The sequence below is a fragment of the Haloferula sp. BvORR071 genome, from assembly GCF_000739615.1.
Lineage (GTDB): Bacteria > Verrucomicrobiota > Verrucomicrobiia > Verrucomicrobiales > Akkermansiaceae > Haloferula.
Window position 1 is genome coordinate 1 of sequence record NZ_BATP01000044.1, and the last position, 49,692, is coordinate 49,692.

At 62.5% G+C, this 49,692-nt stretch carries 42 protein-coding genes, 1 other RNA gene and 1 pseudogene; 18 read left to right on the top strand and 26 right to left on the bottom strand.

Going from position 1 to position 49,692, the window contains the following annotated elements:
- Window positions 1-325: hypothetical protein (locus BV071_RS23135; RefSeq protein ID WP_035612248.1), on the top strand; the 325-nt coding region annotated here is incomplete at its 5' end.
- Between the two features lie 341 nt (window positions 326-666).
- Here the strand turns inward: BV071_RS23135 and BV071_RS23140 are convergent.
- Together BV071_RS23140 and BV071_RS23145 are read right to left on the bottom strand one after the other, a co-directional pair.
- A complete protein-coding gene (locus BV071_RS23140) occupies window positions 667-1,386 on the bottom strand; it encodes a 4'-phosphopantetheinyl transferase superfamily protein (RefSeq protein ID WP_265594770.1) in 720 nt (239 codons plus the stop codon).
- Window positions 1,383-2,171 carry a protein phosphatase 2C domain-containing protein gene (locus BV071_RS23145; RefSeq protein WP_035612249.1) on the bottom strand — a complete coding sequence of 263 codons (789 nt, stop codon included), beginning with the start codon at window positions 2,169-2,171 and terminating at the stop codon, window positions 1,383-1,385. The genes BV071_RS23140 and BV071_RS23145 overlap by 4 nt, the downstream gene beginning before the upstream one ends.
- Before the next feature lie 216 nt (window positions 2,172-2,387).
- On the opposite strand from BV071_RS23145, the gene BV071_RS23150 reads away from it, so the two are divergent.
- Window positions 2,388-3,410, top strand: a complete 1,023-nt coding sequence (locus BV071_RS23150) for a glutamine synthetase beta-grasp domain-containing protein (RefSeq protein ID WP_035612250.1) — start codon at window positions 2,388-2,390, stop codon at window positions 3,408-3,410.
- A 65-nt stretch (window positions 3,411-3,475) separates the two neighbouring features.
- Here BV071_RS23150 and BV071_RS23155 read toward each other — a convergent pair whose 3' ends face one another.
- The 5 genes from BV071_RS23155 to BV071_RS23175 all read right to left on the bottom strand — a co-directional run bounded on the left by BV071_RS23155 (window position 3,476) and on the right by BV071_RS23175 (window position 6,962).
- Window positions 3,476-4,795 carry a sigma-70 family RNA polymerase sigma factor gene (locus tag BV071_RS23155; protein WP_052573779.1) on the bottom strand — a complete coding sequence of 440 codons (1,320 nt, stop codon included), beginning with the start codon at window positions 4,793-4,795 and terminating at the stop codon, window positions 3,476-3,478.
- A 4-nt stretch (window positions 4,796-4,799) separates the two neighbouring features.
- Window positions 4,800-5,204 (bottom strand): YciI family protein, encoded by a 405-nt coding sequence (locus BV071_RS23160; protein ID WP_035612251.1) that lies wholly within the window; start codon window positions 5,202-5,204, stop codon window positions 4,800-4,802.
- Window positions 5,205-5,243: 39 nt separating this feature from the next.
- Window positions 5,244-5,531, bottom strand: coding sequence for a hypothetical protein (locus BV071_RS23165; protein WP_052573780.1), 288 nt, complete (start codon window positions 5,529-5,531; stop codon window positions 5,244-5,246).
- Window positions 5,528-6,319: a thioredoxin family protein gene (locus BV071_RS23170; RefSeq protein ID WP_052573781.1), complete on the bottom strand. Its 792-nt coding sequence runs from the start codon at window positions 6,317-6,319 to the stop codon at window positions 5,528-5,530. Before BV071_RS23170 ends, BV071_RS23165 begins: the two co-directional genes overlap by 4 nt.
- A 70-nt stretch (window positions 6,320-6,389) precedes the next feature.
- Window positions 6,390-6,962 (bottom strand): DUF1579 domain-containing protein, encoded by a 573-nt coding sequence (locus BV071_RS23175; RefSeq protein ID WP_052573782.1) that lies wholly within the window; start codon window positions 6,960-6,962, stop codon window positions 6,390-6,392.
- Window positions 6,963-7,116: 154 nt separating this feature from the next.
- On the opposite strand from BV071_RS23175, the gene BV071_RS23180 reads away from it, so the two are divergent.
- Window positions 7,117-8,460 carry an NCS2 family permease gene (locus BV071_RS23180; RefSeq protein WP_035612252.1) on the top strand — a complete coding sequence of 448 codons (1,344 nt, stop codon included), beginning with the start codon at window positions 7,117-7,119 and terminating at the stop codon, window positions 8,458-8,460.
- 160 nt (window positions 8,461-8,620) lie between these two features.
- Here BV071_RS23180 and BV071_RS23185 read toward each other — a convergent pair whose 3' ends face one another.
- The 6 genes from BV071_RS23185 to murI all read right to left on the bottom strand — a co-directional run bounded on the left by BV071_RS23185 (window position 8,621) and on the right by murI (window position 14,089).
- Window positions 8,621-8,869 (bottom strand): hypothetical protein, encoded by a 249-nt coding sequence (locus tag BV071_RS23185; RefSeq protein ID WP_265594771.1) that lies wholly within the window; start codon window positions 8,867-8,869, stop codon window positions 8,621-8,623.
- Between the two features lie 109 nt (window positions 8,870-8,978).
- Entirely contained in the window at window positions 8,979-9,836 is an 858-nt protein-coding gene (locus BV071_RS23190) for an aldehyde dehydrogenase family protein (RefSeq protein ID WP_265594772.1), read from the bottom strand.
- 309 nt (window positions 9,837-10,145) lie between these two features.
- Window positions 10,146-10,451, bottom strand: a complete 306-nt coding sequence (locus tag BV071_RS23195) for a hypothetical protein (protein WP_035612254.1) — start codon at window positions 10,449-10,451, stop codon at window positions 10,146-10,148.
- A 102-nt stretch (window positions 10,452-10,553) separates the two neighbouring features.
- On the bottom strand, window positions 10,554-12,041 hold the full coding sequence (locus tag BV071_RS23200; RefSeq protein WP_081886183.1) for an aldehyde dehydrogenase family protein: 1,488 nt from the start codon (window positions 12,039-12,041) through the stop codon (window positions 10,554-10,556).
- A gap of 61 nt (window positions 12,042-12,102) precedes the next feature.
- The gene (gene deoC, locus BV071_RS23205) at window positions 12,103-13,026 is read right to left on the bottom strand and encodes a deoxyribose-phosphate aldolase (protein WP_052573783.1); all 924 of its coding nucleotides are present in this window, start codon (window positions 13,024-13,026) and stop codon (window positions 12,103-12,105) included.
- 265 nt (window positions 13,027-13,291) lie between these two features.
- On the bottom strand, window positions 13,292-14,089 hold the full coding sequence (murI, locus tag BV071_RS23210; RefSeq protein ID WP_035612255.1) for a glutamate racemase: 798 nt from the start codon (window positions 14,087-14,089) through the stop codon (window positions 13,292-13,294).
- A gap of 91 nt (window positions 14,090-14,180) precedes the next feature.
- Between murI and BV071_RS23215 the strand changes: the two genes are divergently transcribed.
- Window positions 14,181-15,485 (top strand): NAD(P)/FAD-dependent oxidoreductase, encoded by a 1,305-nt coding sequence (locus BV071_RS23215; protein WP_035612256.1) that lies wholly within the window; start codon window positions 14,181-14,183, stop codon window positions 15,483-15,485.
- Here BV071_RS23215 and BV071_RS23220 read toward each other — a convergent pair.
- The 6 genes from BV071_RS23220 to BV071_RS23245 form a co-directional block, all read right to left on the bottom strand.
- Window positions 15,482-15,859 (bottom strand): response regulator, encoded by a 378-nt coding sequence (locus BV071_RS23220; protein WP_265594773.1) that lies wholly within the window; start codon window positions 15,857-15,859, stop codon window positions 15,482-15,484. The two genes, BV071_RS23215 and BV071_RS23220, sit on opposite strands and share 4 nt — an antisense overlap.
- A 52-nt stretch (window positions 15,860-15,911) precedes the next feature.
- Complete coding sequence (locus BV071_RS23225) at window positions 15,912-16,259, bottom strand: hypothetical protein (RefSeq protein ID WP_035612257.1); 348 nt, start codon at window positions 16,257-16,259, stop codon at window positions 15,912-15,914.
- 245 nt (window positions 16,260-16,504) lie between these two features.
- Window positions 16,505-18,514, bottom strand: coding sequence for a c-type cytochrome (locus BV071_RS23230; protein ID WP_035612258.1), 2,010 nt, complete (start codon window positions 18,512-18,514; stop codon window positions 16,505-16,507).
- A gap of 385 nt (window positions 18,515-18,899) precedes the next feature.
- Entirely contained in the window at window positions 18,900-19,286 is a 387-nt protein-coding gene (locus tag BV071_RS23235; protein ID WP_035612259.1) for a hypothetical protein, read from the bottom strand.
- A gap of 153 nt (window positions 19,287-19,439) precedes the next feature.
- On the bottom strand, window positions 19,440-20,738 hold the full coding sequence (locus tag BV071_RS33535) for an alpha/beta fold hydrolase (RefSeq protein WP_052573784.1): 1,299 nt from the start codon (window positions 20,736-20,738) through the stop codon (window positions 19,440-19,442).
- 266 nt (window positions 20,739-21,004) lie between these two features.
- A complete protein-coding gene (locus BV071_RS23245) occupies window positions 21,005-23,314 on the bottom strand; it encodes a DUF6797 domain-containing protein (protein WP_035612260.1) in 2,310 nt (769 codons plus the stop codon).
- A gap of 729 nt (window positions 23,315-24,043) precedes the next feature.
- Between BV071_RS23245 and BV071_RS23250 the strand changes: the two genes are divergently transcribed.
- From BV071_RS23250 to BV071_RS23275, 5 genes are all read left to right on the top strand, one after another.
- Window positions 24,044-24,610, top strand: a complete 567-nt coding sequence (locus BV071_RS23250; protein WP_035612261.1) for a DUF456 domain-containing protein — start codon at window positions 24,044-24,046, stop codon at window positions 24,608-24,610.
- Between the two features lie 128 nt (window positions 24,611-24,738).
- Window positions 24,739-25,608, top strand: a complete 870-nt coding sequence (locus tag BV071_RS23255) for a hypothetical protein (protein WP_265594774.1) — start codon at window positions 24,739-24,741, stop codon at window positions 25,606-25,608.
- A 585-nt stretch (window positions 25,609-26,193) separates the two neighbouring features.
- A complete protein-coding gene (locus BV071_RS35655) occupies window positions 26,194-27,132 on the top strand; it encodes a hypothetical protein (protein WP_265594775.1) in 939 nt (312 codons plus the stop codon).
- A 50-nt stretch (window positions 27,133-27,182) separates the two neighbouring features.
- Entirely contained in the window at window positions 27,183-28,091 is a 909-nt protein-coding gene (locus BV071_RS23270; protein ID WP_035612265.1) for a hypothetical protein, read from the top strand.
- Between the two features lie 86 nt (window positions 28,092-28,177).
- Window positions 28,178-29,083: a hypothetical protein gene (locus BV071_RS23275; protein ID WP_035612266.1), complete on the top strand. Its 906-nt coding sequence runs from the start codon at window positions 28,178-28,180 to the stop codon at window positions 29,081-29,083.
- A 135-nt stretch (window positions 29,084-29,218) separates the two neighbouring features.
- Here BV071_RS23275 and BV071_RS23280 read toward each other — a convergent pair whose 3' ends face one another.
- Window positions 29,219-30,226, bottom strand: coding sequence for a hypothetical protein (locus tag BV071_RS23280; protein WP_035612267.1), 1,008 nt, complete (start codon window positions 30,224-30,226; stop codon window positions 29,219-29,221).
- A 325-nt stretch (window positions 30,227-30,551) separates the two neighbouring features.
- Between BV071_RS23280 and BV071_RS23285 the strand changes: the two genes are divergently transcribed.
- From BV071_RS23285 to rnpB, 3 genes are all read left to right on the top strand, one after another.
- A complete protein-coding gene (locus tag BV071_RS23285; protein ID WP_081886184.1) occupies window positions 30,552-32,033 on the top strand; it encodes an AMP-binding protein in 1,482 nt (493 codons plus the stop codon).
- Window positions 32,034-32,158: 125 nt separating this feature from the next.
- The gene (locus tag BV071_RS23290) at window positions 32,159-33,760 is read left to right on the top strand and encodes an acyltransferase family protein (protein WP_035612268.1); all 1,602 of its coding nucleotides are present in this window, start codon (window positions 32,159-32,161) and stop codon (window positions 33,758-33,760) included.
- Between the two features lie 63 nt (window positions 33,761-33,823).
- Window positions 33,824-34,220: RNase P RNA component class A (gene rnpB / locus BV071_RS34435), an RNA gene on the top strand.
- A 79-nt stretch (window positions 34,221-34,299) separates the two neighbouring features.
- On the opposite strand, the gene BV071_RS23295 is transcribed toward rnpB, so the two are convergent.
- Both BV071_RS23295 and BV071_RS33540 read right to left on the bottom strand, forming a co-directional pair.
- A complete protein-coding gene (locus tag BV071_RS23295) occupies window positions 34,300-35,304 on the bottom strand; it encodes a stomatin-like protein (protein WP_052573786.1) in 1,005 nt (334 codons plus the stop codon).
- A gap of 56 nt (window positions 35,305-35,360) precedes the next feature.
- A complete protein-coding gene (locus tag BV071_RS33540; protein ID WP_052573787.1) occupies window positions 35,361-35,804 on the bottom strand; it encodes an NfeD family protein in 444 nt (147 codons plus the stop codon).
- Window positions 35,805-35,921: 117 nt separating this feature from the next.
- Here BV071_RS33540 and BV071_RS23305 point away from each other — a divergent pair, with 117 nt between their 5' ends.
- The 3 genes from BV071_RS23305 to BV071_RS23315 all read left to right on the top strand — a co-directional run bounded on the left by BV071_RS23305 (window position 35,922) and on the right by BV071_RS23315 (window position 40,690).
- Window positions 35,922-37,457 carry a hypothetical protein gene (locus tag BV071_RS23305; RefSeq protein WP_035612269.1) on the top strand — a complete coding sequence of 512 codons (1,536 nt, stop codon included), beginning with the start codon at window positions 35,922-35,924 and terminating at the stop codon, window positions 37,455-37,457.
- A 132-nt stretch (window positions 37,458-37,589) separates the two neighbouring features.
- Window positions 37,590-39,080, top strand: coding sequence for a hypothetical protein (locus BV071_RS35660; protein WP_265594776.1), 1,491 nt, complete (start codon window positions 37,590-37,592; stop codon window positions 39,078-39,080).
- 50 nt (window positions 39,081-39,130) lie between these two features.
- Window positions 39,131-40,690 carry a thiamine pyrophosphate-binding protein gene (locus BV071_RS23315; protein ID WP_035612271.1) on the top strand — a complete coding sequence of 520 codons (1,560 nt, stop codon included), beginning with the start codon at window positions 39,131-39,133 and terminating at the stop codon, window positions 40,688-40,690.
- Between the two features lie 8 nt (window positions 40,691-40,698).
- Here BV071_RS23315 and BV071_RS23320 read toward each other — a convergent pair whose 3' ends face one another.
- Both BV071_RS23320 and BV071_RS23325 read right to left on the bottom strand, forming a co-directional pair.
- Window positions 40,699-41,961 (bottom strand): hypothetical protein, encoded by a 1,263-nt coding sequence (locus BV071_RS23320; protein WP_035612272.1) that lies wholly within the window; start codon window positions 41,959-41,961, stop codon window positions 40,699-40,701.
- A complete protein-coding gene (locus tag BV071_RS23325; protein WP_035612273.1) occupies window positions 41,958-43,442 on the bottom strand; it encodes a hypothetical protein in 1,485 nt (494 codons plus the stop codon). The genes BV071_RS23320 and BV071_RS23325 overlap by 4 nt, the downstream gene beginning before the upstream one ends.
- A 113-nt stretch (window positions 43,443-43,555) precedes the next feature.
- Here BV071_RS23325 and BV071_RS23330 point away from each other — a divergent pair, with 113 nt between their 5' ends.
- Complete coding sequence (locus tag BV071_RS23330) at window positions 43,556-44,494, top strand: MBL fold metallo-hydrolase (protein ID WP_052573788.1); 939 nt, start codon at window positions 43,556-43,558, stop codon at window positions 44,492-44,494.
- Here BV071_RS23330 and BV071_RS23335 read toward each other — a convergent pair.
- On the bottom strand, window positions 44,485-44,916 hold the full coding sequence (locus BV071_RS23335; RefSeq protein ID WP_035612274.1) for a hypothetical protein: 432 nt from the start codon (window positions 44,914-44,916) through the stop codon (window positions 44,485-44,487). The genes BV071_RS23330 and BV071_RS23335 overlap by 10 nt on opposite strands.
- Window positions 44,917-44,998: 82 nt before the next feature.
- Between BV071_RS23335 and BV071_RS23340 the strand changes: the two genes are divergently transcribed.
- Complete coding sequence (locus BV071_RS23340) at window positions 44,999-45,547, top strand: YceI family protein (RefSeq protein WP_035612275.1); 549 nt, start codon at window positions 44,999-45,001, stop codon at window positions 45,545-45,547.
- Between the two features lie 3 nt (window positions 45,548-45,550).
- Here the strand turns inward: BV071_RS23340 and BV071_RS33545 are convergent, their stop codons facing one another.
- Entirely contained in the window at window positions 45,551-48,862 is a 3,312-nt protein-coding gene (locus BV071_RS33545; RefSeq protein ID WP_052573789.1) for a LamG-like jellyroll fold domain-containing protein, read from the bottom strand.
- Window positions 48,863-49,144: 282 nt separating this feature from the next.
- Here BV071_RS33545 and BV071_RS23350 point away from each other — a divergent pair.
- Window positions 49,145-49,692: pseudogene (locus BV071_RS23350) on the top strand (alpha/beta fold hydrolase); the annotation flags it as partial.

Sequence of the window (49,692 nt, forward strand, 5' to 3'; positions counted from 1 at the left end):
GAACGTGAACCTCCTGCGGAACGTGAACCTCCTGCGGGACGTGGACCTCCTGCGGAACGTGGACCTCCTGCGGAACGTGGACCTCCTGCGGAACGTGAACCTCCTGCGGAACGTGAACCTCCTGCGGAACGTGAACCTCCTGCGGAACGTGAACCTCCTGCGGAACGTGAACCTCCTGCGGGGCGTGAACCTCCTGCGGGGCGTGAACCTCCTGCGGGATGGGGACTTCCTGCGGAATGGGAGCGGCTTGCGGCGCAGGCGCCGCTTGCACGGGCCGCGAGCCTTGCCCGAAGGGACTGAAAGGATCGTTGGCTTTGCTCGCTGAGAAAGGCTGCGCTGCTGGCTCCGCCGTCTGCAGGGCCCTCAAGCGATCCGCAAACGGCTGCCGATGTGGCATCTCGGCCGCGACTGGCGCCGGCAGCGGCGATTCAAATGGCCTCGCATCCACTTGCGGACGCGCCTGTGCCCGCCGGGCTTGGATTCCCCGCGCCGGGTCCGGCCCGATGATCTCTTGCTGGCAGCGCGGACAGGGGCCCGCGAACCCTGCCGCCGAAAGCGGCACGCTCAGGGTGATCCCGCAAGCCGGGCAATGGAAATGGAGCAGGTCCGCCATCAGGCAAGTTCGCGCCACTCTTTTGTCATGAGTAGACCGCAGTGTCGATCCACTCAGCCTTGAAAAACATCAAACCTAAGATTCGAGCTTTCCCGAAGGGTCGCCAAGCGGGCGATGTGGCGGGTCAGCAAAGGATGCGCCAGCGTCTGCACACGGAACGGCCGGAGTCGCGGATGCGGTCCCGCTTCCACCAGAGACACCGTTTCCGGGGCGAGGGACATCCCGGTGCCAAGCGCCTTCAATAGCGCTTCCTTCCTCGTCCAGATCTCCAAGAGTGCTGCCGCCCGACGGCCCTCCTCGCTTGGAAGCCCTCTAATCTCGTCCGGGTGGCAGAAGGTCGTCTCGCATCCCAGCAAGCTCGCGGCTCGTCCCGCCGCTTCAATATCCACCCCGACCGGTCCATCCACGCACAGGGCGACCAGGGCGAGGTCCTCGCAGTGGGAGAGATTGAAATGCAGCCCTTGGTGGGGCGCTTCCAGAGCTGGCTTCCCGAACTCGCCGCTAACCAGCACCAGCTCCCGCGGGCCGATTCCAAGCGCTCCGCCCAGAATCCTCCTTAGCGCCGCCCGGCAAGCGCGCCAGTGCCGGGCGTCCTTCTCAAAGCGGAAACGTGCCGCAAGTTCCTCCTCCTCAGGCCTCAGTGCGGCACGCGCCGCCTCTTCTCCCACCAACGCGGGATCGATGATCGACACAAGGACTTCGCCACGGACGGGGAGCACTCCGCGACTCTGCTCCATCCGCTCCGCCGCGCGAAGGTCAATCCTCCGGCTCACGCCACCTCGATCATCACCGCCGTGGTGTTGTCCCGGCCCGAATCTGCCACCGCCTGCTTTACCAAGGTCTCTGCGCAGAGGTTTTTCCGCGCTAGCTCCGCGATCCGCTTGTCCCAGAGCCCGTCCACCAGCCCGTCGGAGCAGATCAGGAAGCGGTCGCCGCTCTGGCAGTTCACCCGGCCGATGTGCGGGTCGATCTTGTGATCCCCGGCCCCCAGCACTTGGGAGAGGGAACTGCGGCCGGGATGATTCCGGGCCTCCCGCTCATTGATCTTCCCGGAGCGGCGCAGCCAGCCCACGTGCGAGTGGTCGTGGGTGAGCTGCAGCATGTCGCCCTCCTTCGGCAGGTAATAGATCCGGCTGTCGCCGATGTGGCAGAACCACATCGACCCCGGCATGAACCAGCACAGGCTCAGGGTCGCCCCCATGCCATGGCACTCCGGGTAGTAGCGGCCCAAGTCGCCGATCGAATGGTGGATCCGCTCGAACAATTCCCGCAGAATGTCCTGGAAGCCGGTCTCAAGGTGCTGGGCCGCTGCGCCGAAGGACGCGGGTAGGAGCCGCGTGATCTTCTCCACCGCGATCTTGCTCGCGAATTCCCCGGACTTCGCCCCGCCCATCCCGTCACTGACGGCAAATACGTAGTCCGACTCCGCCAAGCCCCCGGCCCCGGTTTTCCCCAGGTAGCGGATTTCGCGGGCGTCGAAATTCAGCGCCAGGAAAGCATCCTCGTTGTTCTTCCGGAAACGGCCGACATGGGTCATGCCGGACCAATTGATAGACAAGGGGTGGGACGGGTTTTCGAGATCGGCTTGGGTCACGTTCGGCGGCGATCTTGCGCGAGCCCCGTCACACCCGGCAAAAAGAAAATCTCGGGCGGTACTTGTCGCTTGGCCCGCGAACTGCTTTTTGATCGCGCGGAGCAGTGAACGCGGAGACGCGGACCTGCTCCGAAATCATCCGCACTAACCACGCGATCCAAGTCCTAAACTAGCAAAACGATGCCCAAGTTCAAATTGGAGTATATCTGGCTCGACGGCTACACCCCCGTCCCGAACCTCCGTAGCAAGACCCAGCTGAAGGATTTCGACTCCTTCCCGACCCTCGAGCAGCTTCCGAACTGGGGCTTCGACGGTTCCTCCACCCAGCAGGCCGAAGGCCGTAGCTCGGATTGCGTGCTCAAGCCTGTCGCGGTCTTCCCGGACGGCAGCCGCAACAACGGCGTGTTGGTGATGTGCGAAGTCATGATGCCGGACGGCGTCACCCCGCACCCTTCCAACAACCGTGCCGACATCCTCGACGACGCCGACACCTGGTTCGGCTTCGAGCAAGAGTACTTCCTTTGGGAAGACGGTGCTCCCCTCGGCTTCCCGAAGGGTGGCTTCCCCGGTCCTCAGGGCCCCTACTACTGCGGCGTTGGCTATAGCAACGTCGGTGACGTCGCCCGCCAGATCGTCGAGGAGCACCTCGAGCTCTGCCTTGAGGCCGGTATCAACCACGAAGGCATCAACGCTGAAGTGGCCAAGGGCCAGTGGGAATTCCAGATCTTCGGCAAGGGCTCGAAGACCTGCGCCGACCAGATCTGGGTCGCCCGCTACATCCTCAACCGCCTCTGCGAATCCTACGGTGTGGACGTGAATTACCACTGCAAGCCGCTCGGCAAGGACCTCGACTGGAACGGCTCCGGCATGCACTGCAACTTCTCCACGAAGTACATGCGCGAAACCGGTGGCAAGGAGTACTTCGAAGCGCTCATGGCTGCCTTCGGCAAGAACCTCGACGAGCACATCGCCGTCTATGGCCCGGACAACCACATGCGTCTGACAGGTCTCCACGAGACCCAGTCCATCGACAAGTTCACCTACGGCATCGCTGACCGCGGTTCCTCCGTGCGCGTCCCGCACAGCTTCATCAACGCCGGCTACAAGGGTTACCTCGAAGACCGTCGTCCGAACTCGCAAGGCGACCCGTACCAGATCGCCAGCCGCGTGCTCAAGACGATCGCCGAAGTGCCGACGCCTTGATCCGCTTTCGTGGCCTAGCACCACTCCTCAAGCAGCCGCCCCGCAAGGGCGGCTGCTTTTTTGTGTCAGACCTTCTCCCGCCGATTGTGCTTCCCCGGGCGATAAGTCGCCCCGGTCTCGCAAGCATGCCGTCGCGCTTCCAGGAAGCTCTTCTCCGCCGCCACACCGGTCAGCTCGATAGCCTTGCTGAAGCTGGTGGCCGCTTCCTCCCGCCGGTCCATCCGCTCCTCGAAATCGCCGATCACCGCGTGGAAGAGATAGTAGGTTTCCAGTTGCTCCGGCTTCGCGATCGACCTCACCGCCTCCATCCCAGCCTTCGCCCCGTGCACATTCGCCACCGCCACCGCGCGGTTCAGCGCCACCAGTGGCGAATCACTGATCTGTGACCAGCGGTCGTAGTGATCCAGAATCCGTTGCCAATCCGTCGACTCGTAGTCCGGTGCGGTGCAATGGCAGGCGGCGATCCCCGCCTGCAAATGATACTCCGTCAGGTCCTCGCCCCGCGTGGACTGCGACAGGTGATAGAGCCCCGCGCCGATCAAGGTGGAATCCCAGATGCTGCGATCCTGATCCATCAGCCGCAGGATATTGCCCTCCCGGTCCTGCCGCGCCGGAATCCGCGCCGCGTCTAACAGCATCAGAGCGAGCAGTGCGTGCGTCCGCGGGTGATCCGCCGCCGGGTGAGCTGCCAGCAAGCCGCCGAGACGGATAGCCTCGCGACAAAGGTCCTCCTTCACCACAAGCTCACCGCTCGATGCCTTGTAGCCCTCGTTGAAGAGCAGATAGAGCACTTGCAATACGCCATCCAAGCGCGGCACCAGATCCGCCCCCGAGGGAATCTCAAACGCGATCCCCTGGTCCTGGATCCGCTGCTTCGCCCGCGTCAGCCGCTTCGCCACCGCCGCCTCGCTGCTCAAGAACACTGCGGCGATCTCAGCCACGCTGAAGGCGCAGAGCGTCTTCAGCGCGAGCACCGTCTGGTCCTCCAGCGAGATCGCCGGATGGCAGCAGGCGAAGATCAGCCGCAGGCGGTCGTCGCGGATCTCGTCATCGAAGCGCGGAGCATCGTTTTCATCCGGCAGCGCTTCCAGCGAAGCCGCGATTTCCGGTTGCTTCTCGATGAAAACCTTCTCGCGGCGGATCAAGTCCAGCGCGCGGTTCTTCGCGGTCTGCATCAGCCACGCCGCCGGATTCGCTGGCACCCCGTAGTAGGGCCAAGTCTGCAGTGCCCGGATCATCGCCTCCTGCACTACGTCTTCCGCGAGCTGCAGACGATGGATCCCGAAGATCCCCGTGAGGGTCGAGACCAGCTTCGCGGACTCGTGCCGGAAGAGGTGCTCGGTCAGCCGGGGAATCTCCGGGTTCTGCTCGGGCGGCACGCTCACAGGATCAGGCCATCGCGTGTTCGCTTACCTCATCGACCATCCGCTGCGCCGGACATGCCGGTGCCACCGGACGGACTTCCACGGTGATGCCATAGGGCAGGGCGGGGCAGTCCTTGGCGATTGCCATCGCCTCCTCCATGGTCTCGACTTTCAGGAGGAAGAAGCCGCCGATCGACTCCTTGGCTTCCGCGAAGGGGCCGTCCGCCACGCTGCGCGCCTTGCCGGAGATCACCGCGCCCTCATTCTCCAAGGGGTTGGCCGCGGCCAGCTTGCCCTGGTCGTCCAAGCCCTTGAACCACGCGCCCCAGTCGCCCATCACGCGCTGGATTTCCTCGGGCGAGAGTTGCAGGTGCCAATCCGTGCCGCGGAAAAGCAGTAGGTAACCGTTCGATGTCTTGTAGCTATTCATGGGAATTAATCTTCAGTGGATGGTGTTAGGAGAATCAAATCAGCCGCGGAATTGGAAGGCGCCTTTCTGGCTTTCCATCCGGGTGTCCTGCTTCCTGCGAACCAGCAGGCGGCCGCCCAGAAAGCCGAGCGAGAGCACACACAGGACAATCAATGTCACCCGCAGCCCCGCCGCAGCCGGCACCGATAGCCCCAAGCCCGTCGCCGCCGCGATGTAGGCAGCGAAGCACACCGGGCACTTCGGCATCAGCACCAGCAAGCCGCTCGGCACTAGCCAGGACGCAACTTCCTTGCCGCGTCCGCGCCGCTTGATGCAGCACGCCTTCACGCCTTCGCCTCCTTCCCGCAGCCACAGCTTGGTCCTTCGGTGCAGTCGTCCTCGTATTGATCGTGAAGCTGAACCCAGCTCATCGTGCCCTCTTCGTTCCGACCCTTCGGCGTCAGATCCATCATCATGAAGGTCCCCAGGATCTCCTCTCCGCCGCGTGCATAGCATGAGTAGGTGTGGAAAATCTCACCCTTCTCATTCTTGTAAAAGACGCTGATGCCATGCGACTCGCCGGTATCGGTCTCCGGCGCGTAGTTGTACATCGCCTTGCCTGCCGCCGCCTGCTCCTCGGTGAAGGACACATGGTAGTCGTAGTTGAAGTCGCTGCCATTCGACGACACCCAAGGGAACTTCCATTCCATCCGCTGCTTGAAGGGCGCGAACTCCGCCAGCGGCGCGCGCGATACCGCCGCAAAGGCCACATCCCGGTGTTCGAAGTGCAGCCGCGCGCTGTCGAAGTGATCCGCCAGGAAAGAGCATCCTCCACAGCCCTCTTTCCACCCCGGTCCGAACATGAAGTGATAGATGATCAACTGGCTTCGGCCCCGGAACAAATCTGCCAGCGTTACTTTCCCATCCGGCCCTTCAAAGGTGTAGGACTTGTCCACTTTCACCCAAGGCAAGGCGCGACGCTGCGCGGCGATCCGGTCGCGCTCACGGTAGAGCTCCTTTTCTTTTTTCAGCAGCGCCTTGCGCGCTGCCAGCCACTCCTCCCGCGACACCACCGCGTGATCGCTCAGATCCGGTGGTGCCGGCGGTCCTTCCAAGATTGCAGATTGCGTGCTCATGATTCTTTAGAGGTCTTCGGTTTCAATAGAACGACGAACCGGGAGGAGCGGCCGGGACACTTTTTTCGGATTACTTCACGCGCTTGGACTTCGCGCTCATCATCTGCGTCCACTTGCCGTCATCGCCCAGCACGGAGCTGCTGAAGGTCTTCTCGTCCTTGCCGGTGAGCTTCATCACCTCCTTGAACTTGCAGATCTTCCCGCCCTGCATCGGGCACGGGCCTTCCGATTCCAGGGTCAGCGTATCCCCTGCGGAATTCACGGTGCCGGTGTAGGTCCACATGTGACCGGCCATGCTATCCACCCAGGTGCCGATGTAGGTCTTCTTTTCAGGGCTGTAGCCGAGCGTCATCAGTCCGTTGAAGGGGCCGCCCATGATCTCGCCCTTGTTCTCCACCACCAGCCAGAAGCCGCCGATCATCCTGGCGGTTTCGGTGGCCTTGGCGGTCATCGGTTCTTGGCCGGGCATCTCGCACTTCATCTCGGTTTCCCAAGTGCCCGTGAACTTCGCGAGCCACTCGTGTTCGGTCTGTGGCTTCGGCATCTCTGGCATTTCCGCCGCGCGCAGCAGCGGCAGGGCAGGGGTGGCCAGCGCCAGGGCGCAGGCAGCAAAAATCGGGCGGAGGAGTGAGGTGGTCTTCATTTTTTTTGGTGGTTTGTTTTGATGTAAAACGAGGGTCCACAAGGAAGACGAACGGTGGCCCCATTTCAGGACACTGTCCGGGAGATTTTTTTCAGGGCTGCTTTCCTTGGGGGTTCGAAATAGCTCCTATAGGTCCAATCTACCTTTCTCCCTTATGCTTGAGCGCCTCTTCCACCTCCGCGAAAAAGGCAGCACTCCCGGTCGCGAAGTCGCCGCCGGCTGCACCACCTTCGCGGCGATGGCCTACATCCTGGTCGTCAATCCCGCCATCCTCGCCGATGCCGGCATGCCGCGCGAAGCTCTCGTCACCGCCACCGCCCTCGGTGCCGCCATCGCCACCTTGCTCATGGCCTTCATGGCGAATCTCCCCCTCGCCATGGCCCCCGGAATGGGCATCAATGCCTTCTTCGCCTATGCGGTTTGCATTGGCATGGGCGTCCCTTGGCAAAGCGCCCTCGCGCTTGTCTTCGTCAATGGCGTGATCTTCCTCGCGCTCTCCCTCGGTGGCATCCGCGAAAAAATCGTCCGCTCCATCCCTCCCTTTCTGAAGGCAGCCATCTGTGCCGGCGTCGGACTCTTCATCGCCTTCGTCGGCCTTAAGAATGGTGGTCTTGTCGTCGCCCATCCTGCCACCTTCGTCGCCTTCGGTGATCTCACCCGCGGCCCCGTCGCCCTCTTCGCCGTCGGCATCCTTCTAACTTGCGTTCTCGTCGCGCGCGGCACTCCGGCCGCCATCCTCATCTCCATTGGCATCCTCTCGCTTGCCGGCCTCTTCATTCCAGATGCGAAGGGCGCCATGCTCACCAGCCTCCCGAAAAATCCCGTCTCGCTTCCCGCATCCATCGAGCCGCTCTTCCTCAAACTCGATTTCGGCTTCCTCCTCCGCGAACCGTTCAAGGCCCTCCCCGTCATTCTCACCCTCCTCTTGGTCGATCTCTTCGATAACCTCGGCACCCTCATCGGTGTCACCAAGCGCGCCGGCCTCATGGATGAAAAAGGCCACCTCCCCGGCATCGCCCGTGCCCTCACCGCTGACTCCCTCGCTGCGATCATCTCCTCCCTCCTCGGCACCTCCACCGTCGTCAGCTATATCGAAAGCTCAACCGGCGTCCAAGCCGGCGGCCGCACCGGCCTCACTGCCGTGACCGTCGCCATTCTCTTCCTGCTAGCCCTCTTCCTCACGCCACTCCTCCTCGCCATCCCGGCAGTTGCAGTCGCTCCGGCCCTCGTCGTTGTTGGCATCACCATGTTCAGCAGCGTTGCCGAGATCGACCTGCACCGCTTCGAGATCGCCGCACCCGCCGTCCTCACCATCCTCGGCATGCCGCTTGCCTTCAGCATCAGCAGCGGCATGGGCCTCGGCATCATCGCCGCAGTGGCTATCGCCCTCTTCAGTGGCAAAGGCCGCGAAAACCTCACCCCCTTCACCTGGGGCCTGGGTGCGATTTTCCTCCTACACTTCGCCGAGCCCCTCATCTTCCGCTGGCTCGGTATGTGAGCCGACCTAACAGGGGCAGCTTGCGATCCAACCGACGTCGCCCCCTTTGCGGCGCAGCCGCTATCGGAGTGCGCGCGAGCATCGCCGCTTTGAGGGCAACCTTTCCCCACTCCCCGCCACAAAAGTTCTAGATCGATGCTCCCCGTTGCCTGGCGGCCCTTCACTCCTTCCCCGATCCTTTTCCGCTGCCTCTCTCCTCATCAGTCTCGGGAGCCCCTTCATCCCCATTCGATTCACCAGCCGTCCTCTTCTTCCCAAACCCCAGCCGCCTGAAGAACCTCCCAACCGTCGCTTTGAACCGCAGGAAATTCTCTTTCCCCATCACCGCGGCCCCAGCGATCGTTCCCACCTCCGGGGCGAAGAACAGCACGCTCCACAGCCCTGCCTTGAAGGCTGCGGGCCATGGCATCCACGCGATCCATGCGCTGGTGAAAAACAGCACATTCCCGCCCACCGCCAGCGCGATCCCAATTTTTAGCCGGGTATTGGCAGTCACGGCAGTGAATCAATACGACCCTTCAGTTCCCCACCGGATGCCACACCGTCTTCGCCTCGGTGAAGTCCCGGATCGCATACGGCGACTCGTGCTTCTCCGAAAACCAATCCGTCTTCACTTCATGAAGCTTCACCCGCTTGACGCTCTCCGCCGCTCCGCGCTGTAGCGTCACTGCATCTTCGCCCTCCGCCACTGCTGAAACCGCCCGCACGTGCTCGTGGGTTGCAAAGGTCGCCAGCATCTCTTTCCGGTCACCGGTCAAAAGATTCACCACTCCGCCCGGCAGATCACTCGTCGCCAGCATCTCGCCTAACAAAATCGAAGGGTAGGGGGCCTTGCGCGATGCCAGCGCCACCACAGCGTTTCCTGCCGTGATCACCGGCAACACCAGCGTCACCAAGCCCAGCAGAGATGCATTCTCCGGCGCCAGCACGCCCACGATTCCCACCGGCTCCGTCAGCGTGAAATTGAAATGCGGCGATGCCACCGGGTTCACGCTCCCCAGCACCTGCTCATACTTGTCCGCCCAACCGGCGAAATGAACGATCCGCCCGATGCTCGCGGTGACTTCCGTGTCCGCCTGGGTCTTCGTGCTGCCATCCAGCATCACCGCCTCCGCCATCTCCGCGGCCCGCGCCTCCAGCATCTCCGCCAGTCGATACAGGATCTGCGCCCGGTTATACGGAGTCCGCTTCGCCCATCCGGCGCCCGCCTTCGCCGCCGCCTCTACAGCATTGCGCAGGTCCTTCTTCGTGCAGCGCGGCACATTCGCATAAAAGGTCCCGCCCGCATCCTTCAGCTCGAACACCCGCCCCGACTCCGAGCGGATAAAAGCTCCGCCGACATAGCACTTGGGCGTCTTGGTGATCTTCAGGCTCATGGCAGGCAGGCAGGCGTGGGTCCGTGTTCCGTGTCCTGTCTATCCGAGCACCCGTAGCATGGCAATCCGCCGCTTCCGCGAATGCCTCAAATGCCGTGCAGCGGGCTTGGCTTGCCGCAACCCTGTTGCCGCGGTGCGCGGGATCGTCCGCAAACCTTCCCTAGCGTTCCCGAAGCAGGCTCGGTGTCACCGAGATCACCCCGGATTGCGACCCTCTGACGACTTTCGGAACGGCTGTGTCGTTCCGGCGGGGAGCATCGCACTCCAACTCACCGGAACGGCGCAACCGTCCCCGTGCGCCCATCAAAATCATCGCTCTACCGGCGGCACCTCCGGCACCCGCAGCTTCTTCATCTCCTCCTTCAGCCCATCCATCGCCTGCTTCAAGGCATCCGCGGACTTCTGGAGCTTATCGACCTTGCTCTCGACATCGCGGGTGTCGCTGGAAGCACTTCCGACCTTCGAGCTCAATTGCCGCAGTTCGTTCCTTAAACTATCCACCTCCCGCTCAAGCTTTTGGCTGTCGTTGCCGCGGCTGAAGATCATCACGATCAGCGCGATCAGGATCAGGGTCCCGCAGCCGAGGGAGACTTTGTTTTCGGGAACTTGTGCCATGGTTTGGCCCAAGATCAGACACGATCTGTCTTTCTGGAGCTATTCCAATCGCGGACGAGAATTCCAGTGAAGCCCTGCACAAGGCTCTCCGTGATTCAAGCCTCACTCCAGCACCCCATACTCCAGCAAGCCCTGCCGTCCCCCCTCTCTGCCAAATCCCGACTCCTTGTATCCGCCAAACGGCGAACTCGGATCAAACTTGTTGTAAGTATTCGACCACACCACCCCAGCCTTCAACTCAGCAGCCATCTTCAGAATCCGGCTGCCCTTGTCCGTCCACACCCCAGCACTCAAACCAAACGGAGTATTGTTCGCCTTCTCCACCGCCTCCTCAGGCGTCCGGAATGTCAGCACCGACAGCACCGGCCCGAAGATCTCCTCCCGCGCGATCCGATGACTCTGCGTCACATTCATGAACAGCGATGGCGCGAAATAGAAACCCTTCGACGGCAGCTTGCAGTTCGGCTGGTGCAGCTCTGCACCCTCCTTCACGCCACTCGCCACCAGCTCCTTGATCTTCGCCAGTTGCTCCGCCGAATTGATCGCGCCCACATCCGTGTTTTTGTCCAGCGGATCTCCTACCCGCAGCACCTGCAGGCGTCGCTTCAGCTTGTCCGTCACCAGTTCCGCCACGCTCTCCTGCACCAGCAGGCGCGAGCCTGCGCAGCACACATGACCTTGGTTGAAGAAGATCCCGTTCACGATGCCCTCCACCGCCTGGTCCAGCGGCGCATCCTCGAAAACGATGTTCGCTGCCTTCCCGCCCAGCTCCAGCGTCAGCTTTTTGCCCGTGCCTGCCAGGGCCTTCTGGATGATCTTCCCAACCTCCGTCGAGCCGGTGAAAGCAATCTTTGCCGCAGTCGGATGATTCACCACCGCTGCGCCGGTTTCGCCAGCGCCACTCACGATGTTCACCACTCCCGGCGGCAATCCCGCATCTATCAAAATACTCGCGAACTTCAGCGCCGTGATCGATGTGGTCTCCGCCGGCTTGATCACTACGGTGTTTCCAGTAGCCAGCGCTGGCGCGATCTTCCACGCCAGCATCAGCAGCGGGAAATTCCACGGGATCACTTGGCCCACCACGCCCAGCGGTGCCAACGTCCGGCCCGGTGCCACATAGGCCAGCTTGTCCGCCCAGCCAGCGTGATAGAAGAAATGCGCCGCCGCCATCGGCAGGTCGAAGTCCCGCGACTCCTTGATCGGCTTCCCGCCATCCAGCGTCTCCGCCACCGCGAACTCCCGCGCCCGGTCCTGCAGTAGGCGCGCGATCCGGAACAGATACTTCCCCCGTTCCTTCCCCGGCAGCTTGCTCCACGCCGGGATTGCCTTCGCCGCCGCCGCATAGGCCGCGTCCACATCCGCCGCATTCGCCAGCGCGATCTCGCTCAGCTTCTCGCCATTCCGCGGCGCGATCGTATCGAAATACTTCTTCGACTTCGGAGCCACATACTTGCCATCGATGAATAGCCCGTAGCGCGCCTCGATGAACGGCTCCGCCGACTCCGGTGCCGGATCATACTCCCACAAGTCCCCGAACAGGAGCTCACGCGGCCTGATGTTCCGTGAAGGTGTCTTCTTCGCTGCCATGGTCAAAACTGGGTGCGTTACTGGGTGCGCCGGCTTCAGCCGGCCCGAAAGGTGGGGTTGTTCAATAACCCGACGAATCATCACTAAACGTCCACGGAGCCTGATAAGCCCCCGTCCGCTGCGTCTCCAACTGCCTCAACAAATCATTCAACAGCGACGAAGCCCCGAAGCGATAGCGCCGGTTGTTCAACCACGCATCACCCAGCGTCTCCTTCACCGCGATCAAGAACTGTAGCGCTTGCTTCGCCGTGCGGATCCCGCCGGCCGGTTTCATCGCAATCTCCGTCCCCGTCGCCAGGTAGAAGTCGCGGATCGCTTCGATCATCACCTGGTTGTTCCCCAGCGTCGCATTCGCAGAAGTCTTGCCTGTACTAGTCTTGATAAAGTCACCCGGCCGCAGCACTCGCATCGCCAGGAAGGAAGCCGCGCGGATGTGATCGTAAGTCTCCAGCTCACTGGTCTCCAAGATCACCTTCAGTGTCGCCTCGCCACAGGCCTCCACCACCTGCACGATCTCCTCCTGCACGATCTCCAGCTCGCCTTCGAGGAAGGCCCCGCGGTTGATCACCATGTCGATCTCATCCGCGCCATCCGCCACCGCCTGCCGCACCTCCGCCAGGCGCGTCTTCAGCGGTGCCTGCCCGGAGGGGAATGCCGTCGCAACGGAGGCGATCTTCACCCCGCTGCCCTTCACATGCTTCGCCGCATGCTTCACCATCGAGGGATACACGCACACCGCAGCGACTCGCGGCACATCGCCTTCATGCGGTGCCAGCGCCTTCTGGCATAGCGATGCCACCTTGCCTGGCGTGTCCTTTCCCTCCAGCGTCGTCAGATCGACCATCGAAGCCGCCAACTTCAGCCCGAATACCTTCGAGCCCTTCTTGATGCTCCGCGTCGTGTAATTCGCGACCCGCTCCTCAATGCCAACGGCATCGACCGTGCCAATCTCATCCAACAAGCGACGCAGGGCCGGGCGGGTCATCGCGGCTTAGCCTGAGCTGCTCAGGTGTTCGCGGCAAGGAAGTAGTCCGGAAGTAGTCCGCTCAGCCCTCTGAGCGGACGAGGCCGTTATCGAGGCTCCCGGAGACCAAGTGCCCCCGGGCTCGTCTTCTTATCTCCTTCTCCGATGCCGAGATCAGCGCCAGCAAGGTGGGTTCGAACAGGGGGCTGTGCGGGCCACCTTTTGGCACCCGGTGATATCCACCGCCATCACGGCTTCATCCGCTCAGAGGACTGAGCGGACTACTTCACAAACTCACCCGCATGATCCTCCCCGGCGACCTCGCCAAGAACCTCCGCGACAGATCTTCAAACTGATCCGAAAGGTCCGTCAGGTGGATCTCCAGCTTCCCCGCCTTCTCTTCCTCTGCTAACAGATCCAGCTTGGTCAGCTCCTGCTTCACATGCTCCGCACAGGTCGTCGCGGAGTCCACCAGCCGCACCCCGTCTGGCAGGAACTTCGACAGCACCGGCACGAGCAGCGGATAGTGCGTGCACGCCAGCAGCAGCGTATCGATCCCCCGGTCCAGCATCGGATCCAGATAGGTGTGCAGCGCCGCATGCGTGGACGGATGGTCCAGCCAATCCTCCTCCACCAGCGGCACCAGCAAGGGCGCCGGCGTGGCGTGCAAAATGAGACCCGTCCGCCGCAGCGCCAGAGCGTGCTGATAGGCATGCGAGCGCACCGTCCCGCGCGTCGCGATAATTCCCACCCGCTGCGCCTGCGGATCGGCGAGCACTGCCTCCACCCCCGGCTCAATCACCCCGATGATCGGCACTTGGTAGCGCTCCTGCAGGGAGGGAAGGGCATGCGCCGTCGCCGTATTGCAGGCCACCACCACCGTCTTCACCCCGCGATCCAGTAGGAAGCGCACGTCCTCGTGCGCGAATTGCCGGATCGTCTCCGGGCTCTTCGATCCATACGGCACGCGCGCCGTATCCCCCAGATAGACAATGTCTTCCGAAGGAAGTAGCTGTTGGACGGCGCGGACCACGGTCAGCCCGCCGACACCGGAATCGAAGATCCCCAAAGGGGCGTTGCGCATGCCCGGAGAAAAGCCGGGAAACCGCGCAGCGGAAAGCGGAAAGAGGGCTTTGCCTTTGCATCCATGAGGTTTCGCCGCTACGGAAACGCCCGTGAACGGAACGATTGATGTCGCCATCGTAGGCAGCGGCCCGGCGGGCTGCACCCTCGCCGCCCTGCTTGCCCTCCGCGGCATTCGCAGCGTGGTCTTCGATGACGACAAGCGTCCGGAGTTGCTGGTCGGGGAATCCCTGCTGCCCCGCGTGGTCAGCCTGATGCGCCGCCTCGACATCGAGGACCGCAACAAGACCTTTGCCCAGCACAAGCCCGGCGTCGGCTTCATCGCCCGCGATGGCAGCCGCCTCGACTTCTTCTTCCCGCACACCCCGATCGGCGGCGTGCCGAATTACGCCTACAACGTCCCGCGCCCCCAGTTCGACAACCTGCTGCGCACCCGTGCGGAGGAACTCGGCGTGGTCTTCGTAAAACGCCGCGCCGAACTGGAAAAGGGCAGCACGCCCGAGCGCGAGATCCAGCTCAGCGCCGACTGCCTGGCCTCCGTTCCGGAACTGAATGGCCGTCATCCGAAGTTGCTTGTCGATTCCACCGGTCGCGCCCGCGTTTTCGCCAAGGTGATCGGCGTCGGATCCAAGCGCGGCAAGCGCAACGACGTCGCCTATTTCGCCCACTTCGAGGACTTCGATGTCCAGGCCAAGCGCGAGGGTCAGGCGGTCATCACCACCCTCAGCCGCGGCTGGAGCTGGCGCATCCCGCTCCCCGGGCGCCTCTCGGTCGGTGTTGTTGTGGACAAGGCCGTCGCGAAGGAGCACGGCGATACGCCGGAGGAGCGCCTCGAATCGATCATCAACTCGGAGAAGTTCCTCGCGCCCGCTGGCAAGAACCGCCGCCGCGTCACGCCGGTGATGACCTACACCAACTATCAGCTCATCTCCGAGCGCGGCCACGGCCCCGGCTGGGTCGCCGCGGGGGATGCCTTCGGCTTCGTCGATCCCATGCTCTCGCCGGGCCTCTTCATGGCCATGCACTCGGCCGATCTGCTCGACCAGCACGCCTTCTCGAAGGGCGCGGCCATCCTCGATCAGCCGGCCAAGCTCGCGAAGGCCTTCGACAAGGTCTTCGCGGAACTCCTCGATTGGCATGAAGCTTGGTCCGAGCTCATCGAATACTTCTACGATGGCCGCATGTATGCCCTCCACGCCGCTGGTGTGCAGCTCTCCGAGAAGTGGGGCGAGAACGCCCTGCCGCGCCTGATGGAGCGGCATCTCACCAAGCACATCACCCGTCTTCTTTCCGGCGTCGCCACCCGCAGCCGCTACGGCCGCAATCTGCTCAAGTTCTCGCTCAAGCACCTCGTCTGGGACGTCGAGCCCGCCGAGAACTTCGCGATCCGGGCCTAGCCTTTGGGGGCCGTTAGATTGGCGATGATCTCGCCGATCTGCTCGAACTCCATCTTGCCGCACACCGCCGAGGCCCCGGCGCGTAGCAAGGTCTCGTTACCCTCATCATGCGATGATACCGCGATGATCGGCAGCACTGGATGCGCGGCGCGGCACTCGCGCACGAACTCCGCTCCCTTGCCGTCGTCCAGATCGTAGTCGGAAAGGACCAGCTCGAACCTGGAGTCGAAGTCCGGAGCTGCCATGATCTCCCGCGCTTCGGCAATCGTAGGGACCACCGTGATCAGGTGATCACTCAGGAACCGCCGCATCACGAGCCGCGCGAAGACGGCATGGTTCTCGAGGTACAGGATCTTCACCGGGTGCGCGGACACTTAAGAGCATACTCGCCACTTGGCAAATGGTGTGTCCGATTTTGCGGCCCGATCAGAGGACCGGATGCCACTCGCGCTGCGAGGGCTGGAATTTTCCGGGATCCGCTCCCACTGCCTCGCGAACCGTGCGCTCTACCGCGACTTGATCCATCGCGTAGCTGCTGACCATGTGGAGCGGGAAGGGATTGAGCGTCAGCCGATTGGTCACCCGGACATTGGCGCAGATGAAGTGCTTTCCGCCATAATTGCCGTCACCCGGGGTGATCGAATTGAGGATGATGCGGGTCCCATCCGGAGTGAAGAGATTCTGCCCAACTTGTTCATAGGAAGGCGGTTTGGCGACTTCCACGGTCACCTCGCGCCAGCCTTCCGTGCGCAGGCCAAGCTGCGTGGATCCCAAGTAACTTCCTGATATTAGGCCCGCTGCGCCGAGGGGCATGAGGAGTATTTTGATCATGTGGCTGCTGTTTGCGGGGAAAGAGCAATGGGTGTTCCAAGTGCTGGCACCTGCGTGAATCCCCGGATGAGCCGGGCGGGTGGGTAGGCCGAAAACGCATAAGGGGAGTTCAGCACGCGGCTGAACTCCCCCAAAAAGCGGGCCTTGTCAGGGTATAAACCGGGCCTTTTTCGCCCTAAACCGGGCCTTTACTCGGGCTTCTCGATGTAATTCCAGAGGGCCTCGAACTGCTTCAAGGCATCGTGATCGTACTCGTCGCGCCTGGCCTTCCCGTCAGTTTCGTTGACGTAGCGCGGCATCTTCGTAGCGGGCGTAACCGAGGGCGGGTTCTGGATCCAGCGGACGAACCACTCGTGCCGCAGGCGCTCATGCGAGAGCGCGAAGTTGAGACCCTCCACCTCGAAGGCGGCGGTTGGACCCTTGGCTCCCACGCCGTGGCAAGTGACGCAGCCGTAACCTTCCGCGGCGGCGAGCTTCTTGCCGACTTCGGCGAGCGCGGGGTCGGGACTGGCGGGCTCGGCTTTGCCGGGAACCACACCGTGGATCGCGGCCAAGCCCTTGGCCAAGTCACCGGCGTAGTTTGGGAAGCCGGGCATGCGCATGTCCAGCCAGGGGCGGGGCTTGGCAGTCAACTTGCCGCCGACGATCGTCTCAATGTAGGACGCGTGCAGCATTTCACCGATGAAGGTCAGGTGCGGGCGGGACTGGTCGAGCTTGTCGTGTTCGCCCACGACATTGGCGACGAGGTCTTTGGTTTCCAAGTGGACGCTATCGAGCAGCGAGGGCTTGCCATCGATGCCGTGGCAGCTGGTGCAGCGCAGGGTCTGGAGCTTGGCGCTCGCGTATTCCGCGGGGACGTTGCGGGCCAACGATTCGGCGGCCTTCTCCTTCTTCACGAAGGCGAGCAGGTCCTTGCGGTCGTCCTCGCTGAGTGGAATCTTCGGCACCTTGCCACCGTGCTTGCCGGAGACGCAGCCCTTCGCGGACCAGTCGGCCTTGAAGGTGGCGGCGAGGCCGGGAGCAGAGCCGGGGTTCGGGATCAGTCCGGCGTGGCAGGCTCCGCAGTTCAGGGTCTGCGCGAGCGCGGCACCCTTGGTGGCATCGCCCTTCGGGAAGCCGGCGGGCTTCTTCTCGACCTTGCCGGATTGCTCTAACAAGAAGGCCGCGAGCGAGTTCGCTTCCTCATCGCTGAGATGGAAATTCGGCATGCCGATGTGCGGGTAGGTCGCTTCGGGTTCCTTCAGGAAGCCGACCAGGGCGCCGGGCTGGAACTTGGCAGCCACGTTGTGAAGGGGCACGCGATCCTTCACGCTGTCTTCAGCCGGAGCCGCGCCCGGGCTGGTGTGGCAGGCCGCGCAGCCGAGGCGGTGGAAGTGACCGCCGCCCTTTTCAGCCAGCGCCTTGTCAGGAGCGGCCGGGGCGGGGGCTCCCTTGAGGGTCATCACGTAAGCGGCGAGGTCCGCAGCCTGTTGTTTGCCCTCCGGGGTTGAGGCATCCACCAGCGCCGGCATGCGGGCATCGTGCCGCAGCGCGGAAGGATCGGCGATCCAGCGTGCCACCCATTCTTCATTGAGGCGACCTCCGGACATCACGATGATCGGAGCCGACTCCTGAAAGAGCGGGTTCATCGCGCTCTTGCCGTCAATGTCGTCCACGTGGCACTTGGTGCAGTGGTTCTCCGCCATCAGCAAGCGGCCGTGGCGGATCGGATCGGGAGTGACCTCGGCCTTGAAGGCGCCTGGCGGAACGCTCTGCAGCGGGAACAGCGCTTCCTTCCAGAAGAGGCGGAAGCGTCCCGTGCCATCGGCCTTCGACTTGTAGGTGATGCTGACGTCGTGCTCGCCCTGCGTCAGGCGGGTGACGGCGGAGGTGGTGGCACCGAGCTTGCCTTCCTCCTTGTGGACTTCCTTGGCGTCGATCGTGAGCGTGGCCGAGCCTTCGCCCTCGAAGGAGAACTCCAAGCGCTGGCGTCCGGTGCCGGGCGATACCAGCTTGCCGGTCCAGGTCACGCTGAACTCACCGGGCGGCAAGAAGGGCGTGGCGGATTCCCCGGCATTCACCAGCAGCGCTGGCAGGCGGTCGGCGCGGGTGTCCTTCATGCCGCCGCCTTCAAAAGCAGCGGTGAGTTCGGCACGGGCCGCCGTGGTCAGGAACGACAGCGGCAGCGCCAAGCGGGCAAGGAGGAGGAAGGATCTCATGCAGTATCGGGAAATGTAGCGCCTACGGGTGGTTTTCAAGCGGCGAATGGACGGAAATCGACGTGAATTTGGAAGGGATAGGGGGCGGGTTCAACTGCGAACTGGAGGTCCTGTGCTCACAGCCTTTCAAGCACAGGTGAACGGGATGCACGCAGATGAGAGGATGGGGACCGGGATGGATTGGATGGATGGGACCTGAGGAAGAAGTGCAGGACGGTCCGCTCCTCGCGGCCTGCTTGGTGACTGGGTAACGTCGAGAGACGCCGCGGAGTTTAGGCCTTTGACGGAATTGTTGGGCCTGGCGGAGGGTGGCGAGGGATGTCGCGGATCGCGGAAGAGAGCTCAGCCGGGAAAATCGTGAAAAGGTGAGAAATCAGGACGGCCTTCAGGGGTCGGTCTTGACCGAGGCGTCGGTGACGATGGAATGCGGATCATACTCGACCCTGAGGGTTTGGCCGCCGCTGATGCTGTTAGTCTTCAGGAACACGGAAACGGGCAATAGCACGACTTCGAAAAGGCCTGCGCTCCACTTCAAGCTCTCCAAGCACTGCTCGGTCTCTTCGCTGTGCCGCCAGACACCGGCGACCCGAAACCGATCGACGGAGAGGCCCTCTTCTTCACGATGATAGGGCCGGGGAGTGCCGAACTCGGCGAGGATGGCGCTGCGCTGCTTGCCGACAAGTTTCGCGGGATCGCGACCGACGTATGAGATCCCAGCGGAACAGGAGACGAGAGCGGCAAGCGGCAGGAGAAGCACGAAGCGGAGATGCATGGCATCCCGATCTAACACGCCGGTGGATCAGGCAGTCATTGAAACGCGGGAGCGGGATGATCGCTTTTCCCGATGGCGCGCGCAGAGGCGTCGCGGATGAGGCCATTCAGCTCATCCCGCGCCGCTGCGCATATCCAGGTGATCCAAGCCGCCTTACGGCGCCGCTGCATCAATCAATTCCTTGGCCCGCTTCAGCGCGGCGGATGAGGATAGGATCGAGACGTGTGTCTCATCATAGCCCTGGACACTCACGGCATCCGCCTTGGCCTCGGGCCGCAGCTCGCTGGCCACGCTCACGGTTCCATCGTTCTCCGCAGGCATGACGGCGGACCGCTTCGCATGGTGGCTGTAGAAGAGGTGGTGATTCACCCGGCCCTTCAGCTTGCGGTCGTAGAGGTGGGTGAGGAAGTCAGACCCCTGCTTCATGTCATACCAGGAAGGCACCACGGAGGGAGCCCACTTCACTCCCATCGCTGCAGCCTCGTGGCCGTTCCATGGGGTGGAGAAGGTGACCAGGGTGTTGATGTAGTTATTGCCTTCCGTGATCGCATTCTCCACCACGAAGCGGCGCGCGACCAAGCCACCCATGCTGTGCGCCACCACATGTAAGCGGTGGAAGTGATAGCGGTCGTGGAGTTGCTTCACCCCTTCGTTCAAGGCCAGTGCGGCATTGTCGAGGCGAGCCCCGGAAGGATAGAAGTAGAACCAAGCTTGGTAGCGCTTCTTGTCGATTTTCTCCATCGCATGGCGCCAATCCTGGGGCGATCCGGCAGCGCCGTGGATGAAGATCACCGGAATGCGCGTGGGATCGTAGCGTTCCAGGAAGTAGATGCCGAAGCCGCTCTTGATCGCCAGCGTAGCCGGGGTCCAGAGGCCATCCTCACCACGGGTGGCGGCGAAGCGCGGGTCATCCAGGTTCGCCACCTCGCCGACGGCGATCTTCACGCCACGATGGCTGATGAACTCATCTGCGGTGCGTCCTGCTGCGGCGCGGTCCACCGCCGCACGGAAGGCCGGCGGCATCTTCGCGGAAGTGGAAAGATTGCCGGAAACCTCGGCGATGCGTTGCGAGCCGCTGAGGCTAACCGGAGCCGGCTTGCCGTCTGCGGCGGAGAACACCCAGAAGGGCTCGCCATCATCGCGGCGGCCGTTGCCGTTGTTGTCCGCCAGGGCCATGACGTATTGATTGACCGGGCTTTTCACCAGGAAGGCGAAGCGACCACCGGCCTCCAGCTTCACCCGGTCTGCGGAGAAGACCTTGTCCGAGTTCTGGTCCCACTCGGCCACCGCGGCATAGACCGGCACCTTGAACGAGTCTGCATTCTTGATGACCCCGCGGATCTGGTAGTCCTCCTGGACCATTTTCAAATCGGAGGAAAGGTGGCGGAAGTTCGCACAGCCCGCGAGCAGTGCGACGAGCGACGGCAAGATGAGACGGGTAAGAAGCTTCATGGCGATCCGGCGATTCTGCTAGTTTAGGACCTTGGATTGTGGGGCTAGATATGTCGAGGAAAGAGGCACTTCAACACAGGCGCTCGTCTGAACGCTATTGAACTAAGGGTGGGGGTCCCGGGAGTGAGGGACACCTCGCGGCTGTGCGTGGGACGGGCTGCCGGGGAAAATCAAAAAGCCATCCAGCTCGGGAGCTGGATGGCTGTTTCGATTCGCGGTGATCCGCGCTTAGGATTTCGGGCGGACCAAGTCAGCCGATGGGCGGCTTACTTGCCCATCTTGCGGACGGTGGCGTGGAGGTCGCCCTTGAGGACCTCGCCGCTGCCGCTTTCCAGATCCCAGCCGACCTTGAGGGACATGGAGGGCTTGTGGCCTTCCAGGTCGAGCTCGACGGTCTTGCCATCGGCCAGCAGGCGGGCGGCGGTGACCTTCACGTTGTCGCGGGTGTGCTGTTCCTTGGATTCCTTTTCGAGGGCGATCTTCTGGGCCTCGAGGTCCGGCTTATCGACGGAGAACTCGCCGGAGCCGTATTGCGGGCCGCGGACGTAGTTCCAGCGGGAAGCGCTGTAGCTGGTAGGATCGGTGGCGAGATCCTTGGCGAGCTCCACTTCGAAGCGGATGCGGACGCCGGTCTCGGTGATTTCCAGCTTGTCCGGAATGGTCACCGGTGCGCCGGTGTAGCGGATGCGCTGGAAGGCGGTCTCATTCGCGGCATTCGTCTGCCAACCGCGGAAGCCGGCGACGTAGAGCGAGTTGTCCTTGTGGAAGCGGGCGCGCATGGCGGAGGAGCCGATGCTCACCGGCAGCTTCACTGCGCCGCCCTGCAAGGTGCCATCGACGCTGGCGGGCAGGATCCGGAACAAGGAGGAGGTGCCGTAGGACATGTGGATCAGCTCACCCGGCTTGAGGCCGAACTTGGTGTTATCCGCCGGGACCCAGACCTGCGAGCCACCGGAGTTGTCGGTGTCCATCGGGAAGTAGAGCATCGGCTCGGTGAAGGGCGCATCCTTGAGTGTCTGGCGGCTCGGCTCGGTGCCGAAGAAGGCCGGGCGCTGGTCGGGCGTAATGAAGTTCAGCTTGCAGCAAGGCTGCCAGGTGCCCTCGTTCTCACCGGTGGTGATTTCACCATTCGGGCCCACGCCCACGCCGCCGGGAGCGCGCAGGCCGGTCCCGATCACCTCGAAGCTGGAGGCGTCCTTGGACAGGCGCATGATCGTGCCGTGGTTCGGGAAGATGGTGTCGAAGCCGCGCCCACCGGGGCGCACCGGGGCGGCCTTGGTGAAGTAGAAGTTGCCGTCCTTGTCGGTCTGGAGGTCGAAGGCGAACTCGTGGAAGTTCGGCGATACGGCCACGCCATTGAAGAAGTTTTCGAAGTAGTCGGCCTCACCGTCCTTGTTCAGGTCGTGCAGCTTGGTGATCTGGTCGCGGCCGTGGACGTAGATGACGCCATCCACCACCTTCAGGCCGAGCGGCTGGAAGAGACCGGCGGCGCAGCGCTTCCACTCCAGCTTGGAGAGGTCGCCCTTCAGGCCCTTCACGGTCCAGACGTCGCCATTCCAAGTGGTGATCGCGGCGCTGTCTTCATCGATGAAGTCGAAGCCGCAGAAGCGGATGTTCGACTTCCAGGGATTTTCCTCCGGCAGGCCGAGGGTATCGGTCACCCAAGGGGACTTGGTGTCCGTACTGACGGTGCCCTTGGTGGTGATGGTTTCCTTCCAGATGCCTTCGCCGCCAGTGGTCAGGCCGACCAGTGCGAGCGGGGCCACGGTCTTGGCTTCGGCACCGCGGTTGTAGGTCAGGGTGAAGGTGGTAGTGCCGGTGGCCGGGGCCAGGGTGGCCAGCAGGCGCTTGCCTTCGGCCTTCAGCGCGGCGGACTCACCGCCGGCGGCCACGGAGAGATTGGCACCGGACTTGGCGGCAGCGCCCTCGACCTTGAACTCGCTGTCGTTCTCATCCGCGGCGAGCACGGTGAGCGGCTTGGCGTGGGCGGCGACTTCGAAGTAGCGGGTCACACCATTCGGGCCGGACTCGAGATGCTCAAGGATGCGGGTGCCATTGACGGTGTATTCGAAAACGATGCGGGTGCCGGAGCGGTAGAAGCCCTTGTACTTGGCCTGCGGGATATTGCCACAGGCGGCGGTCACGGCGCTGGCCTTGCGGTCGGCGGTGTAGACCGTGAAGGACATCTGGCTGCGGGCGTCCTCGAAGGAGCCGGCTTCATTCGCCCAGCCGGGGCCGGGGACGGTGTTGAAGACGAGGCCTTCTTCATTGGCGATCTTGACCAGCTGGCCGTGGGCACCGGTCCAAGGGGTGCCGCCCCAGTGGACGCCGCCCTTGTAGATGCTGACCACGCGCAGGGTCTCGGTATCGAAGAGCGCGCGCTCGCCATCGCCCAGGTCGAGCAGGACGCCCTTCACGGCAGCAATCTGCTCCTTGCCATCGAAGGTGCCGGCGAAGGACTCGCTCCAAGCCGGGCCGATTTGCATTTCTTCATACCACTCCTTGGCCTGGGTGGTGGTGATGGCGGCGGCAGCGGCGACGGCGGTGAAAACAAACGGTGCGAGATACGGGCGCATGAGCTGAAGTGCTTGGTAACGTCTGAGGTTGCGGACGGGTTTACCGCGGGGCCGGGAAAGTCTGCTTTTGGCAGGCGCTGTCCGGACCTCGCATGGACGGCGTCCATACCGTCGCTTCCAAACTGGTTTAGCAAGCCCCTGATTTGTTCCCAAATGGGGAGAACTTGCGGGGAATTGCTGGCCTGGAGCGGGGCGGTTCTACGAGCAATGGGCGGGCTTGTCACAAGATGTATGACATCTTTGCGGGGTGAAGTCTGGGGATAATGGTAGGTGGCTAGGGGAAGTGACGGGGTTTGGGGAGACTTCGTTTTTCAACCGCGAAAGTACGCGAAAAAACGCGAAATCTGAACAGCCGGAGGAACCACGAATGAAAACCCAATCCACACGAATGGAGATCCGATTCTCTGCCTTTGATTCGTGGGATCGGGCTTTATTCGTGGTGCCTGCTGCATTTTCGACGGATCCTTCGCCCTTCAAATTTCGCGTAATTTCGAGCTTTTCGCGGTTGGATTCCCAAAAGGCAGAAGGAACCACGGATGGGCACGGATTTGCACGGATGAAGAGTCCCGTTCTGGCTATTCTCTCTGTCTTTCATCCGTGCTCATCAGTGTCCATCCGTGGTTCCTTCCGCCAAGGCCGGGGGGACTTGGCGGTGGGATTCCGGGCGCTATTTGGAATCGGCCGGGAAGGGCTCGACCGGGAGGGAAATCCGGCTAGGCTGCGGGCGCGATGGAATTGGCTTGGGCGATGTGGGACACAGCTTGGCAATCGTTCCTTCATTGGGGCGGCTGGGGCACTGTGGGCACCGGCATGGCTTGGCTGGTCACCTCCTGCCTGCTGATCGCGGGGCTGGTGGGTTGCATCGTCCCGATCCTGCCGGGGCACCTGATCATCGTGCTGGCTGCGGTGGCGCACCGGTTGATGCTGGGCCGCGAGGGCTCCGGGATGGAGTGGTGGAGCTTTGTGATCCTGACGCTCTTGATGGCGACTTCGCAGGCGATCGAGTTTTACGCCGGGGCGGCGGGGACGAAGTACTTCGGCGGCACCAAGTGGGGTGCCTGGGGCGCGATCATCGGCGGGTTGGTGGGGATGTTCTTCTTCCCGGTGGGCCTTCTGGCCGGGCCTCTTATCGGGTCCTTTGTGTTTGAGAAGCTGTTCTCGAAGCAGGAGCTGAAACCGGCGGTAGTCTCGGGCGTCGGCTCGATGGTGGGAACTGTGGCCGGGATGGGTGTGAAGATGGTGATCGGGGCTGTGATGATCACGTGGTTCTTCGTGGATTGTTTTTGGGTGGGGTGAGGGGCCTTCCCCTCTAGTAAATCGATTCAACCTAACTGCCCTACCCGATGAAGCTCCACCGTGCCTTGGAGATGGCGTCTGCCGCTTCGGCTAGCGGGGGACTTGCAGGTGCGCGTTTGCTTTTGGCCATGCTTGTGATGTGCGGAGGGCTTGCGATAGCTGACTTGCCGGGTGATCCGGCGGAATATCGGGATTGGGAGGAAAAGTCGCTGGAGGCGATCGCTTCCTGCAAAGCATCTCCCGATGAAGAATCCCATCTCAGGCTAGGGAAGATGATCTATCGGTTGACCCTGTCCTTCAATCAAGAGAAGGGCGATCGGGCAGTGTACCGCGCGGCGCGAGAGGCGCTAATGTCGATGCCGGGCCACGGAGATTATTTGCGGCGTTCTATCGAGACGGCGATCCAAGCCGAATTTGCGGAGGTAGCGTCCAACCCGAAGGCAGCCGTGGAACGACTGGACCGCTACCAGAGTTTCGAAGTCTTGTCGCATCTTCCTACGCCGGCAACCGTGGCGGTTTTAGGCGAGTTGCTGGAGGACGAGCGGGATCCGTGGAAGGACGCGCCGCCAAGCGATGCCAGCTCTCCTCCACCCAATTGCGTTTTTGCTGCCGGCACTCTCAACCGGCTTGGCCTCGTGAATGCAGAGGGAAGCGAGATCAAGAACCTGGGGAACTCCGAAGCAGCTCGTAGCGATTGGAAGCTCTGGTATGCGCAGGTGAAGGCGGGCACTCGAACTTTTCGGTTCAGAGGGGATCCGCAGGAATACAATTTGAATGGGCCGGTTACGGTGTCCGTTTCGAAGACGGCAAAGCCCAATAGGTCTTCTTTGCCAACGGCAAACCCGGCGGCGAGCGGAGAGGCCCCAGCGCAGCGTTGGCCCTTGTGGGTGGCGCTTGGGGTGGCGCTTGGGGTGGCGCTTGGGGTGGCGCTTGGGGTGCTGGTGGCCGGGGTGGTAGTGTATGTGGGGAAGAGTAGAGCGGGGAGATCTGGGAATTGAAATTTGAGACCCATGTGAAAATGCGAGAACCGATCCCATGCATGAATCTCTCGAGAGCAGCAATTGGGCTAGCAACGCTGATCTTTGTGACGATGCCGTTGCTTGGGCTCGCCCAGCTCAGCTACGATATCCGCTATCTTGATTTCATTGGGGACCATACCAAGTCGGGAGCGGAATTCCCGGTGCTTTCGTCGTGGCTTTGGATTTTTGGGCCTCTCGATTGGTGGGGCTTTATTACTGCACTGGCTCTTGCTGTGGCGGCTGCGGCTCATCTGCGGAGTCCGCTTCGGCCATTCACTCTTGCCCTGATTCTGGGATCAGCGGGTCTGCAGGCGCTCGCTCTAGCCGCAGCAGCAAATCCCTACTTTTGGCTTACCGGTGTGATGGGGTCGCCTCCTCCTACGCCCTATCCAACAGTCCCGCTCGCGGCGAATCTATCATTGGTCGGGACGTCTGTGGGGATGGCCGTTTATTCCGTTTCGCGGTGCTTGGCCCGTGCCCGGCAGACGGAAGCCGCGAAGCTGGTATGAGAATTCGAAATTCCAGGACCCTCTCCTTTAAGAAGGACCGGCCCATTTTAAAAGGATGAGGCAAAAAAGAGGGCGAGAAGCACCTAAAGGAGAATTGAATTCAATGAAGGTTACAACAGCCCACCTCGCTGCAATCTTCGTGCTTTTGCATGCTGCTCGGTCTTCTGCTCAGCTTCCTTCGGATCCTTCGGAATATGGTTCGTGGAAAACGCGAGCGATAGCGAACATCGACAGCCGTCGCTCTGAAGGAGGTACGAAGGCTCGTGATGCTTTGGTATGGTGGGTGTTTATCACAAAGCCGCCTTCTTTTGGGAGTCGCTCCGAACAAGAGGATCAGATTATCGAGCCAGTGAGAAGAGCGGCTTCAGAGGCACTCGTATCACTCGCGGATCACGCAGAATATTTCAGGGATTCTCTTGAGGTCCATCTTAAGAGCGAATTCTCAGAAGCCTCGGGAGGAGAACGATTGCCCACAGGAGAGTTTTCGCACCGCGCCCATCTCTTCGAGATTATGGCGCAACTTCGATCGCCTCAGATTGTCTCGATCCTTGGTGAGTTGTTAGAGGACGAGCGTAATCCATGGAAGGACAGTCCGAGGGGGGATGCTGGTGTGCCGACTGCCAATTGGTTCTATGCTACCGAATCGTTGACCAAGCTGGGAATCGAGGGTGTGCCGATCATTTCGATGAAGGGGATGCAAAATCGCGAGGCTGCCCGAGAGCAATGGCGGCGATGGTATGCCCAAGTGAAAGCGGGAAACCGGACCTTCCGATTTAAGGGCAATCCGCAGGAGTATAATTTGCAAGGCCCCCTCGGAGCCGTGATTCCCGAAGTCGCTTTGACGGAAAGGACTGCAACTTCAACAGCGAGTCCGACAGTGGCGAGCGAAGAGGCTCCGGTGCAGCGCTGGCCCTTGTGGATTGCGCTTGGGGTGCTGGTGGCCGGGGTGGCAGTGTATGTGGGGAAGAGTAGAGCGGGGAGATCTGGAATCTGAAATTTGAGATCCATGTGAAAATGCGGGAGCCGGCCCAATGCGAGTGAATTATGAGAACTCTTTTTGTGCTGTTAATCTACCTTGCCGCGAGATGCTTTGGGTTTGAATACACTGAGCAAGAGCTTCAAGAGATGCAGGAAGGGCTGACCCACTGGAGCGAATTGGCTGAGAATCCTGATTCAATCCCAGATGGCGATCGAATTGCAACTTTAGCACTAGGTCTTCGAAAGACCGCAGACCCAAGTATCTATGTGGTTGATGGTCGGGCGGAGGTGCATCAGGCACTTCGTGACGCCTTGATGAAGACCCCCGGGCATGCGCTCTACTTCCAAGAAAATATTAGAGCTGCTAGGTCCCAAATGAAGTCCGAACCGGACATGACGACCAGACAGGGTCCCCTGTTGGTAAAATACAATTCTGCCCAGGGAGATGCGTTCAAAACTCTTGAGCTGCTCCCTAGTCCTGAAACTGTACGGGTATTAGGCGAATTTCTCTTCGATGTAGAGGACTTGGTCCCTCCCTCTCCTCCGGGATCTGTTGATGATCGCATCGCGCGTCAGCGTGACCAAGGCTATGTTGACAATTCCTTTCGTGCGTTTGCGGCTTTCTCGCGCTTGCCCTTGCTGTCTCCTCCTGCTCCGCAGAAGCGATTTGTGAGTGTGACAGACTATGAGAGAGACAGTAATGCGTGGTGCCTGTGGTTCGAGCAGATTAAAGCAGGCAAACGGACCTTTCGCTTCGAGGGAGATCCGCAGGAATACAACTTGCAGGGGCCTGTGGGAGTGACCGCTGCCGCAGCGGAAGGGTCTTTGAAATCTGTAACACCAATGGCAAACTCGGCTGCGGCAAGCGAAGAGGCTTCGGCAAAGCGCTGGCCCTTGTGGGTGGCGCTTGGCGCGCTGGCTGCCGGTGTGGTGGCGTATGTGGGGAAGAGGAGGGCTGGGAGATCTGGGATTTGAAATTTGAAATCAGTGTGAAAATGCAAAAGCCGACCCTATGCGATGAAGCGGGAAAATGGCTTAACGGCAACTACCATTGAAATACGGTGACTTCACTTATCGCGATTCTATATTTCGTTCTCTCTGTTTGTGCATTTGGGGCCGAGGATTTTACAGAGAGGGAGATCAGTGAAAGCACTGATGGGCTCCGCGAATTGCAAGAGCTGGCGAATTCACCCAATAGTCTTCCCGAGGACCAAAGGATCGAGAAGCTGGGATGGGGTCTGCGTAGAACTTCTGTCAACAACATCTACATCTCGGGTGATCGGCTCGGCACGCATGCGCAATTGCGGGATGCGCTCTTGGCAATTCCCGGCCATGCCGAATATTACGCGGAGAGAATCCGGGAAGCCCAAGCGAAGCGGTCCGAGGAGTCCATCCCTTCAAAAATAGGGCCGCTTCAAGTGGCTTTGACCAATGCTCGCCAAACAGGATTTTCTACTGTTAGCCTTCTTCCCAGTGCTGAGTCCGTTAGAGTCTTAGGGGAGTTTTTGTACGATGAAGAGGGCCGGGTCCCTCCTTCTCCTCCAGGGACGAAGGATGATCGCGACAAGCGTCAGTATGCGACTGGCGAAAGCCCTAGTGCATTTTATGCCCTGGACGCTATAGCAAAGCTTCCCATCATTTCACCGCCGGTGCAGAGACGAAGGCGGAATGAGACAAAGTACGATGAGGATATCGAATCATGGCGGCTTTGGTACGAGCAGATCAAGGCTGGGAATCGGACCTTCCGCTTTGATGGGGATCCGAAGGAATACAATCTGAAGGGGCCGGTGGGTTCTGCGGTTTCCGAAGCGTCTCTGCCCGGGAAGTCCGGAGCTCCAGCGGCAAACCCGGCGGCGGTGAGTGAGAAGACTCCAGCGCAGCGTTGGCCCTTGTGGGTGGCGCTGGGCGCGCTGGCGGGAGTGGTGGTCTATGTGGGGAAGAGGAAGGCGGGAAGATCTGGAATCTGAGATTTAGGATTTGAGATTTCAGATCGGAGGGAGAGTGCGACTGAGCGTGTGCTTGTCTGCGGACCGCGTGTGCATATTCTCGGGGCTTGTTAGATCGCGGTAGCGATCCAAGGCTGCGCTGTCGCTTGCCTGGGGCTATTGCCCCGGCTGGTCGCGGGTGAGCAAGCCGGCGTAGGGGCCGAGGCCTTTGGTCCGGAGTTCTTCGCGGTATTTGTCGAGCTGGGCTGGGTCGAGGACGGGCTTGAGTTCGTTGACCCGGTCTTCGATGAGCTGGTCGACCTTTTGGCGGAAGGCGCTCATCATGTCTTTGTTGTCGCCGCCGTCGGTATGGGCGCCTTGGAGTTCCTGGGCGGAGTCCATCATGAGCTGCTGGAGGCCGAGGTCGTAGGGGTCCATGTCAATGCCGCTGCCGGCGGTGAAAAGCTCACCGAAGTTGGTCGAGTTCCCGGGCTTGGCAAGGGAGTCGGCGGCAGACTCGGAGAGGATGCGGTAGGCTTTGTCACGCTGGCCGTCCTTGAACTCGACGATGCCCTGGAGGAGGGCGAGCTTCTTGAGAGCCTTGGTGTCGGCCTGGCGGGCTCGGTCCTTGGCCTTGTAGGTTTCGAGGGCGGCCTTTTGCTCGGGAGTGAGGCTGGCGGCGAGGGCCGCTTCCAAGGCGGGGGTGCCGAGCTCGGGGAGCTTGTCGAGGACCTGCTCCGGATCGCCCTCGTGGTTCATCATGCCGGTGAGCTCGGCGAGCTGGGCTTCTAGGGCAGACTGGAGCTGGGCCTTTTGCTCCGGGGTGAGAGTGAGGGTGGTGTCGAGGTCGGCAATGAACTGCTCGAGCTTCTTGCCGAAGCGGTCGATGGCGGCTTTCTTCATCTGGTCGGCCATCTTGCGTCCCTCGGCCTCGGCGGCGGGATCGGTCTCTCCGGCGGAATCGTCTCCGGCTGTGTTGTCGGCCTCGGTGATCGAGTGAGGGCGCTCGGTTTTGGCGGGGCGGGTTTGCTCGGAGCCCGGGGCGGGGGTGGAGGCGGCGGTGGTTTTGGCGGGGGATGGGATATTCGGCCCGGTGACGGCAATCGGGTCCGGCTTGGCGAGCCAACCGATGGCGATGCCGAGGAAGAGGGTGGCGATGGGGGCGAGGATGGCGGAGGGCTTCACTGGGGGATGGATAGTGGATATTGGATCGGGACGGGATGAAATTTGCGGGGACTTGTTGGATGGTTCGCCCGACTTTTCAGGCGGGGGGGATCGATCCCTAGTCGGTGTAGGGCCTTGTGGAGGGCTGCTTTCCTACGCGATCGCGTTAGTTCTGGGGCCGTTTTTTCGCAACTTCGGGAGTTGCCACCGCTGTTGGAAGGTGGTATTCCGGTGATGTCGCCTCCACCCCACCCCCGAAATATCAACGGAGTTGCAATGCCTAGGGCTTGATCCTCCTGAGCTAGCCCCTGGTATCCATCGGTCCCCCCCATAAATCCGATGAACAATGGATTCCAAACCCCCCCGATTGGAAGAAAACGAAGTTCCGTTTTGGAGCTTACCGTACCGTAACGCATCCGCTGTCGTCACTGAGGACGGCCGCAGTTGGTCCTACGCTGCACTGCAGCAGCAGGTCGATCTGGTCAAAGGCTCGCTGGCTGCGCCGGCGAAGTCGCTGATTTTCGTCCTGAGTGACCACTCGATTGCCACGCTCGCGGGCTATTTGGCCTGTTTGCAAGCGGGGCATGCGGCGTTGTTGCTGTCCCATGACATGGACAAGGGCCTGCTGGAGCCCTTGGTGGAGATCTATCGTCCGGATTTCATTTGGTCCCCGCAGGAGATCGATGGTGGCTTGCATGCCGATTCCGGGTTCGGGATCGACCGGCACCGCCTGTACCGTGCCCATGAGATGGGGCAGCATGCGCCGCTCTATCCGGAGCTGGCGCTGATGCTGACGACCTCCGGGTCGACGGGGAATCCGAAGGTGGTGCGCCTTTCCTACGCGAACCTGCAGGCGAACGCGCGCTCGATCGCGACCTACCTGGGGCTGGATGCCGGCGAGCGGCCGGTGACCTCGCTGCCGATGTACTATTCCTACGGCCTCTCGGTGGTGAACAGCCACCTGCTAGCGGGCGGCACGCTGCTGCAGACCTGCCAGCGGCTGCGGACGCCGGAGTTCTGGGAATTTGCTCGGACGCACGGGGCGACCTCGGTCTCCGGGGTGCCGTATGTTTACCAGATTTTGCACGAGATGGGCTTCGACGGGAGCGAGCTGCCCTCACTGCGGACGATGACGCAGGCGGGTGGTCATCTGGATGTGGCGCTGCAGGAGCACTTCATGAAGCTGGCCCGCAAGAAGGGGATCCGCTACTTCACGATGTACGGGCAGACCGAGGCGACAGCGCGGATGTCCTACGTGCCGCCGGACCGCCAAGCGGAGGGCATGGGCTCGATCGGCGTGCCGATCCCGGGTGGCAAGTTCGAGGTCGTGGAGGGTGAGCTGGTCTACAGCGGTCCGAATGTGATGCTCGGCTACGCGGAGAACCGCACGGACCTGGCGAAGGGCGATGAGCTGCAAGGCCGCCTCTTCACCGGTGACATGGCCAAGCTGGGCGAGAACGGCTTCTGCTATCTGGTGGGGCGCAAGAAGCGCTTCGTGAAGATCATGGGCCTGCGCATCAATCTGGATGACGTGGAGCGGCAGCTGACCGCCCATGTAGGCCGCAAGTGCGTGGTGATCGGCACCGATTCCAATCTGGAGATCGTGACCCTGAGCCACGGGCTGGAGGAAGAGATCATCGAGTTCATCCGCAGCAGTTACCGGATTTCGAGCAAGCTGTGCTCGGTGAAGGTGGTGGCGGAGATCCCGGTGATGTCGACCGGCAAGGTGGACTACGAGGCGCTGAAGGCGGCACCGGCGCTGCCTGCCAGCAGCGAGGATGTGGTCGTGCCCTTCAACTCCGATGTGCCGATTGCCGCGGCCGTCTGAGTGAGATCCACCGGGAAGTCCGCGGTGGATCCTGCTCACCCGAGCGCGGCCCGCTTGCCTTCCACCCGGTCTGCTGTTTTGATTTGATTCCCCGCTGTTCACCCCCCGCTTCGTTCACCCCAGTCATGAATCCCCCCCAAAATTCGCTGCATTCTGCCGTACCTGGCGGTGCAGAGGCCGCCTATGCGCCCGGCTCTGCCGCCGCGGCTGCAAGCGCCATCGAAACCCCGGCCGCCGTCGCGACGGGCTCTGAGCCGACGGTCAAACCGAAGGAACGCTTCGTCTATCTGGATGCGATGAAGGGGGTGATGATCCTCTGGGGCATCCCGGTGCACGCGTGTGTGATCAGCCACTCGAAATTTTTCCACCTAGTCTCCGACATCTCGAACTGCGTGCGGATGGAGGCCTTCTTCATGATCTCCGGTTTCCTCTCATACATGCTGGTGAAGCGCTACGGGGCGGGGACGATCATGAAGAAGCGGACGATCGCCACGGGCATCCCGTTTCTGACGGTGGTGCTGCTGCTGAACCCGATCACGAACTGGCTGATCCTGCACTATCAGGCGGGGAAGATGGGAGTCCCCGCGCCGACGCTGGGTGAGTTTTTCACGGGGAAGATCCCGGTGGAGTTTTTTGCCGAAGGGGCGCCGACCTGGAACTGGCATTTGCACATTTGGTTCCTGGCGGTGCTGCTGTGTCTGGCCTCGCTCTCCGCGCCGATCATGACGGTGCTGGACCGGGCGAAGGCGACGTTGAAAGGCGTAACGGCACGGATGCCGGACTGGCTGCTGCTGACGCTGACAGGAACGGTGGCGGTGGTCTGCTGTGTGGCGGCGCGGATGGGCTATGAGGTGGCGGTGAAGCCCTTCGTCTCGCCGTCCTTCCACTATCCACTGCGGATGGTGGGGTATTACTTTGCGTTCTTCGCGATGGGCATGGCGATGTTCACTTCATCGCGACTGCTGAAGATTTTCACCCGCTTCCATTGGATGCAGTTGGGGCTGGGCTGCGTGCTCTTGTGGGCGGCGCGGTTATTCCAAGCTGCGGTGAAGGATGGTGGCGTGGGTGCTTGGCCGGTGGCGGATCACCCGATGCTGAAGAAGCTGGCGGAGGTGGTGGGGCTCTCGGCGGAGGTGTATCTGGCGGTGGTATTCGTGCCGGTGCTGTTCACCTTCTTCAAGCGCTTCTGCTCCGGGACGGAGGGGACGATGCGGCTGTCCGCGGTGCACTGGGTGAATCTGGTGGCGAGTGCCGGGCTGCTGTTTGCGGCGACGAAGTTTGAGTATTTGCTGCCTTCCGGTGTGAACTCGTGGAGCGAGATTCCGCTGGCGATGCCGGCCTTTGTGGACCGGATCTGGCTGACGCCTGCGAAGGTGTCGGAGTTTGTGATGCTGGGGGTGGAGGGCTACTTCTTCGTGATGGTGTGCCTGGTGATCTTCGGGCTCTTCGAGCGCTTCGTGAAGAAGGCGGGCGCGCCGATGCACTTCGTGGCGGAGTCGGCCTTCTGCGTGTATCTCTTCCACTACCTGGTGATCTACCTGAATGCTTTCTGGCTGCGGGACTGGGTGGGGATCAAGAATGACTACGCGCTGTCCTTCCTGGTGGTGCTCTTCACCACCGCGATCACGATGCTGACCTATGAGTATGCGGTGAGCCGGAATCCGGTGCTGAAGTGCCTTTTCCTCGGGAAGATCCCGAAGAAGGAGAAGGCGAAGTCGGCGGCGTGAGGTTCCGCGGGCGATGTGAACTTGGGGCTTGGAATCCGGGGATTCCGGGTGCAGGTTCCGCGCGCCGCTCTCCGGGTGATCGCAGTCCTGCCTTCGGGCAGGGGTGAGGAAAGTCCGGACACCGCAGGGCAACGCGCCCCTTGAAAAAGGGGGACGGCAGCGTCAAGGCTGACGGACAGACAGTGCAGCAGAGAGCATACCGCCGATGGCCCGCAAGGGATCAGGTAAGGGTGAAAGGGTGGGGTAAGAGCCCACCGCGTGTCCGGGTAACCGGCGCGGCACGGTAAACCTCGCGTGGTGCAAGACAGAACAGGGGAAGGGCTGCCCGCCCGTCGTATCTCCGGGTATTAGTCGCAGTCCGCGCAAGCGGGCTCCCGCGCTCCGGCGCGGGGAGAGAAATGATCATCGAGCTCCGCAAAGGCGGGGTAGACAGAATCCGGCTTACAGGAGAGCGGCCGCCTTTTTCTTTTCGGAAACGCAGATAGGTCCTACGGGACTCATAGGACCTATCGCGGAATCGGGTGATCTGTTAGGGATCCTTATCGGATCGGCGGAGGCACCAGGCCTTGTAGGCCACTATCCTGCTTGGCAGTGTCCAGGATCTTCGCGAGGCCTGCGACGGTGCCGCCGATGTCGCTGAGATTTTGCGGGATGATCATGGTGTTGGTCTGCTTGGCGAGGTTGCCGAACTGGGTGACGTACTGCTCGGCGATGCGGAGGTTCACGGCGTCCTTGCCGCCGGGTTGTTGGGTCGCGATGGCGATGCGCATGATGCCTTCGGCGGTGGCGTTGGCGAGGAGTTCGATCTCGCGGGCCTTGCCCTCGGCTTCGTTGATCTGGCTCTGCTTCTTGGCCTCGGATTGCTTGATGACTTCCTGCTTCTGGCCTTCGGCGACGTTGATCTGGGCTTCGCGTTGGCCTTCGGAAAGGGCGATGGTGGCGCGGCGTTCGCGCTCGGCACGCATCTGCTTTTCGAGCGCGTCTTGGACCGACTGCGGTGGCTTGATGTTGGCGATCTCGTAGCGGGTGATCTTCAGGCCCCAAGGTTCGGAGGCCTTGTCGAGGGCCTCGATCACCTGAGCGTTGATGGTGTCGCGCTCCTCGAATGTCTTGTCGAGTTCGAGCTTGCCGATCTCCGAGCGCAGGGTGGTCTGCGCGAGTTGGCTGGCGGCGTAGTAGTAGTTGTCGATGCCGTAAGAAGCGAGCTTGGGGTCGAGGACCTGCATGTAGAGCAGGCCGTCGATCTCGATCGCGATGTTGTCCTTGGTAATGCAGAACTGCGGCGGCACATCCATGGCGATTTCCTTCAGCGAGTGCTTGTAGGCGACGCGGTCGATGAAGGGGATGGTGATGTGGAGGCCAGCGTCGAGGGTCTTGTGGTACTTGCCAAGGCGGTCGACGATGTAGGCCTGCCGCTGCGGGACGATGCGGGCGGTCATGAGCAGCGCGATGACCAGCACGGCGGCGAAGCAGATGGCGAGGACGGTGACGAAGGTGGTGCCGGCATCGCTCAGCGCGAGCAGGGAGAACAAGGTGTCATTCATGGCAGTGGAGGAGAGGCAGAGTGGGAAATCGAATCGTAGCGGGTCTAACAAATGAATCAGAGGCGGGGGCGAACGTGGAAGGTGAGGCCTTCGCGGCGCTCGATGATGACGGTGGCACCCGCGGGCACGGCGACTTCGCTACGGGCGTTCCAGTTCGCGCCCTTGATCTCGACCTTGCCGGGGCCGCCCAAGCCGGGCAGGGAGGTGATCACGCGGGCTTCGCGGCCGATGAAGTCGTCATCGCCGCCATTGATATCGCGGGAATTGCCGACGAACCATTGCTTCACGAAGCGGCGCAGGCCGAAGAGCAGGACCACCGAGCTAATGCTGAAGACGGTGAACTGCGAGCCGAGGCCCGTTGTCAGGTCTGCCCAGGTGGTGAGCGAGGTGATGACCGCGCCGAGGCCGAAGAACACGATGATCACCCCTGGGGCAGCGAATTCGAGGAGGATCAGCAAGACTCCGGCGAGGAGCCAGATGGTTTTCGGGTCGAGTGGCATGGAGAAATGAAGGGCTTTCGGTACAGAACCTAACACTGGGACGGGGAGCCGCGAATTACAATTTCGGCCGCGGGATGGAAGGCGGGCGGGCTTCGGAATTGCTTCCGGGAGCGGGGAATGGGATGGGTTTGGGCGATTTCCGCCAAGCGTCCATTCCTGATCCTGTTTTGCGAACTGGTCCCGATCGCGGGAGGAGGGTTTGCGGCTGCGGGGTTCTTGGCCTTGATCGGGCTGGGTCTGATCGCTCCCCCGTGGATCTGGGTGGCCGCAGGCTTGTTCATGATGAGCCTGACGCTCAGTGGGATCCTGAGCTTTTTGCGCATGAGGCGCGGTTCGGATCTCAAGGCGGACAAGAGCGACGAATTCGACGACGAGGACAGCGAGTTCCTGCGGCGGACCTCGCACCCAATTTACGGTGAGCAGGCGCGGCGCGACCTCCTCGCGGGCATTGCGATGTGGTGGGTTGCGGTGCCTGCGCTGATCTTTGGGGTATGGGCCTGGTCGGAGCCGGTGCTGGATTGGAGCAATCCCTTGGACTGGCGACAGGTGCTGTGCATTGCGGCGGGTGTCCTTCTATTCGCCAAGCTGGGTTCCGCTCATCTCTTGGAGCCGCAGAAACGCACATGGTTGCGGGCGATCCTGGCGGTTGCGGTGGTGGCTGTCTTGGTCGCCGGCTTGTGGGAGCGGCATCCCTATCTTCTGCCCGGCTATCCGGACGCTGCGCGGGTGAAGGTGGAGCAACTTTTCAAATCCGGGGATCTCAAGAGCTACCACTATCACACCGCTGCGCTGACGAAGTATGCGCAGGAACTTGAGGGCAAGGGGGAGATCCAGAAGGCGGGCGATCTCTTCAACATCGCGAGCCGGGTGGACGTGACCGATGCCGGACTGCAGGAGAACTTCGCCAAGTTCCTCACGAGGCATGCGCCTGCGGGGGAGGATGCGGTTTTCTATCAGAGGGCGGCGGAGATCCGCTCGGGGGCGGCGCTGAAGGCCTCGCGGGAGCCCTATGCGATCGATCCCCACGGTCCGCTGCCGATGTTGATGCCGGACAGTCCGCTGGAGCATGCGGTGGTGCTGGTGGCCGACCAGGATACGTCGCCCGAGTTGCTCGATCTCGTGGGCCATGTGTTGGGCGATGAGCTCAAGCTGCCTGTCTATCGTTACCCGTTGGGCGTGGATTTCTCGAAGGTGGCGGGAAGAGGCCGCGGGGAAGATGGGCCGCAGATGCGCATTGATCAGGCTTGGGCGGCGGTGGCGGCGCAGATCCCAATCTCCCCGTTGGAGCCGCGGCAGTACCTAGTGATCACGGTGCGGGATCTGTATGCCGATGGCGTGAACTACCTCTACAACAGCGCGACGATTCCCGGCTGTGGGATCGCTTCCTACCAGCGCTTGGGCAAGCGCTATGATCCCTGCAATGACCGCGATTTGCTGGAGGCACTATGCAAGCAATCGCTGGCCACGGTGATTAAGTCGCTGACGCTCTATCCCTGTCCGGATCTGCGGGATGTGACGGCGTATGTCGATGGTCCGTCGCAGCTTGGGCGGAAGGGGCGTCATGCGCTGCCGGCGACGCTGTCGGCTTATCGATACGAGGCGGAGAATTGGGCCGCAGCGAGGCGGAAGGCACGGGAAATGAGAGGGCAGTAGCAGCTTCTCAAACTACAATATCGGCCGGGGCTTGGAATGCCCGGTCGCGGGGCTGGGCTTGAATCGGGCAACGATTGGTGGGACTGATTGCGTATCTTCGCGCTGCGCCCATATCTCCTGAAGTTCTGTTGGATGCTTTTCGTCAAGGGGAGCTTGTTGGCGGCATGCATCGTTGTGTTTCTGTTAGGTGATGGGCGGCTCGGTGAATTGTGGGTGTGGTTTGCGGTGGCCCTTGTCTTGGTGTCATTGGCGACGGAGGGGATTTTCCAAGTGCTCAAGCTCCGCGAACTGAGGGCGATGGGCTGGGTCGGATCCGAACCGGGGATGGTGACCTACGGGCTGAGGGAACCGGAGCGGTCGAAGCGGGGTGAGCTCTACTATGCGGAGGAGCGCCAGGAGTGGAAGGTTCGGATCATTGCCCGGTGCATCGCTCTGCCAGCGCTGGTCTATGCGGTGTGGGTATGGACCGAGCCGGTGCTCGGTTGGTCCAACCGGACGAGTCCGGAGCAGGTGATGCTGATGGTGATCGGCGCGGTGGTGCTGGCTGGGATTGATCGGATCTTCGCCGACTATCCGCGCAAGGCCGCCTTCCTGAGAAACTCGCCGGTGGCGGCATTCTTGGTCTTGATCATGGGTGGGATCTACGAGCGGCATCCGTACTTGCTGCCGAACAATCCGGAAGCCAAGCGCGACAAGGCCGAGCGTTTGATTGCGTGGGGAGATTCCGTGGCGACCCAGCGGCATGTGGCGGCGCTAGCCGACTACGGCAACCAACTTGAAGCCGAAGGCAAGATCCGCGAGGCTGGCGAGATGCTCCAGATGGCGGCCCGGGTGGACAACACCGATGCCGGGCTCCAGGACGCCTACGCCGATTTCCTGGAACAGCATGGCAAGCCGGAGGAAGAGGCGATCTATCGCAAGCTCGCCGCGGACCTGCGCTCCGGCGCCGCTTTGCAGGTGTCGAATGCACCCTATCAGCTCGACGATGCGCCGGCGCTGCCGCTTCTAACAGCAAACACCCCGCCGGGCCATGCCATCGTCATGGTGGCGGATGCCTTGGTGCCGCGGAAGGAACTCGATGCCCTGGGTGCGGTGTTGCGCAAGGAGCTGGTGGTGCCCGTTTATCTCCATCCCCAGGTGATCCACCAGGGGAGCGTGGGATCCAGGCGCAGCGAGCCCAACCGTGAGAAGCTGTACGCGCAAGAGCAGTGGAAGGTCGCGCTCTCCTGCATGATAGAGCCGCCGTGGCAGGCTTCCCGGCAGTATCTGGTGGTGGTGGGATTTCAAACCTTCCAGCAAGGCAGAGAATTCGTCTGCGGGGTCACGGTGGCACCCGCGGCGGCAGTGGTCCATTACCAGCGGCTGGCCGGCGACCAGATCCCCGGATCGGATGCGCGCCTGTGGGATGAGCTGTGCAAGACCTCGATCGCTGCTGCGATCCGGACCTTCACCATCTATCCTTGCCCCGATACCCGAGACGTCACCGCCCAAGTATACTGGCGGAGGGATCTGGAGAAGCTCGGCCGGCGCCCGCTGCCGGCCACGCTGGGTGCCTACCGCCGCGAGGTGGCGCGTTGGCAGGCCAAGGAACTGCCGAGAGCGCGGGAAAAAAGCGCTCGATAAGTCCGTGCAGCGGGCTTGGCGCGGGCCGATTCTTCTCCCACGCTCGCGCCGTGACCACTTGGGAAGCCGCTTGTTCCGCCATCAATACCTGTTTGCGCCAGGGCGTTCGTGAATTCGTCGTCTGCGCCGGGGCGCGGAATGCGGCGCTGGTGGAGGTGCTGGCACGCGCGGAGGCGGCAGGTGAGGCACGGCTGTGGCGGCACTTCGAGGAGCGCAGCGCGGGCTTTTTCGCGCTGGGGCGGACGATGGCGACGGGCGAGGCCTGCGCGGTGGTGACGACCAGTGGCACCGCGGTGGCCGAACTGCTGCCAGCCGTGGTGGAGGCCTTTTATCAGGCGCGGCCCCTGCTGGCGCTGACGGCGGACCGGCCGGAGCGCTTCCGGGGCACGGGGGCGCCGCAGGCAATCACGCAGCCGGGGATCTTCGGCGAGCACGCGGGTGATGGCGATATTGCGGAGTGGCTGCAGCGCGGGCCATGGCACTGGAATGTGGAGTTGGAGGAGGATTTCCAGCCGGGCGAGTGGATCGCTCCAAGCGACGATGAATTGCGCGAAATCCCGCCGCCGAACTTCTCCGTTGCCGCGCTCGCCCACTGGCTGCGCGAGGATCTTTACCGTGGCCTGGTCGTGATGGTCGGTGATCTCGAGCCGGAAGATCAGGAACCCGTTTTCCACCTTTGCATCGGCTTGGGTGTGCCAGTGGCGGTGGAGGCGACCAGCGGCTTGCGCGAGGCGCTGGGTGAAATCTGCCTGCCCGATCCCGACCGGATGCTGCGCGAGTGCCCGCCGGGCAAGGTGCTGCGGATCGGAGGGGTGCCGAGCGGGCGCTTCTGGCGCGATCTCGAGGATTTGCCGGAGACCGAGGTCTGGAACATCACCCGCACCGGCTTCCCCGGCCTGGCGCGGAAGTGCGAGACCATCACCTCGCCGGTGGGACGGGCGATCAAGGGCTTGGGCGATGTTGAGAAGGCGGGCGACGCGCTCGACTATTTCCGTCGTACTTCGCGGCGCGCGGGCGAGATCGAGGATATGCTGGAAGCGTATCCGGACAGCGAGCCGGGACTGCTGCGGGTGCTCTCCGCCTATGCCTCCACGGGTTCCTCCCTGTATCTCGGTAACAGCATGCCGATCCGTGAGTGGAATCTCTTCGCGCAGCGCGGCAAGCCAGTGACCGATGTGCGTGCGAATCGCGGCGCGAATGGCATCGATGGCCAGCTTTCGACCTGGCTCGGCTGGACCGCGGATGTCGAGGACGCGTGGTGTCTGGTGGGCGATCTAACCGCGCTCTACGACCTCGCCGCGCCGGCGTGGCTCGGGCAGATCGAGCGCAAGGGGCGGGTGCTGGTGGTGATCAACAACGGCGGCGGACAGATCTTCTCACGCTTGCCGCGGCTTGATGCGATGCAAGACCGCGCGAAGGAGCTGATGCTGAACCCACACGAGCTGCGCCTGGAAGGCTGGGCGACGATGTGGGGGATGAAGTATCTGCGGGTCGAGAGCGAGGAAGGCTTCGATGCGCTGGAACCTGGTGAGGCTACGCTCTTGGTGGAGGTGATCCCGAATGGGGAAGAGAGCGCGGCTTTCTGGAAGGCATGGGACACGGCCCGTTGAGGGCAGGCCTATTCCGGGCTTTCTATCGGAGCAAAGGGATCGAATTCGTCGACGTCCTCGCCGCGCTCCATGCCTTGGATGGCAAGTATGAGCTGCTCGCGCCGGGCGGAATTGTGCAAGCCGCCGGCAATGGCTTTGGCTTGAGCATAGTTTTCCTGCAGGGTGAGAACCATCAAAGTGCCAATCCGTGCAGCATCCTGAAGCTCGGGGGTGGGCAGCTCCTGATAGGGAACCACGTCTCCCGGTTCACCCGCGGCCCAACGGGCGATTCCGGCTTGGCGCAGGTAGTCGCAACTACCGTCCGAAGGCAGTGCGAGCGCCCAATCCTTCCACTCCTTGCCGCTGGCGAGGGCTGCAGCGCTGTCCTCGCTATTGACGGCATCCTCCATGATGAGTTCCAAGATGTCGCTGCGCCGCTCGTCGAGCCAGCCGTGGCGGGCATATTCCGGCAGAAGACTGCGGGCCGTCTGGCCGGAATCTTCCAAGGAGTCGAGGCCGGATAGGATCTGGTCGATCGCGCCGGATTGGGCCTCGGGCGGGAGCGTGTCGAACTGCGCCATGCGTGCGGGATCGCAGACTACGATCTTCGCGAAGTCCTCCGCGATGCGCTCTGGTCCTGCTGATTCCGGATACTCGGCAAGCAGGGCGAAATAGTCGTCGTGGCGTTTGCTCTCCAACATGACCTTGGCAGCCGCGGAGAAGGCTGCTGCCCGTCCCGCGTCGTCCGGCAGTTCGGAGATCCGCCGGTGGAACTCAGGATCGAGCTGCTCGCCCTGCTTGAAGAGTTTCTCGTAGATCTCAGCCGGATAGGAATAGGAAGTGTTCGCCAGCAGAGTCGTCAGGCTTTGCCGCGGATCGCAGTGGTCCAGCAGGGTTTCGATGGCCTCGGTGCAGCCTTGCTCGCGCGCATAGCGGAGCAGCTCGGCCGGGCGCGTTTCGGCCAAGTTGGCGAAGGCGCTGGAGAGCGAGGCGATTTCGGGAACTGCCTTGCCTTTCAAGCTGGCGAGCATGCCCAAGGGATCGGACTCTGCCCATTTGTCGTACTGATCGTAGCGCAGGAGGTAGCGATCCGTGGGACTCATGGGAGTGGAGTCCACGGCTGCCAAGAGATCCTGAGACGTGATCCGGGTGGACGCCTTTTCTGCTTTGATCGGCTTGGGGACGCTGGGCGCTACAGCCGCGGAGGATGCTCCACTGGGAGCAAAGAGTCCCGCGAGCAGGTAGCTCGTGCCGAAGGCGAGCAGGAGGCCGGAAATGGGGATGATTTTCACTGGGATTCCTCCTTGGCTGTTTCGCCCGCAGCAGCCAAGCGCAGGGGGTGATTTATTGGGATGGCCTCCAGGGCGCGCCCCGCGGCTTCCGGATCAAGGGCTCTCCAGGCCGCGAACCGCGTGGCAATCGCCTCGGTCTTGGATTCGATATGCTCTGGATCCGCGCCGCTCAGGGACAGTGCATGCAGCAGCTCCGCGAGGCGGGAAGTACGAGGTTCAGCGTAGGTCTCAAGAACCTCCAGATTCAGCTCTGCTAGCTCGGCGGCACCCAGATGGGCAGATGCCCACCCCTGGGCCACCGCCGGCTGATAGCTTGCCAGCTCCACATACACGCGACGGAAGAGGTCTTGCCCGTAGATATCGCTGCCAGGAATGAGGCGGCGGATTTCCGTCACAACCTCGTCGCCACTCATGGTGCCTGCAGCGAAGCTCTCGCGATAGTCCTTGGAATAATAGAAAGCCGCGTGCACCCGGCTGCTGACGGCGTATCCCGCTTCTTCCGCACCGAGGCCGGGTTCGAGCGGGGTGATCTCCAGACCCTCGTCACCACCGCCGCCGCAGCCGCTGCCGGTGGGTACGTTAGTGGCTCGTTCGGCGATAGTTGCAAGTTCCTCTTGGCCCAAGGTCTGTAAAATCAAGGAGCTGGCGACGGAGCTGACCCAAGTGCTCGTCAAGTAATAGGATTCGCAGCCGGCCAGTTCCCGCAAGACCGTCTTGCGAACTTCCAAAGGCATCTCATTCGCCATGAAAGCGACTGCGGCCGCGCCATCTTCGGGCACCCAGTTGCTCCGTGCGAAGGTCTCGGCCAGTTCCTGCTGTTGCGGTGCCGTCAGCTGTTCCATCAGGCGGCTCAGGCCCTCCAGATCGTTGCTTTCACTGAAGCGCCAGGCCATGCCTCGCAGCAGCCTGCCTTTGAAATCGTCCGGGCGCAGGAGTGAAACCTGTGCGGCGATTTCCTCGGGGGTGAATTGCAGGAAGAGGCAGTCCTGCTCGCCGAAGATCCGATCCATGAGCGGCCGTCGTGCGTACTCGGCGAAGGCTGCTTGCGGATCGCGGCGATGCCATTCCAGGAAGATTGCCGCTGCTTCGGCCATGCCGTCATCCGCGCGCAAGGCATCGGTGAGGGCCGGTCCGAGATCGGCGCTGGACTGGAAGGCCGGGGACCGCGCGAGTAATTGCGCGAGAGTGTTTTTATCTTCCAGCAGGCTCTCCTGGCGGGAGCGGAGAGTGTCGCGGATTTCTTCTTCGCGGGTCTTGGTTGGAGCCTTGGCGTAATCCTTCTCGCGGCGCGCTTGGTCCTGTTGGCTCGCCAGATCCTCCGCGGCCTTGGCCCTGAGCTGGCGCTGGATCTCTTCCACTGCGGCCGGGACAGGAGGGGCCGCTGGCGGGGCAGAAGGAGTCTCGCGCCACGGCTGGCGGACAATAACCCCGGCTGCAATCGCCGCGAGGTAGGAGGTGGCAAGCAATCCCTTGCGCTGCATGGGTGCACTCTAGAAAGCGAGTCGCTGCCGTCAATCTTATATGCTGGAAAAACAGCATATTAAGGTCCGGTGGCAATCGCTTGCATCGCTGCTAGGGTGGCGCATCTCATCTCATGCCCCGCTTCTCAAATCCCTGGGTCCTCGATGAAGGCCGCAGTTTTGCCGATGTCTTCCGCTGGAAATTCGGGCGGATGCCGGCGGATGAATTCATCACCACGGACGATAATCCAGCCTCGCGGGTCCCCTATACGCCCCAAGCGCCGCCAGCGGAGGGCTGGCGGGTGACTTGGTTGGGGCATGCGTCCTTCCTCCTCCAGGGCTGCGGCAAGAGCATCTTGATCGACCCGGTATTCTCCGATCACTGCGCACCCTTCCGGATGGAGCGCTTCAAGCGCCTTGTCCCGCCTCCTTGCAAGCTGGAGGATTTGCCGTCGATCGATGCCGTCCTGCTCACGCACGCGCACTACGACCACCTCGATCTCGCGACGCTGCGGAAGCTGGGTGCGGACATGCCGCTGGTGAGCGCGGAGGGCCACTCCGCGTGGTTGCGGCGCAAGGGCTTCCGCCAGGTGCAGGAGCTGGCTTGGTTCCAGCAGCTGGAACTTTTCCCCGGCATCCGGATCACCGCCACGCCCGCGCAGCACTTCACCGCGCGCACTCCCTTCGACCGCAATTGCGCCCACTGGTGCGGCTGGCTGTTAGAGGGAGCCGGCCTGAAGCTCTGGCACGCGGGGGACAGCGGCTATTGCCCGGGCTTCCGCGAGATCGGTGAGCGTCTGGGTCCGATTGACTTTGCGATGATCCCGATCGGCGCCTATTCGCCGCGGTGGTTCATGAGTGAGATCCACATGGACCCCGCGGAAGCGGTGAAGGCATTCCAAGATGCGCGGTGCCAGCGCGCGGTCGCGATGCACTGGGGGACCTTCCGGCTTACCGACGAGCCGATGAGCGAGCCGCCGCTGCGTCTGCAGCTTGCGGCGGAGGCCGCGGGCATCGCCGACCGCTTCACCAGCGGCGCAGTCGGCGAAAGCTGGGAAATCGCTCAGCGCTGATAAGGCACGGAGGAGTTGCCCGGCGGCGGTTGATCGGCCGGCAGCGGCGGCAGGTAATCGTTGCTCGGGACTTGGCCGTCCTGGGGTGGCGGTGGCAATCCATTGCCAGCGGGACTTGGGTTCGCTTGCGGAAGGGCGGGCGTGGGTGTCGGGGCGGGTTGGGTGCCACCTTGGCCTTCCTTGGCAGCCTTCTCTTTCGCCTCCTTGGCCTCCTTTTCTTTCTTCTCCTTTTCCTTGGCGGCCTTCTTTTCGGGCGTGTCCTTGAAGGGCGCGGAGGAGGCGTCATAGGCCTTCTTTCCGACGTAGGCGGTGCCATCGACCACGGCCCCTGCCACCTTGAAGGGAGCCTTGATCAGCCCGCAGGAGGGCAGTGACAGTATCATCAGGATGCCGGTCAGGCGGAAGCGAAAGGAAGTGGACATGGCGGGACGCTGGGGAAGGGTATAGCTGAAAAATTCCCGCCGTCGCCAAGATTTCAAAACCGCCATCTGAAGCACCAATGTCATGAAGACCCTGCTCCCTGCCGCGCTCGGCGTGGCCATTCTCGCCGCAGCCCCGACACTTCGGGCCGAAACCCTGAAAGTGGACCAGCAGCGCAGCCGCATCCAGGTGGATGCCCAAGCGACCGGTCACAAATTTACCGGCACTTTGGCGGACTATGACCTCAGTGTGCAGGGAGATGCCCTGAAGCTCCAACCAATGGCGGTGAAGCTCACTTGGAAATTCGCCGATCTGAAGACCGGCGAGGAGAAGCGCGATGCCGAGATGATCAAGTGGCTCGGCGGCGGTGGTCCTGTGGGCAGCTTCGAATTCATCAAGACCTGGAAGGACGGCAGCAAGGACATGGCGCAAGGCAAAATCATCATCCACGGCATGTCGAAGACGATCGCTTTTCCCTACAGCGCGACCAAGGACGGCAACTGGGTGACCATCGATGGTACGGCGGCGCTGAACTACCAGGACTTCGGGCTACCTTTGATCCGCAACATGGCTGTGATGAAGGTCGAGCCAGCGCTGGCGGTGCGCTTTCACTTGGTAGGGAAGACCGAGTGAGGACTACGGTGCTGTCGTGACCTGGAGGCGCATGAAGCCGCGGTAGTCCGGGAAGTTCGCCAGTGGCACCTTGGCCACGCGATGTTGGATTCCATTCGCTTCCGTCGATTCCAAGCTGTCTTCGATCCCGCTGGTGGACCATGGCGCCGTGAGGTTGGCACTCCATTGGGCGCCGAGCGTGAGATCCGAAGCCATCGGGCCGGGGTCGCGGCGGTAGTGCAGGGTCATGAAGCCGGCTTCGGGGTTTGCGGTGGGTTGCTCGCTGACGGCGTCGCGCGAGGTGGGCAGGGTGCCATAGGCGCGCTCGAAGAGGTTGGGAATGTTGTCGCCATCGGGATCGGCGTCATCGGCGGCGTCACCACTGTTCTGCGGGGTGCCGAAGTAGATCATGCGCCATGCTGCAGCTTGGCCCCCGCCGATGCTGGCGGTGCTGGTCGCCACATTGTCGAAGGCCGCAGTGGCCACCGTGGCGCCGCTCGCCGGGGCCACGGTGAGCCCGAGCAAGGTATCGTTCGGCAGATCCAGGGTTTGCGAGCCGGCTGGCAGCCAATCGCTCTCGGTGGGGACACCGGCTGTCGTGGCGTAGCTGGCGCTGAAGAGGTTGCCATTGCGGGCCAGTCGCAGCCACAGCGGGGCCAGGGGCTGGAGCTCGAGGAACTGGCCGCTGACAGCACCGCCCGTGGCGCTGCGGTAGCGTAGATTGAGACCGGTGGTCCGGTCGTAGGTGAATTCGATGGCGGCCGGGTTGGTGCCGGTCGCGGCGCGGAAAGTGAGACCGGCACGCGCCGTGGCGGCGGTGGTGCCCGCGCTATTGGTGGGGTCTGCGCTGAGGCGGCTGATCATTGCGCCATCGCCGCTGAAGGGCTTGGAAAGCAGCTGCAGTTGGTCGCCGGTCGCGGCGATGCCATTGCCACCGCTGGTGAGGGTGAAAGTGCCGCCGTTGGTTGCGGAGTAGCCGGCGTAGCCATCGCTACCGGGATTGCCGATCTCGGTGGCGGTCCAGCCCGCGGGCAGGCTGCCGCTTGTCAGAGAGGTCGCTTCCGCGGGACTCAGGGCGTAATTGTAGATCTTCAGCTCATCGAGAGCCCCGGTGAAGAAGACCGGTCCGGCCAGGGAGCGGCCCAGCAGGATCGCATGCGGGATGTTGCGCGCGCCGGTGGGCCCGGTCTGCGATTGCTCGAGCACGCCATCGACATAGAGCCGCATGACCCCGCTGGAGCTGCTGCGGGTGGCCACGACGTAGTGCCAGGCGGCATCGTTCACCAGCGTGTTGGAGAGGATCGTGTTGTCCACGTTGCCAACGCCGAAGCCAACCTTGTCGCCAAGTAGCGCGATGCCCCAGTCCGCGGCGGCCCCGGGCACTTCGGCGTCGATGATCGGCTTGCCTGCCCACCACTGGCCGGTGCCACCAGTGGCGCTGGTCTTCATCCAGAAGGCGATGCTGAAGTCCGTGGAAATGGAGGCCGGGATCGTGGCGAAGTTTGGGTCGCCATCGAGCAAGAGCGCGTTGCTGCCGGTCTTCCCGGTAGTGAAGCCGAGCGCGGGGGTGCCAGTGCCGTGGTTGCCGTGTTTGCTGGCATCGCGGAGATCGTTCTCAAAGCCGTAGCTGGCAACGCAGGTCTGACCGACTCCGGCGAGGCGGGTGATCTCGGTGCTGCTCAGCGCGGTGTCGTAGATCCGCACCTCATCGATGCTGCCATTGAAGAAGCCGCCGGCCCCCCCGACGCTGCCGATGTTAAAGTTTGCCGGCGCGGTGCGGGCTCCGGTGGGGCCGGTCGCGGAGGCACGCTGCACGCCATCGACGTAGAGCTTCATCGCGCCATTGAGTTCGTAAGTCGCCGCGAGATGGTGCCAGACGCCATTGTTGATGGCCACCGTGGAGGTGATGGTGGTGTCAGGGCCGCCAATGCCGAAGGCGGCGCGGTTACTGATCATCGTGAGACCGAAGTCCGGCACCACGCCGCCGACTTCCGCATCCAAGATTCCGGAGCCCCCATACCAGGCATTCCCGAGCACTCCGCTACCCGTGGCGGTGGTCTTGACCCAGCAAGCGACCGTGAAGTTCCGGTCCACCATCGCGGGCACACGGATGTTGCCACTCGTGCCGTTGAAGGTCGCCGCCGAGCCATCCACACGGCCCGCGGTGTAGCTCACGCCCGCGGTGGCGGTGCCATGATACTGGAAGCCGCCACTGTCGCGGGCATTGCCTTCCATCTTGTATTCGGCACGCAAGCCGGTGCTGACCACCACACCCGGCGTGACATCATCGAAGGCCCAGTCCTGGTTGGTTCCGCCGAGGACATCGAAGTACTGCGAGATGGGCGTATTGTTGCCGGTCGCGCCGGTGCCGCCATCGACGTCGATCACCATGTTGCGGCTGCCGCGGTTGAAGATCTTCGAGTAAATCTGGCCGTCGGGGACGATGCGCCATTGCTGGTTGTCGTTGCCGAGATCGTTCCACTGCATGACGTCTGCACCGGCATCCCAGGATGCGCCTGCGACTTCGAGGACCTTGCCGCTGGCGACATTGGTGAACTTCCAGAAGCCCGCACCCCGATAGGAGGCGGTCCATTTCTGGAGATCGCTCCCGTTGGCAGGATTCTGGCGGGTGATCGCACCCGCGTTGACGTCTGCCGCTTCCAGCACCTTCTGGCTATGCCTGGCGCGGATGACGTAGGTATGGCCGTCCTTCACCGGGCAGGGCCGGATCGGATCGCCCTCGGTCAGGTATTCGTCGCGATTGCTGATGCCGTCGCCATCCGTGTCTCCCGCACCTGTCTGGGAAAGGTTGCCGAAGCGATACATCTCCCACTCGTTTGGCAGGCCATCGCCATCGGCATCGGCCCCGCCGTCGAGGCCCATGTCGTAGCGCATGGCGGAGACCATCTTGACCAAGCGGATGCGGGCCAGCGGGTTGTCCTCGCTGGCGTAGTTCAGGCCGTAGGGATAGTAGTGGACGCCGGACTTGCGCAGCTCCGCACCCGGACCGTCGAAGAGCTTCACGAAGTTCTTGGCCGCGGCACCGTTCCAGACGCCATCTCCGCCGAATTGTGCATCCCACTGCCAGGTCGTGCCGGTTCCCAAGGTATGGGAAATCTCGTGCATGGCCACCTGCGTGCTGATCGAGCCGCCGAACTTCAGGTAGTCCGGGTAATTCGCCTCCGCGGTCGGCACAGCGGGGTGATACTGGACGTAGATGTGCGTGTTGAAGTAGCCGTTGGCATTGTAGGTCGCCACGGCCTCGTCCATCGCGGCCACGATCCGGGCTCGGATATCGGCGGGCCACCCGCCGTCATCGACCAAGCTATAGGTCATGGACTCCGCCGGGATGGCCGCGGCGGACCATGCGAGAGCGGCTAGGGCAAGGAGACGGGGGGACGCAGACGCGCGACAAGTACAGCTCATCCAGTGGGTTTCTTGGGTAAGGCGAGGCGGAGGGCCGGGGAGTGGAGCAGGGAAAGATAGGGCAGCTTCGCAACTGCTTCCACCGTCCCATTGTCGATTACTTCCGTGAAATTGACAGAGTCTGAAACTCCGCATCTTTGCGGCGGCGCATCGGGCTTGTCCCTTGGAGCGGGGCCGGATTGGCTGGGGAGAATGAAGGGAATGCTGTGGTGCCTGCACGGAGCCGTCGGGATGGCGGGCGATTGGCAGGGCCTCGGGGTGGCGAATTGGGCCACGACCCGGGTCGATTTATGGCGATTCCTGGACTGCTGCCCGATGAGCATGGGGGAATTCGGGCGGGCCCTGAATCGGGAGGCGGAAAGCGGCAGGCGGCAGGCGAAAAAGGGAAAGCTGGTGCTGGTGGGCTACTCGATGGGGGCGCGACTGGCGCTGCACGCGCTGCTGGAGGGCGGCCCGTGGGATGCGGCGGTGCTGGTGGGACCTCACCCGGGACTGGAGACCGGAGAAGAGCGGTCCCAGCGGCGGGCGGCGGATGCCGAGTGGGGGAGCTTGGCACTGTCGGGGGACTGGGGAGAGTTCTTGGAGAAGTGGGAGGGGCAGGGAGTTTTGAAGCGGGCTTCGGATTCCGGCGCGGAGATGGGGGAGCGGCGGGGATTGGTCGGCCGCCGTCGCGAGGTGGCCCGGAGCTTCATCGATTGGTCGCTAGGGGCGCAGGAGCCCCTGTGGGAGCGGTTGGGGGA

Coding starts and splice junctions, on each gene's coding strand:
- BV071_RS23340 (WP_035612275.1), top strand. CDS start 44,999: ATGAAGACCCTGCTCCCTGCCGCGCTCGGCGTGGCCATTCTCGCCGCA.
- BV071_RS23150 (WP_035612250.1), top strand. CDS start 2,388: ATGCCCAAGTTCAAATTGGAGTATATCTGGCTCGACGGCTACACCCCC.
- BV071_RS33535 (WP_052573784.1), bottom strand. CDS start 20,738: ATGAAGCTTCTTACCCGTCTCATCTTGCCGTCGCTCGTCGCACTGCTC.
- BV071_RS23325 (WP_035612273.1), bottom strand. CDS start 43,442: ATGCAGCGCAAGGGATTGCTTGCCACCTCCTACCTCGCGGCGATTGCA.
- BV071_RS23255 (WP_265594774.1), top strand. CDS start 24,739: ATGCTTGTGATGTGCGGAGGGCTTGCGATAGCTGACTTGCCGGGTGAT.
- BV071_RS23175 (WP_052573782.1), bottom strand. CDS start 6,962: ATGAAGACCACCTCACTCCTCCGCCCGATTTTTGCTGCCTGCGCCCTG.
- BV071_RS23235 (WP_035612259.1), bottom strand. CDS start 19,286: ATGCATCTCCGCTTCGTGCTTCTCCTGCCGCTTGCCGCTCTCGTCTCC.
- BV071_RS23330 (WP_052573788.1), top strand. CDS start 43,556: ATGCCCCGCTTCTCAAATCCCTGGGTCCTCGATGAAGGCCGCAGTTTT.
- deoC (WP_052573783.1), bottom strand. CDS start 13,026: ATGACCCGCCCGGCCCTGCGTCGCTTGTTGGATGAGATTGGCACGGTC.
- BV071_RS23295 (WP_052573786.1), bottom strand. CDS start 35,304: ATGAATGACACCTTGTTCTCCCTGCTCGCGCTGAGCGATGCCGGCACC.
- BV071_RS23170 (WP_052573781.1), bottom strand. CDS start 6,319: ATGAGCACGCAATCTGCAATCTTGGAAGGACCGCCGGCACCACCGGAT.
- BV071_RS23290 (WP_035612268.1), top strand. CDS start 32,159: ATGAATCCCCCCCAAAATTCGCTGCATTCTGCCGTACCTGGCGGTGCA.
- BV071_RS35660 (WP_265594776.1), top strand. CDS start 37,590: ATGCTTTTCGTCAAGGGGAGCTTGTTGGCGGCATGCATCGTTGTGTTT.
- BV071_RS23285 (WP_081886184.1), top strand. CDS start 30,552: ATGGATTCCAAACCCCCCCGATTGGAAGAAAACGAAGTTCCGTTTTGG.
- BV071_RS23185 (WP_265594771.1), bottom strand. CDS start 8,869: ATGCCATGGCCCGCAGCCTTCAAGGCAGGGCTGTGGAGCGTGCTGTTC.
- BV071_RS23160 (WP_035612251.1), bottom strand. CDS start 5,204: ATGAATAGCTACAAGACATCGAACGGTTACCTACTGCTTTTCCGCGGC.
- BV071_RS23180 (WP_035612252.1), top strand. CDS start 7,117: ATGCTTGAGCGCCTCTTCCACCTCCGCGAAAAAGGCAGCACTCCCGGT.
- BV071_RS23250 (WP_035612261.1), top strand. CDS start 24,044: ATGGAATTGGCTTGGGCGATGTGGGACACAGCTTGGCAATCGTTCCTT.
- BV071_RS23190 (WP_265594772.1), bottom strand. CDS start 9,836: ATGAGCCTGAAGATCACCAAGACGCCCAAGTGCTATGTCGGCGGAGCT.
- BV071_RS23335 (WP_035612274.1), bottom strand. CDS start 44,916: ATGTCCACTTCCTTTCGCTTCCGCCTGACCGGCATCCTGATGATACTG.
- BV071_RS23270 (WP_035612265.1), top strand. CDS start 27,183: ATGAGAACTCTTTTTGTGCTGTTAATCTACCTTGCCGCGAGATGCTTT.
- BV071_RS33545 (WP_052573789.1), bottom strand. CDS start 48,862: ATGACCTATAGCTTGGTCGATGACGGCGGGTGGCCCGCCGATATCCGA.
- BV071_RS23305 (WP_035612269.1), top strand. CDS start 35,922: ATGGGATGGGTTTGGGCGATTTCCGCCAAGCGTCCATTCCTGATCCTG.
- BV071_RS23230 (WP_035612258.1), bottom strand. CDS start 18,514: ATGAGATCCTTCCTCCTCCTTGCCCGCTTGGCGCTGCCGCTGTCGTTC.
- BV071_RS23245 (WP_035612260.1), bottom strand. CDS start 23,314: ATGCGCCCGTATCTCGCACCGTTTGTTTTCACCGCCGTCGCCGCTGCC.
- BV071_RS35655 (WP_265594775.1), top strand. CDS start 26,194: ATGAGGCAAAAAAGAGGGCGAGAAGCACCTAAAGGAGAATTGAATTCA.
- BV071_RS23195 (WP_035612254.1), bottom strand. CDS start 10,451: ATGGCACAAGTTCCCGAAAACAAAGTCTCCCTCGGCTGCGGGACCCTG.
- murI (WP_035612255.1), bottom strand. CDS start 14,089: ATGCGCAACGCCCCTTTGGGGATCTTCGATTCCGGTGTCGGCGGGCTG.
- BV071_RS33540 (WP_052573787.1), bottom strand. CDS start 35,804: ATGCCACTCGACCCGAAAACCATCTGGCTCCTCGCCGGAGTCTTGCTG.
- BV071_RS23200 (WP_081886183.1), bottom strand. CDS start 12,041: ATGGCAGCGAAGAAGACACCTTCACGGAACATCAGGCCGCGTGAGCTC.